The sequence below is a fragment of the Streptomyces sp. CA-294286 genome (assembly GCF_050947155.1).
Lineage (GTDB): Bacteria > Actinomycetota > Actinomycetes > Streptomycetales > Streptomycetaceae > Streptomyces.
In genome coordinates, this window is record NZ_CP192005.1 from 1,028,042 (window position 1) to 1,085,000 (window position 56,959).

A 56,959-nucleotide genomic window follows, 5' to 3' on the forward strand; every position below is an offset into this window, starting at 1 on the left:
ACGGAGACGGTGACGTCCGCGCCGGCGAGGACCGCGCGCCCCATCGAGACGGTGACGTCGCCGTTCTTGTGGAGGTGGACGCGCTTGACGCCACCACGGGTGGCGATGTCGAGGTCGCCGGCGTCGGTCAGGCCCGCGTACTGGAGGTAGCGGGCGAAGACCCGTACGCCGTTGCCGCACATCTCGGCCACCGAGCCGTCCGCGTTGCGGTAGTCCATGAACCACTCGGCCCGGTCGGCCATCGCCCGCGCGTCGGGGTGCGCGCAGGACCGTACGACGTGCAGCAGGCCGTCGCCGCCGATGCCGGCCCGGCGGTCGCACAGCCGGGCGACGACGGCCGCGGGCAGGTCGAGGGCGTTGTCCGGGTCGGGAACGATCACGAAGTCGTTCTCGGTGCCGTGGCCCTTGAGGAAGGCGATCGGTGCGGGGGCGGCGGGTGCGGTGGTCACGGGATCCATCGTACGGGCCGGGTACGACAAACGATCTCCGGCCCGGTCGGCGGCTGGACCGTCCGCGGCAGCCGGAGCGGCCTGCTCAGCGGAGCCGGGCGACGCGCCAGACGGCCAGCGCGACGAGCATCACGCACACCACCGCGTAGAGCGCGGCCACCCGCCAGTCCGTGCGTGCGCCGGAGCCCCGGGCGGGCAGGCCGGGCCACGTGTAGCCGACGCGGCGTGCGGCGGTCATCCCCCAGCCCACCGCGCAGCCGCTGATCAACAGACCGAGCATGGCGACGACCGCACCGCCGTCGCCGATCTGGAACGCCAGCGGGAACGCGAACATCAGCGACCCGATGGCGGCGAGCGTCACGATGGGGGCGAGCTGCCAGATCCGCAGCCGGCGCTGCGGACGCAGTTCCACCTCGACCTCGGCCTCGGGTTCCGGCAGTCCGGGGACCTCGGGAACCTCCGGGGCGTCGGGCAGCTCTCCCGGTGTCAGGGACTGGTCTTCGGGCCCGTCAGGACTCAACCGCTCCGGTTCTTCCTGTGCTCTGTCGCGAGGGCCGGCCTCCATCGCCACGCGCCCTCCCACTCGGACTCCAACGGTCGATCGAAGCTCGATGATGGCACGCGCGCGGGCACCGGAATGACGGGCGGGGCGTCCCGATGCCATCACGTGATCAGGCTGTGACCGCTCGTTCGAGCAACGCCAGCGCGAGGTGCGGAAGTTCCGCACGGTGCTCGGCCGCGCCGCTCAGCCAGTGGACCCGGGGATCGCGGCGGAACCAGGAGTCCTGGCGGCGCGCGAACCGCTTCGTGGCGCGCACCGTCTCGGCCCGCGCCGCCTCCTCCGTGCAGTCGCCGGCGAGGGCGCTCAGCACCTGCTGGTACCCCAGCGCACGGGAGGCCGTGAGGCCCTCGCGCAGGCCCTGCGCCTCCAGGGCGCGCACCTCGTCCACCAGCCCCGCTTCCCACATGCGGTCCACCCGCGTGGTGATGCGTTCGTCGAGTTCGGGGCGGGCGACGTCGACGCCGATCTGCACGGTGTCGTAGACCGACCGGTGGGCGGGCAGGTGGGCGGTGAAGGGGCGGCCGGTGATCTCGATCACTTCGAGCGCCCGGACGATGCGGCGGCCGTTGCTGGGGAGGATCGCGCGGCCCGCTCCCGGGTCGGCCGCGGCGAGCCGCAGGTGGAGGGCTCCGGGGCCCTGCTCGGCGAGTTCCGCCTCCAGCCTGGCGCGGACCTCGGGGTCGGTGCCGGGGAACTCCATGACGTCGATGGCGCCCTTGACGTACAGCCCCGAGCCGCCGACGAGGACCGGGGTGCGTCCCGCGGCGAGCAGCCGGTCGATCTCCTTGCGGGCGAGCCGCTGGTACTCGGCGACGTTCGCGGTGACGGTGACGTCCCAGATGTCGAGGAGGTGGTGCGGGACCCCGCCGCGCTCCCTGGGCGTCAGCTTGGCGGTGCCGATGTCCATCCCCCGGTAGAGCTGCATGGAGTCGGCGTTGACGACCTCGCCGCCGAAATGCCGGGCGAGGGCGACGCCCAGATCGGACTTCCCGGCCGCGGTGGGACCGACGACGGCGATGACCCGCGGTGCGGGAGCTGCAGTTCTCACCGGCCAAGTCTCGCAAACCCACGGCGCTTCCCCGAACGAGCGACGTGACGAGGCGCGTGCGGGGTCGTTCCTGTTGCGAGGTTCCGCGCGCCGGTTCTCGGACCGGCGTCTCCGGGCGGCGCAATGGGACGCACCGGACGGCGCGGCATTTCGCCCACACGAGTACGGTATGGAGTGGTAATGGATATTTTTGCGATGTTTCGCCGCAAGCCGAAGGAATCCGCCGAGGCGCCGACCGGCGAGGAGCAGACCCCCGCTCCGGACGCCGACGCCACCGCGGAACCCGTGACCGCCGAGCCGAAGACCGCCGAAGCCGACGACGAGGCCGACGCGAAGGCCGCCACGGAGACGGCCGCGTCCTCCGAGCCCGCCGCCACGGAGGACGCGGAGATCCCCGGGCAGCCGTCCGCGGCGAAGGCAGCGGACAATGAGGTGGGCGAAACCGCCCGCACCTAGGTTGCGGTCCCGTGGGACCGGAACCCAGGAGTCCCCCGAGGGAAGGTGCCCCATGGGCTTTCTGGACAATGTGAAGGCCAAGCTGGCCCCGGCGAAGGAAAAGGCCGCGGACCTCGCGCAACAGCACGGGGGCAAGATCGAGCAGGGCCTCGACAAGGCCGCTCGGGCCGTCGATTCCAAGACCAAGGGCAAGTACAGCAACCAGATCCAGACGGGAACGGGCAAGGCCAAGGACGCCTTGGACCGCCTCTCCACGAAGGACGACGGCGGCACTCCGCCGCCGCCGCCGAAGTCCTCCTGACGGGCTGACAGGCGGGTACGGGAACGGCCGCGGAACCTCTTCGGTTCCGCGGCCGTTCCCGTACCCGGGGGCCGCCTGCGCCCCGAGGTTTCCGCGAGGCAGCCGTGGGCCGCCTCCGGCGAGTCACCGGCCCCGTCCTCACGTCCAGGCGGCGACGAAGTACCCCACTCCGTACGGAGCGCCCTCGTACAGCAGCTGCCCGGCCATGCCCGCCCCGTCCGCGGCGCCCGCGAGCACCTGCCAGGGGGCGCGGCCCGCGGCCTTGAGGCCGTACGCGAGTTCCTCGTCCAGCGCGAGCAGGGCGGCGGTGTCGGCGGCGCCCAGCGCGCGGGCCGCTTCGGCGTCGAAGCCCGCGGCGCGTTCGTCGAGGTAGCCGGGCGCCTTCAGGGTGCGGCAGGCGCTGCCGTCGCCCATCACCAGGAGGGCCACCCGGTCCGCCCGTCCGGCCAGCTCCCGGCCGGTTTCGGCACAGCGGGCGGCCGGCAGGTCCTCGCCCACGCCGAGCCCCTCCAGGGGCCCGGACCAGCCCGTACGGCCGAGGAGCCAGGCAGCCAGCGACAAGGACGGCGGAAGGGCGCCTTCCGAGGCCGCTTCGCCGTTGCCGAGCCGCACCTGGAGGTCCACGCCGAATCCGCGGAAGTCCCCCCGCGAACCCTGCGGGTGCGGCCCTCGGCCCTCGGGCCCGGCCGGTCCGACCACCACGAGCAGGTCGGGCCGGGCCGCGGCGAGCACTCCCAGCGCGTCCGCGCAGGCGCGGCGCGCGACGTCGAGCTCCGGCGCGGCGCCGGCGGCGACCTCGGGTACGAGCAGCGGCGGGCAGGGGCATACGGCGGCGGCTACGAGCATGTCCGGCAGCCTAACGCGGTGGGCGGGCGCCCCCGCCGGGCCGTCGGCCGCATACCGGCGGGGAGGCCGTGGCGACACGAGCGGCCCCGGCGACTTCCCCCACCCGTACGGTCAGTTGACGGCGCAGCCGCCCGTGGCGGCGGGCAGCGGCTCCGGCACGCCGATCTTCGGCAGGCCCAGCAGGACGCCGGGACCCTGCTGCGGCTGGGCGTTGCGCTTCTCCCAGGCGTCGCCGGCCCGGGTGCGGCGCACCGCCGTGGTCTCGCCCTCGGCGAGCAGGTGGTGCGGGGCGGCGTAGGTGATCCCGACGGTCACCACGTCACCGGGACGCACCTCCTGCGAGGGCTTCGTGAAGTGGACGAGCCGGTTGTCGGGGGCGCGGCCGGAGAGCCTCAGGGTCGCTCCGTCCTTGCGGCCCTCGCCCTCGGCGACCATGACCTCCAGGGTGCGCCCGACCTGCTTCTTGTTCTCCTCCCAGGAGATCTCCTCCTGGAGGGCGACCAGGCGCATGTAGCGCTCCTGGACGACCTCCTTGGGGATCTGGTTGTCCATGGTGGCCGCGGGCGTGCCGGGGCGGATGGAGTACTGGAAGGTGAAGGCGTTGGCGAAGCGGGCCTCGCGGACCGTGTGCATCGTCTGCTCGAAGTCCTCCTCGGTCTCGCCGGGGAAGCCCACGATGATGTCGGTGGAGATGGCGGCGTCGGGCATCGCGGCGCGCACCTTGTCCAGGATGCCGAGGAAGCGCTCCTGCCGGTAGGAGCGGCGCATCGACTTCAGGATCGCGTCGGAGCCGGACTGGAGCGGCATGTGCAGCTGCGGCATCACGTTCGGCGTCTCGGCCATCGCGGCGATCACGTCGTCGGTGAAGTCGCGCGGGTGCGGCGAGGTGAAGCGGACCCGCTCCAGTCCCTCGATCGTCCCGCAGGCGCGCAGCAGCTTGCTGAACGCCTCGCGGTCGCCGATGTCGGAGCCGTACGCGTTGACGTTCTGGCCGAGCAGGGTGATCTCGGAGACGCCCTCGGCGACCAGGGCCTCGATCTCGGCGAGGATGTCGCCGGTCCTGCGGTCCTTCTCCTTGCCGCGCAGCGCGGGCACGATGCAGAAGGTGCAGGTGTTGTTGCAGCCGACGGAGATGGAGACCCACGCGGCGTAGGCGCTCTCGCGGCGCGTGGGCAGCGTCGAGGGGAACGCCTCCAGCGACTCGGCGATCTCGACCTGTGCCTCTTCCTGGATGCGGGCGCGCTCCAGCAGCACGGGCAGCTTGCCGATGTTGTGCGTGCCGAAGACGACGTCGACCCAGGGGGCCCGCTTGGTGATGGTGTCGCGGTCCTTCTGTGCCAGACAGCCGCCCACGGCGATCTGCATGCCGGGCCGCTTCGTCTTCATCGGCGCGAGCCGTCCGAGGTTGCCGTACAGCTTGTTGTCGGCGTTCTCCCGGACCGCGCAGGTGTTGAAGACGACGACGTCGGCGTCACCGTCGGCCCCTTCGGGTGCGCGGACGTATCCCGCGCCCTCCAGGAGGCCCGACAGGCGCTCGGAGTCGTGGACGTTCATCTGGCACCCGTAGGTGCGCACCTCGTATGTCTTCTCGCTCATCTCGCCCACCAGGGTACGGGGCGGCCGGCCGCCGGGGCGTCGCGCGGTCCTCCGCTCTGGTCGGCGGGGGCGGTGAGCTGGCAGGATCACCGTCATGCCTGCCCTCCTGCGCCGCATCGGACGCCGTCGTGCCCTCCAGGGGGCAGTGGCCCTGCTGGCGGTGGGCGGACTGCTGCTGTGGTGGCTGCTGCCGTCGGGGCCGCCGACGCCCAAGGGGGCGATCACCTTCAGCACGGGGGTGCCGACCGGGGTGTACCAGCGCTACGGCGCCCTGCTCGAAGAGGCGCTGCGGCAGGACATGCCCGAACTGGGGGTGACGCTGCGCACCAGCGAGGGTTCGCAGGAGAACCTGGCCCGGGTCGTGTCCGGGGAGGCCGACTTCACGGTGGCCACCGCCGACGCCGTCGCGACGTACCAACGGCACGGGCGGCCGGGTGCGGAGCGGCTGCGCGGATGCGCCCGGTTGTACGACGACTACGTGCAGCTGGTGGTGCCCGAGGGCTCGAAGGTACGCTCCGTGGCCGACCTGCGGGGCCGCAAGGTCGCCGTGGGGCAGGCAGGCTCCGGGGTGCGCTTGGTGTCGAACCGGCTGCTGGAGGCCGCCGGGCTCGACCCCGAGCGGGACGTGGAGCCGGTGTCGATCGGGATCGACACGATGCCGGGGCGGCTGGAGTCGGGCGCCATCGACGCCTTCTTCTGGTCGGGCGGACTGCCGACCAGCGCAGTGCGGGATCTGTCGGAGCGCATGCCGGTACGGCTGGTTCCGCTCGGCCCGGAGCTGGTGGAGGCCTTGCAGAGTCCGGACGACACGGCGCGCTACTACCGGTCGGCGGTGATGCCGCCCGACGCCTACGCCAAGGTGCGCAACCAGGAGGCCGTGCCGACGATCGCGGTGGCGAACCTGCTGGTGACCCGGGACAGCACCGACTCTGAGCTGACGAAGCGCTTCACCGGGACGGTGATCGGGAGCCGGGACCGGATCGGCCGGCAGGTGCACGCGGCGCAGCTGGTCGATCTGCGGACGGCGATCTACACCGACCCGCTGCCGCTGCACGAGGGCGCGGCGCGCTACTACCGGTCGGCCAAGCCCTAGTAGTCGGCACCGGCCGCCCCGGGCCCCCGGGCCGTCCGGGCCGTCCGGGCCGTCCGGGCCGTCCGGGCCGTCCGGTCGTCCCTGTCCTCGTCCTCAGGGTGCCGTTCGCGGGACGGAGACCGTCACGCGCAGTCCGTGGGGTTCGTTCGCCTCGTACCGGATCGTGCCCCGGCCCGCGAGGAGCAGGGCGCGGGAGATGGACAGGCCGAGACCGGAGCCCTTGATGTTCTGGTGGCGGCTGCTGCGCCAGAACCGGTCCCCGACCCGGGTGAGTTCGTCCTCGGTGAGGCCGGGGCCGCCGTCGGCGACCACGACGGTGCAGGTGTCGCCGTCGGTGGCGACCTCGACGGTGACCCGTTCCCCGGCGGGCGTGAACTTGACCGCGTTGTCGATCACCGCGTCCAGGACACTGGAGAGCGCCACCGGGTCCGCCCAGGCGGTGACCGCTTCGGGCCCGCTGCGCCGCAGGCGTACGCCCTTGTCGTCGGCGAGCGGGGACCAGGCCGCGACCCGTTCGGTGGCCAGTTCACCGAGGTCGGTCAACTGGAGGTCGGCGGGCGCGTGTTCGGCCTGCGCCAGGTCCAGGAGGTCGTCGAGGACGCGGGCGAGGCGCTTGCCCTCGGTCCGTACGGAGGCGATCTCCTCGTTGCCCTCGGGGAGTTCGAGGGCCAGGAGCTCGATGCGCAGGAGGAGCGCGGAGAGCGGATTGCGCAGCTGGTGTGAGGCGTCGGCGACGAAGGCGCGCTGCTGCTCCAGGACGTCCTCGACGTTGTCGGCCATCTCGTTGAACGAGCGCGCCAGGCGCCGCAGTTCGGGAGGGCCGCCGGAGGGCGCGACCCGGGAGTTCATCCGGCCGGTCGCGATGCCGTGGGTGGCCGCGTCCAGCACGCGCACGGGGCGCAGCACCCAACCGGTCAGCCGGTACGCGGCGCCGATCGCCACGAAGAGCGCGGCGAACTCGCCGGCCGCGATGAGCAGCCAGTCGTGCAGGATGCGCGTACGCAGTTGTCCGGTGGGCGAGTCGGTGACCACCACGGCGATCACGTCGCCGTCCCGTACGACCGGCGAGGCCACCACGAGGGTGTGTTTCTGCCAGGGCCAGACCTGCGGCGGGTCGTGGCTGCGGCGCCCGGCGAGGGCCTCCTGGAACGCATCCTTGCCGGGTTCGCCCGCCTCCTCGACGGTCCAGTGGCCCGGGGCGGCGGCCATCGCTCCGCCGTCGCGGTAGAAGACGCCGACCTGGATCCCGTAGACCTCGTGGTAGCGGGTGAGTTCGGCCATCAGGGTGTCACGGCGCTCGTTCCTGGCGGCGGTGCGCTCGGTGACGAACTGGGCGAGGGCGGCGAAGCGCGCGGTGTCGTCGATCCGGTCGACGACCACGTGCTGCTGCTGCCCGGCGGCTTCCCGTACGGCGAGCGGGAAGCCGAAGGCGATCAGCATGCCCGAGAGCAGGATGAGGAGGAGCGGAAGGAGGCGGGTGCGCACGGAGAGTCGTTACGGGGCCTGGGCGGCACCGGGGGCGCCCGGCGGGTGCACCGCGTCGGGGGCGCCCGGCGGGGGGCTCACCGCGTCGGGGACGGCCGGTGCGGCCGGGCTCCGCGTGGCGTGCGGGGCGCCGGCGTTCGGGGAGACCAGCCGGTAGCCGACGCCACGCACCGTTTCGATCAGTGCGGGCATGCGCAGCTTGGAACGCAGCGACGCCACATGGACCTCCAGGGTGCGCCCCGTCCCCTCCCAGCTCGTGCGCCACACCTCGCTGATGATCTGCTCCCGCCGGAAGACGACTCCCGGTCGCTGCGCGAGCAGGGCGAGCAGGTCGAACTCCTTGCGGGTGAGCGGAACGGCCGTACCGTCGACGCTGACACGGCGGGTGGACAGCTCGATGCACACCGGACCGAGCCGTACACCGGCGTCCCCCGGAGCGGACGGCGTCTCGCCGGTCACCGTGCGCCTGCTCACCGCGTGGATCCGGGCGAGCAGCTCGCCCGTGTCGTACGGCTTGGTGACGTAGTCGTCGGCGCCGAGGTTCAGGCCGTGGATGCGGGAGCGGACGTCGGCGCGGGCGGTCACCATGATCACCGGGGTGCTGGTGCGCTTGCGGATCTTGCCGCAGACCTCGTACCCGTCCTGGTCGGGGAGGCCGAGATCGAGCAGGACCACCCCGAAGGGCTCCTGGCCGAGGGGCGCCCGGTCGTCGGGGAGGAACGCCTGGAGGGCCTCCTCGCCGTTGCGTGCGTGGACCACCTGGAAGCCGTGCCGGGCGAGGACGGCGGACAGGGCGGCGGCGACGTGGTTGTCGTCCTCGACGAGCAGCAGTCTCATCACCCCTCCCTTCCGCGTCGCTGATGTCGCTGTGTCGCTGGTGTCGAGTCTCCGGCCTTTGTGGCCCCAGGGCATCCACGCCGATCCGGACACTCTCCGTCAAGACCCTTCTCATCACGGCCTTGTTCCGTTATGGAGCCGGTATCCCCGCCGGGTGCCCCGTTCACGCAGAGTGTCCGGTTGAGGCCGGATCGTTATGCTCAATTTCCCCTCAGATGTACTGACGCTGGTAGCGCTGGGTGACTAAGGTCCTCCCAACCGAGGAGGACGGAGCAAAAGCCGATGAGCGGAGTTTCAGTGACCAAGGGCGCCGAGGACGCGGTACCCGCGTCGACGGACCTGGTGGTCCTGAGCAACGTCAACAAGCACTTCGGCGCGCTGCATGTGCTCCAGGACATCGACCTGACCATCGCCCGTGGCGAGGTCGTCGTCGTCATCGGACCCTCCGGGTCCGGGAAGTCCACGCTGTGCCGCACGATCAACCGCCTGGAGACGATCGACTCCGGGGACATTCGCATCGACGGGAAGCCGCTGCCTCAGGAGGGCAAGGAGTTGGCGCGGTTGCGCGCCGACGTCGGCATGGTCTTCCAGTCGTTCAACCTCTTCGCCCACAAGACGATCCTGGAGAACGTCACGCTGGGCCAGGTCAAGGTCCGCAAGATGGACAAGAAGACCGCGGAGGAGAAGGCGCGCGCCCTGCTGGACCGGGTGGGCGTCGGCGCGCAGGCGGACAAGTACCCGGCACAGCTCTCCGGCGGTCAGCAGCAACGTGTGGCCATCGCACGGGCACTGGCCATGGAACCGAAGGTCATGCTCTTCGACGAGCCCACGTCGGCGCTCGACCCGGAGATGATCAACGAGGTTCTGGAGGTCATGCAGCAGCTGGCCCGCGACGGAATGACCATGGTGGTCGTCACCCACGAGATGGGCTTCGCGCGTTCGGCGGCGAACCGGGTCGTCTTCATGGCGGACGGCAAGATCGTCGAAGAGGCCACGCCGGATCAGTTCTTCAGCAACCCTCGTAGCGATCGGGCCAAGGACTTCCTTTCGAAGATCCTTCACCACTGACGAATGCCGTTCGCACGACGACGGTTGTCGGGCAGGATCCGGCCCTGGGGCCACGAAGGCCCCGACGACCGAAGCACCACCTACGCGCTCTCATCGACGTAAGGGATGTTCACCATGAAGCTCCGCAGGATCAGCACCGCCGTCGCCGCAGCCGCGACCCTCGCTCTCGTCGCCACGGGCTGTGGCGGGGGTGGCGACAAGGGCAAGGACGGCGACAAGATCGTCATCGGGATCAAGTTCGACCAGCCGGGCGTGGGCCTGAAGACGCAGGACGGCAAGTACACCGGCTTCGACGTCGACGTGGCCACGTACGTCGCCAAGGAGCTGGGCTATTCCGCCGACAAGATCGAGTGGAAGCAGACCCCCAGCGCCGAGCGCGAGAACATGATCAGCAATGGTGACGTGAAGTTCATCGTCGCCAGCTACTCGATCAACGACAAGCGCAAGGCGAAGGTCGACTTCGCGGGGCCGTACTTCGTGGCGCACCAGGACCTGCTGGTCCGTGCCAACGACTCGTCCATCACCAAGGCCGAGGACCTCAACGCCAAGAAGCTCTGCTCGGTCACCGGTTCCACGTCTGCGCAGAACGTCAAGGAGAAGCTCGCCCCCAAGGCGAACCTCCAGACGCTCGGCGGCTACTCGGAGTGCCTCAACGGCTTGGAGAACAAGGCCGTTGACGCACTGACCACCGACGACTCCATCCTGGCCGGCTTCGCCGCGCAGAAGGAGCACCAGGGCAAGTTCAAGCTGGTCGGCCTCAAGCTCAGCGACGAGAACTACGGCATCGGGCTCAAGAAGGGCGACAAGGACCTTCAGGGCAAGATCAACAAGGCGCTCGAAAAGATGAAGTCCGACGGTTCCTGGGAGAAGGCCGTGAAGGCCAACTTCGGCCCCGCCAACTACAAGTACGACCCGGCGCCGGCCATCACCGAAAAGGGCTGAGCCAGCAGTGACTGACGCGCCGCCGGCCCCGGTCGGCGGCGCGCACCACGATCCAACAAGGAGAGATCGCGGGGCATCGTGTTCGACTTTCTTACTTCCGGGCGGTACGACCTGCTCGGTGCCTTCTGGGTGACCGTTCAGCTCACCCTCTACTCGGCAGTCGGCTCCCTGATCTGGGGAACCGTGCTGGCCGGGATGCGGGTCAGTCCCGTGCCGCTCCTGCGGGCCTTCGGCACCGGCTACGTGAACGTGGTCCGTAACACGCCATTGACGATCATCATCGTCGGCGCCCTTCTCGGCCTCAGTCAGACGCTCCAAATCAATCTCGGCGCGAGCAGCTTCGACGACATCGGTTTCCGCCTGGCCGTGCTCGGCATGGTCGTGTACACCGGGACGTTCGTCTGCGAGGCCCTGCGCTCCGGCATCAACACTGTTCCGGTCGGCCAGGCCGAGGCGGCTCGCGCACTGGGGCTCAATTTCTCCCAGGTGCTGACCCTGATCGTCCTCCCTCAGGCGTTCCGTTCGGTCGTCGCCCCACTGGCGAACGTGCTGATCGCACTGACGAAGAACACCACGGTGGCAGCGGCGATCGGAGTCGCCGAAGCCTCGTGGCTGATGAAGAACATGATCGAGAACGAAGCCGACGCGCTCTTCGCCGTCTTCGGTGTCGTCGCCCTGGGATTCATCGTTCTCACCCTGCCCACCGGACTGTTGCTCGGCTGGGTGTCCAAGCGAGTGGCGGTCAAGCGATGACTTCAGTCCTTTATGACGCACCCGGGCCCGGTGCCAAACGGCGCAACGTCATCTACACGGTCGTCTTCCTCGCGGTCTTCGCACTGGCCGCGTGGTGGGTGCTGGGCATCATGGCGGAAAAGAAGCAGCTGGACGCGGAGAAGTGGAGTCCATTCGTCACGGACTCCCGGGTATGGACCACGTTCCTGCTGCCGGGTCTCGCGGAAACGCTGAAGGCCGCTGCGCTCTCCCTGGTGATCGCGCTGCCGCTGGGTGCGATCCTCGGCATCGGCCGACTCTCCGACCACGCCTGGGTCCGCGTTCCGGTCGGTGTGGTGGTCGAGTTCTTCCGGTCGATCCCCGTGCTGATCATGATGGTGTTCGCCAGTGCGCTGTTCGTCCAGTTCACCACCGTCGACTCCGAGCTCCGTCCTCTGTACTCGGTAGTGACGGGCCTGGTTCTCTACAACGCTTCGGTCATCGCCGAAATCGTTCGGTCGGGCATCGAGTCCCTGCCCACCGGTCAGACGGACGCGGCGAAGGCCATCGGCATGCGCAAGGGCCAGATGATGCTCTTCGTACTGCTGCCGCAGGCCGTCACCGCCATGTTGCCCGCCCTGGTCAGCCAGCTGGTCGTCATCGTCAAGGACACCGCGCTGGGCGGTGCCCTCCTCGGATTCGGCGAACTGTTGTTCCAGGTGCGGCCGATCACGGCGAACTACGGTGCCAATACCATCGCCACCCTCACGGTGGTCGCCCTGATCTTCATCCTCATCAACTTCGCCCTGACCAGCTTCGCTGGCTGGCTCGAAGGGCGACTGCGCAAGGGGAAGAAGAGCACCGGTGCCATGGTCGACAGGTCGACGATGGACGCCGGCGTCCTCTGACTCCCCGGCACGCCGACTCGCCCGGAAACTCCGGTGGTTCACGCGACGTACGATGTCGCGTGAACCACCGGAGTTTCGCGTTCCCCCTCCGGCACGGCCCCCTTCCCGGACCGCCCCGGCGTACCCGTACGACCCCCGGCGCGCAATCTGCCGCAGGTAGGCCCACGACCCCTGCCTCCGTCACTTGACGCAAGCACCCGCAGTGGGTTGCATACGTTCTGTGATCGAGCACCGTGTTTCCACTACCGCTTGTGCGGTTTGTCGTGCAGCTTTCCGCTTGTTCGTACGGGGCGGAGGGGCCGCGTCGTGGACCCGGTGATCGTCGTCGGCGCCGGGCCGGTCGGGCTCGCGCTCGCCCTGTCCCTCGCCGCACAGCATGTGCCTTCTGTCGTCCTCGACGAGGGCGACGGCACGGTGGAACCGCGCACCGCCAGGACCGTCGTGCTGCGGCCGGACACCGCAGCGCTGGTCGAGCGGCTCGGTTGCGTCGATGCCCGGGACGAGGGGGCGCATTGGTCCGGATGGCGGTCGATGCGACGCAAGCAGATCGTCACCGAACTCACGCTCGGTGACGACGTGGAGTTCCCCGGCGACGGATTCCCGGACAGCGGGTACCTGTCTCCCCTGCACGTCCCGCAGCACACGCTCACCCGGGGCCTGTACGACGCCGCCACCGCCCACCCCCTCGTCGAACTCGTCACCAAGGCCCGCGTCGACACGATCGAGCAGGACGGCAAGGGCGTCACCGTCCACACCCGGGGCCCCGGCTACCTGTACTGGCGCGGCAGTTACCTGGTCGGCTGCGACGGCGCCCGCTCCACCATCCGCAAGCTCTGCGGCATCCGCTTCGCCGGCCGCACGGCGGTCGAACGGCACGCCGTCGCCGCGCTGCGCACCGAACTCCCGTGGCCCGAGACTGCCGTGATGCACCGTCAGCTCCCGTGGCGCGGCGGCGGGCCCGAGGTCACGGCCCGCCCCCTCCCCGGCGGCGTGTGGCGGCTGGACTGGCTGCTGCCGCCGCGCGGCGACCTGGTGACCCCCGATGCCCTCATCACGCGCATCCGCGACACCCTCGCCGGGTGGTGCGGCGAGACACCTCCGTACGAGCTCATCGACACCGGCGTGTACACGCTGCATCACCGTCTCGCCCAGCGGTGGCGCGAAGGACGTTCGTTCCTCGCCGGTGACGCCGCCCACCTGTTGGGCGCGCTCGGCACCCAGGGCGTCGACGAGGGCCTGCGAGACGTCGAGAACCTCGCGTGGAAGCTCGCGCACGCCCTGCACCACGACGCCTCCGACATCCTGCTCGACAGCTACGAGCAGGAGCGGCGCACCGCCGTCGCCGCCCGGCTGCGCGCCGCCGACCAGGCACTTCCGATACTGCGCGGCGGCGGCGGGCTGCGCGCGGTGCTGCCGGGAGCGGCCAGGAGCCACGACGGAATGCTGGCGGACGGGCACCTGGGCGGCGGCGCGCTGGGCGCTCTGCCCGTGTACCGGCACTCCCCGTTGGCCGCCCCGCCGCGCGGGGATGCGGACGCGTCCGTCGCCACCGAGCCCGGCGCACCCGTGGAGGACGTGCGCGTCACCGCGCCCGACGGCACCGCCGTGCAGCTCCGGGACCGGCTGGGGCAGGCCCACTTGCTGGTGGTGCTGGTCGCGCCGGGCACCGGGGTGTGGGACCGGCGGCACTGGATGACGGCGGGGGTGATGCCGCGGCTGGCGACGGCGGTCACCGCCCTGCCCGTACCGGCGGAGCTGCTCGTCGCGGAGGGCTATCCCGGGGCCACGGCGCACACCGTGCTGCTCGTACGCCCGGACGGGCACCTCGTCGCGGCCTTCGACGGGGTGCGTCCGGCGGAGCTGTACGCGGCGGCGGACGCGGCGCGCGGCGGCGCACCCGAAGATCCGGAGGCGCCGGAGGCGCAGGAGGCGCAGGCGTCGCAGGAGGACGTCTCCGTGGTCACCGTGCCCACCGATCGGACCGCGGACATCAATTGACCGGCCCAGGCGCACGTGGTGTACTCCGGAGCATGAGCGACACCGATGTGTGCCTGTGGCGGAGGGTCCATATGGACCTGGTCCGCTACGCGGGCTGCGTCTGTCGCCCGTTCTGCTGAATTCGCCCCTTCCTCCGCGTGCGGTGTCCCGCCCTCCGCCTCTTCGGGCTCTGCTTTTCCAGTGAGCTCAGCTTCGAGGCCGCGGCACGCGTGCGCGTTCGCGAACCTCTCAGGACGGTCTTTCCCGTGACGCTCCCGGTACCCGTGTCCCTTGCCGAACCCGTGCACCCCCCTGCGCGCGCCCTGACGGCCGCGCCGACCCCGGCCCACCTCCTCGCCTTCGTACGGCGGATCGCCGCCGACACCGTGCTCGTCGGCTCCCTCCCACTCGATCCGCAGGGGCGCACCTGGGTGCGTCTCGACGGGCCGGCCGGCAGCGAGGCCTGGCTCATCGGCTGGCCACCCGGGGCGGGTACGGGGTGGCACGACCACGGCGGTTCGCACGGCGCGTTCGCCACGGCGGCAGGTGCGCTGACCGAACAGTCGCTCGCCGCCCGGCTTCCCACCGAGGGGTGGGAGACATGGGAACTGGCCCAAGGGGTGGACAGGGAGAGGGAGCTGACGGCCGGTCGCGGACGGTCCTTCGGCGAGCACCACGTGCACCAGGTACTCAACGAGTCCCAGAGCACACACGCGATCTCGGTGCACGCCTACCATCCGCCGCTGCCGCTGATGCGGCGGTACAGCCGTACGGGCGGAGTACTGCGGCTGGAGCAGGTCGAGCACCCGGAGGAGTGGCAGTGAGCAGTGGGGAAGAACATCATATTCCGGTAGGAATCGATGAGTTGTTGGAGCGGGTACGCGCCGGTCTGGTGCGGGTGGGGCCGCAGGAGGCGTACGAGGCGGCTGCCTCGGGCGCTCTGCTGGTGGACATCCGGTACGCGGCGCTGCGCGAGCGGGACGGGGTGATCCCGGGCGCCCTGGTCGTCGAGCGCAACGAACTGGAGTGGCGACTCGACCCGCAGGGCACCCATCGGGTGGCCGAAGCGACGGGACACGACGTACGGATCGTGGTGCTCTGCAACGAGGGGTACGCGTCGAGCCTCGCGGCAGCCTCCCTGCACCGACTCGGTCTGCACCGGGCCACAGACCTGACCGGCGGCTTCCAGGCGTGGCGGGCTGCGGGGCTACCGGTCACAGAGGCACGGGGCGGGGCCTAGACATCTGCGGGACATGCACCGCCGGGGGGCCGCGAGACGGACGCCGGGGCCTGGGAGCCAGGTCCGGCGTCGAAGGCACGCCCGAAGCGGGGCGGGGGCCCAGCGGGCGGAGGGCCGAGCGGGGCGGGGGGCCCGATCCGAGGGGCCGGACGGGGAGGCCGGGCGGGGGCCCAGCGGGCGGAGGGCCGAGCGGGGCGGGGGGCCCGATCCGAGGGGCCGGACGGGGAGGCCGGGCGGGGGCCCAGCGGGCGGAGGGCCGAGCGGGGCGGGGGCCCAGCGGGCGGAGGGCCGAGCGGGGCGGGGGCCCAGCGGGCGGGGGGCCGAGCGGGGCGAGGGGCCCGATCCGGGGGCCGGGCGGGGAGGCCGAGCGGAAGGCGAGCCGGGGGACGAGCGGGGTGAGGCGTCCGAAGCGGGGAAGGGCGTGCGAGCGGGGCGAGGCGTGCGGAGCAGAGCGGAGCGCCCGAGCAGGGCAGGGCGCCCGAAGCAGGGAAGGCGCCTGGACCTGGGACGGACGCCCGGACGTGAACGGCGTTCTCCGGGCGCGTCCGCACGTCGGCCCCCGCACGCTCTCCGTCCGCGCGGCCTGTGCCCGTGGGCGCCGGACGCCCTGCGAGAGCCTCCTGTGGGCGCACCCCACGGAGGCGTCCTGCGAAGGCGTCCCACCGAAGGTGTCCTCCCGAGGCGCGTCCCACCGGAAGCGTCCTCCCAAGGGCCTGTCCCGCCCCGCGGGCGTGGCAGCCGTCCCTCCGCCGGGCGTCGCGCTGCGGGCCCGCTGAGCGCGGTGGGCCCTGCGGCAGGACGTCAGAACAGTTCGGGGTCCAGGCCCTCCGTGTCCTCTCCCTCTTCCTCCAGGGCACGGCGGACCACCCGTAGGGCGAGCCCCTCCGGATAGCCCTTGCGGGCGAGCATTCCCGCGAGGCGGCGCAGCCGCTTGTCCCGGTCGAGCCCCCGGGTGGAGCGGAGCTTGCGCGCGACGAGTTCGCGGGCGGTCTCCTCCTCCTGGTCGGAGTCGAGCTGTCCGACCGCCTCGTCGATCAGGCTCGGCTCCACGCCCTTCGTCCGCAGCTCGCGGGCGAGCGCACGGCGGGCCAGCCCCTTGCTGTGGTGGCGGGACTCGACCCAGGCGTCCGCGAACGCCGCGTCGTTGATGAGTCCCACCTCTTCGAAGCGGGACAGCACCTCGTCCGAGACGTCCTCGGGGATGTCCCGCTTGTGCAGGGCGTCCGCGAGCTGCTTGCGGGTGCGCGGGGTGCCGGTGAGCAGGCGCAGGCAGATCGCGCGGGCCTGCTCGGCCGGGTCCTGTGGTTCCTGGGACCGGCCCCGGGGAGCCGGCTTGTCCATGTCCCTTCCCCCGTCGCGGCCGGAGTCCCGGGAGGAGCCGGAGCCCCGGGACGCCCAGGACGACCGGGACCCCCGGGAGCCGCTGCGGCTCCTGCCGGGCGTCCCGAACCCCTCGGGCGCGCCGGATGCCCGGTCCTCCCCGGAAGTTCCGCGGGCCCCGGAACCCCGGAAGGCTGCCGAGGGTCCGTGGTCCGCTGGTTCCCGAGTGCTCCAGGGGAGCCGGGGCGGCCCGTCGGGCTCCCCGGTCTCCCCCGCGCCGCCGTGTGCGCCACGTCCGCCGTACCCGGCGTCACCGCCGGGTACGGCATGGCCGCCGCGCCCTTCGTGCGCGTCGTCCGTGCTGCCCGGCCAGTCCGTCCTCCGGGTCATGGACTAGCCCTTGGCTGCGGTGGCCTTGGCCGACTTCGCCTTGGCCGCCGCCGGAGCCGGTACCGACTTCGCGTCGGTGGCCGCAGCGACACCTGCCACGGCCGCGTCGGGCTCCGCCTCGGCGGCTTCCGGCTTGGGCTTGATGCCGACGCCCAGCTTCTCCTTGATCTTCCGCTCGATCTCGTCGGCGAGGTCGGGGTTGTCCTTCAGGAAGTTGCGGGCGTTCTCCTTGCCCTGGCCGAGCTGGTCGCCCTCGTACGTGTACCAGGCGCCCGCCTTGCGGACGAAGCCGTGCTCGACGCCCATGTCGATCAGGCCGCCCTCGCGGCTGATGCCCTGGCCGTACAGGATGTCGAACTCGGCCTGCTTGAAGGGCGGCGCGACCTTGTTCTTGACGACCTTGACGCGGGTGCGGTTGCCGACCGCGTCCGTGCCGTCCTTAAGGGTCTCGATGCGGCGGATGTCGAGCCGAACCGAGGCGTAGAACTTCAGCGCGCGGCCACCGGTCGTGGTCTCCGGCGAGCCGAACATCACACCGATCTTCTCGCGGAGCTGGTTGATGAAGATCGCGGTGGTCTTGGACTGGTTCAGCGCACTGGTGATCTTGCGGAGCGCCTGGCTCATCAGCCGGGCCTGGAGACCGACGTGCGAGTCGCCCATCTCGCCCTCGATCTCCGCGCGCGGCACGAGCGCCGCCACGGAGTCGATGACGATGAGGTCGATGGCGCCGGAGCGGACCAGCATGTCCACGATCTCCAGGGCCTGCTCGCCGGTGTCCGGCTGGGAGAGGATCAGGTTCTCCGTGTCGACGCCGAGGGCCTTGGCGTACTCGGGGTCGAGCGCGTGCTCGGCGTCCACGAAGGCGACGGTGCCGCCGGCCTTCTGCGCGTTGGCCACGGCGTGCAGCGTCAGGGTCGTCTTGCCGGAGGACTCCGGCCCGTACACCTCCACCACACGGCCGCGCGGCAGTCCGCCGACGCCGAGCGCGATGTCCAGCGCGGTCGATCCGGTGGGGATGACCTCGATGGGGTCGTTGGGGCGGTCGCCCAGGCGCATGACCGCGCCCTTGCCGAATTGCCGTTCAATCTGTGCGAGCGCGGCGTCCAGCGCCTTCTCGCGGTCGGTGCCTGCTGCCATGGCTTCCACCCGGTTTGCTTGATTCGATCGCTTCACGTCAATGACGCTAACGCCTGCCACTGACAATCGGCCTCGGCGTGCTCCTGACCTGTGGATAACCCCGGACAACCCCGTGGGAACCGTTGGGCTCACCAGCAGGCCGCACTCCCAATATGAATGGATGTTCGATTTTACTGTCAAGCGCGCCACGCCCGGCCTCCGGGACCGGGTCCCCGCCTATCCTTCGAGCATGGCCCTCCCCTCCCGCGTCCGCGGGCTCCGCGCGTTCGCACGGCCCGCCGGGCGCGCGGCGGACGCCGCGGTGACACTCGCCGCCGTCCTGCTCGTGACCGTCTGGACCCTGGTCGCGATGCGGTACGAGACGGAGACCACGGGGCGCGCCCTGATCGGCTGGGCGCTGACCGCGGTGGGCTGCGGCGCGCTCTACTTCCGCCGCAGGTGGCCCGTCGCGGTGGCGGTCGTCACCCTGCTCGCCTGCGCCGCGTACTACCCGCTGAACGTCTACGACGGCCCGCTGATGGTCACCTTCGCGCTGGCCCTCTACACGACGTCCGCCGAAGGCAGGCTCGTCGCCGCCGTCGCCCTCGCCGCCGTGACGCTGCTCGCCGTGGGATTCGGCGAGGCGGGCCGGAGCGAGGGCCACCGCCAGATCGACAACGTCTCCCTCGCCATGCTGGCCGGCTGGCTGATCAGCCTCGTCGCTCTCGGCCGCGTGCAGCACACCCGTGCCGCCTACCTGCGCGAGGTGGAGCAGCGGGCGCTGGCCGCCGAGCGCGAGCAGGAGGCCAGGGCGCGGCAGAGCGCCACCGAGGAGCGGCTGCGGATCGCCCGTGAGCTGCACGACGTGCTCGGGCACAGCATCTCGCTGATCAACGTCCAGTCGAGCGCCGCGCTGCACAAGCTCGGCAAGGGGCCCGGCCCCGCCGTCGCGCTGGCCGCCGCCGAGGAGGCGCTGACCGCGGTGAAGGCCACCAGCAAGGACGCTCTGCGCGAGCTGCGGTCCACCCTGGGCGTGCTGCGCCAGGCGGACGAGGCCGCACCGACCGCCCCCGTGCCGGGGCTCGACCGGCTCGACGCGCTGGTCGCCGGCGCCAGGACCGCGGGCCTGGACGTCCGGACGCACGTCGAGGGCACCCCGCGTCCCCTCCCCCCGCCGCTCGACCTGGCCGCGTACCGCATCCTGCAGGAGTCCCTCACCAACGTCACCCGCCACGCGCGCGCGTGCCGCGTCTCGATCACCCTGGGGTACGCCGACGACGCCGTACGCCTGACGATCGAGGACGACGGGGACGGCGCGCCCGACGCGCGGTCCACGGGCAGCGGCATCCTCGGCATGACGGAACGGGCCAGGGCGTTCGGCGGCGAGCTGACCGCACACGACACGGCAGAGGGTTTCCGGGTCGAGGCCCGGCTGCCCCTTGAGGAGCACGCATGACGGGCCGTACGGCGTACCCGGGGGCGGTGGGCAGGGACCGGGCGGTCCGGGTGCTGCTCGCGGACGACCAGACCCTCGTACGGGCGGGGTTCCGCTCGATCCTCTCCGACGAGGACGACATCGAGGTGGTGGGCGAGGCGTCCGACGGCGAGCAGGCCGTGGCCCTGGCCCGCGAACTGCGCCCGGACGTGGTGCTGATGGACATCCGGATGCCCGGCACGGACGGTCTGGAGGCCACCCGCCGCATTTTTGCCGACCCGCGCCTGACCGACGTGCGGGTGGTCATCCTGACCACCTTCGACGTCGACGACTACGTGTACGGGGCGCTGCGCGCGGGGGCTTCCGGGTTCCTGCTCAAGGACACCGAGCCGATGGAACTGCTGCACGGCATCCGGGTGGTGGCACGCGGCGACGCGCTGCTCGCACCCGCGGTCACACGCCGGCTGATCGCGGAGTTCGCCGGCCGGGTCGTGCGGCCGGATCCGAGCCCCCGCCTGAACGCGCTGACCGAACGGGAGCGCGAGGTCATGGGCCTCGTCGGGGCCGGACTGTCCAACGACGAGATCGCCCGGCGGCTGGTCCTCTCCCCCGCGACCGCGAAGACGCACGTCAGCCGCATCATGACCAAGCTGGACGTGCGGGACAGGGCGCAACTGGTGATCCTCGCCTACGAGTCGGGGATGATCGTGCCGGGCTGGCTGGGGTAGCGCCCGGGGGACGACCCCGAGACGTTCCCGGGGTCCTCCCGCCCCCGGGGACAACTCACGGAGTACGTGCGGCGCCCCGGACGCAACCAGCGGGGTACCGCAGGTGTCGCCGAGCGGCCGACGCCCCACCCCCCGCCGTGCGCCGACGCTGTGGGCGTGGCAGTACACATGCACGACCTCGTCGCACGGCACCTCCTCGCGCAGGCCCCTCCCGTACCGGATCCGGAGACGGTGGACCTCGCGCGGCTCCAGTTCGCCCTCACGGCGGGCGGGCACTTCCTGTTCGTCGCCCTCACCCTGGGACTGGCGGTCGTCGTGGCGTGCCTCCAGACCCGGGCGACGTTCAGCCGCAGCGCGCTGCACGCACGGATGGTGCGCTTCTGGGGGCAGTTGTACGTCATCAACTACGCGGTGGGAATCGTCACCGGCATCGTGATGGAGTTCCAGTTCGGCATGAGCTGGAACGGGCTCACCCACTACGCGGGCAACGTCTTCGGGGCGCCCCTGGCGGTGGAGACGGTCGCCGCGTTCTTCGTGGAGTCGACGTTCCTGGGGCTGTGGATCTTCGGATGGCACCGCTTCGGCCGGTGGGTGCACCTGGCGATGATCTGGGTCGTCACGCTGACCGCCCTGCTGTCGGCCTACTGGATCCTCGTCGCCAACGGATTCCTCAACCATCCCGTGGGCCACGCCGTGCAGGGCGGTCGGCTCGTGCTGGCGGACGCCGGGGCGCTGCTGACCAATCCCAGCACCCTGCTGGCCTTCGGGCACATCCTGGGCGGGGCGCTGCTGACGGCCGGGTTCTTCGTCGCGGGGGTGAGCGCGTACCACCTGTTCCGGCGCTCGTCGGAGTGGGAGTTCTTCGGGAAGAGCCTGCGCGTCGGGGTGTTCCTGGCGCTGCCCGCGCTGTTGGTGACGGCGGCCTTCGGTGGCGTGCAGTTCGCTGAGCTGGCGTCGCTGCAACCCATGAAATCGGCCGTGTTCAGCCAGCAGGCGGCCGAAATGGCGCGACTCCAAGCGGAACTGACCGCCCGTTACGGTCCCGGCGACTACGTGCCCTCCGAGGCGTGGACCAGGGGCGGCGGGCTGACGATGCTGATCTCCTTCGCCCTGATGCTGTACCTCGGCATCGGCAACGTCGTTCTCGCGTCCCTCAGGGCGACGCTGTACCGCTTCCGCTTCTGGCACCTGCTCCTGATGGCGGCCGTGCCGCTGCCCTACCTCGCCATGATCAGCGGCTGGATCTTCCGGGAGGCAGGCCGGCAGCCCTGGGTGGTCTACGGACTGCTGAAGACCGAGGACGCGGTCTCGGGGCTCTCCCCGGGCACGATGCGGGCCTCCCTGATCACCTTCACCGTGCTGTTCGCGCTGCTGATCGCCGTGAACGGGTGGCTGCTGCTGCGCTGCGCGCGCCGGGGCCCCGTCGACGCCGGACTCGGCCACGACGACCGCGAGGACACCGAGGAGCACGCACACGCCTGCGCCGTACCGCTGCCGCTCGCACGTTACTGAGCATCCTCCGCCCCTCCCCCCTCTCTGAGGAGACCCGTCGTGGAAACCCTCGCCCTCGCTCTGCTCGGCTTCTTCGCCGTCGGCTACTTCGTCCTCGGCGGAGCCGACATCGGCACCGGCATGCTCCTGCCCCGGTTGGGGCGGGGCGACGCCGAACGGCGTCTCGTACTGGCCTCGTTCGCACCGTTCTTCCTCGGCAACGAGGTGTGGCTGATCGCGACGGCCGGGCTGCTCATCGGGGCCTTCCTCACGCTCGAAGGGGAGTTGCTGAGCGGGCAGTTCCTGGTCGTCCTGCCGCTGCTGACGGGCTGGGTGGTGCGTGACGCGGGGCTGTGGCTGCGCGGGCGCACCGGCGGGCGGCGGTGGCGGGCGGTCTGCGACGCGGCGGTGGCGGGCGGGAGCTGGGCCGTCGCGCTGTCCTGGGGGTGGCTGCTGTGCGCACTGTTCACGCAGACGCCGGGCAGAGTCGCGACGGGGCCGGCCGCCGTCCTGTGCGCCCTGGCGGTGGCCGCGCTGTTCGCGGTGCACGGGCTGGGGTTCGCGGCGCTGCGCCTGACGGGCGCGCCGTACGAGCGGGCCCGGCGGCTCGTCGGGCGCGGCGGTCCGTGGCAGTCCTTCGCCCTGACCTCCGTCCTGATGGCCGCGGTCGTCCTGTCCGCCGGTGCGGGGCTGCCGTGGGCCGCCTCCGCGGCGGACGGCGCGACGCTCGCGCTGCTCGTGCCCTCGCTGTTGGTGATCACCGCGCTGATGGTCGTCGTCCAGACGTGGATGTGGCACGCCTTCCGGAAGCGGGTGACCCGGCCCTCCTACCTCTGAACCGACGGGCCCGAACGCCGCGGGCCTTGCTGCCGCACCCCTTTTCCTTCCCGTTCTCTTGAGGAGTTCGCATGACCATTCTGGGCAAACAACCGCCACCGACCCGCCGCGACAGTGTCTTCGAGCGTCTCGCCGCCTTCTCGCACACGCACCGCTGGCGCGCGCTCGTCCTGTGGGTGGTGCTGGTCGCCGCGCTCACCGGTGCTTCCGTGATGGTCGGCAGCGCCTACCACAACGACTTCTCACTGCCCGGCACCGACTCCCACCGGGCACAGTCAGTACTGGAGGAACACGGCTCGGCGCAGGCGGACGCCACCGTGCAGGTCGTCGTCGAGGCGCGGCGGGGAATCGCCGACCCCGCGGTGCGCGGCAAGGTCGAGGGGATGCTCCGCGAGGTCTCCGGGCTGCCCCGGGTCGCCGACGTGCGCAGCCCGTACGAGGACCCGGCGGCCGTGTCCCGGAGCGGGACCGTCGCGTACGCCACGGTGACCCTGGACGGAAGGGAGCAGGACGTTCCCGCCGAGGACGTACGCCGAGTCGTCGCGGCGGTCGACGCCGCCGACGGCGACGGGGTCACGGCGGCCGTCGGAGGCGGCGCGGCCCGTCACGCGGAGGAGGGCGGCGGCGGGGCGGCGGAGGGTGCGGGCATCCTGGGCGCGCTCGTGATCCTGGTGTTCCTCTTCGGTTCGCTGATCGCCGCGAGCCTGCCGGTGCTCACCGCCCTGTTCGCGGTGGGCAGTTCGGTCGCCCTGATCGCGCTCGCCTCGCACCTGGCGAACGTCGCCGACTTCACGCCGCCGATCATGATGCTGGTGGGGCTCGGCGTCGGCATCGACTACGCGCTGCTGATCTTCTCCCGCTACCGGAGCGAACTGCTCAAGGGCGCCGTGCCCGAGCAGGCCACCAGGACGGCCCTGGACGCGGCCGGCCGCACGGTCTTCTTCGCGGGCTGCACCGTGATCATCGCCCTGATGGGCCTGGTCGTGCTGGGGCTCGGCTCGCTCCAGGGCGTGGCCCTCGCCGTCGCCCTGACGGTGCTGGTGACCATGGCCGCGTCGCTGACGTTGCTGCCCGCCCTGCTGGGCCTCTTCGGCGGGCGAGTGCGACGTCAGGTCACTCGGCGCGCGGCGAGGTCGAAGCGCGTCGAGGGGGCCGGCTGGCGGCGGTGGGCGACCGGCGTCCAGCGCAGGCCGGTGGCCGCCCTCCTGGTGGCCGTGGTGGCGCTCGGCGCGCTCGCGGTTCCGGCGCTGGACATGCGGCTGGGGTTCGCGGACGCCGGCAACGACCCCAGGACCTCGTCCAGCAGGCAGGCGTACGACCTCCTGACCGAGGGCTTCGGGCCCGGATTCAGCGGTCCGCTGATCGTGGTGGCCGACGGCGGCGGCCAGGAGGCGGGCGCGCGGCTGCGCGAGACGCTCGACGGCACCCCCGGCATCGCGGCGGCCGCCGGGCCGGTCCCCACGAAGGACGGCGAGGTCTTCACCGTCATCGCCTTCCCCGACACCGCGCCGCAGGACGAGGCGACCTCCGAGCTGGTGGAGCGGCTGCGCGCGGAGGTGCTGCCACCCCTTGAGGAAGCGAGTGGAGCGGTGCTGCTGGTCGGCGGGGCGACGGCCGCGACCGAGGACTTCGCGGCGACCGTGTCCGACCGGATGCCGCTCTTCGTGGTGATCGTCGTCGGCCTGTCCGCACTGCTGTTGCTCGTCGTTTTCCGATCGGTACTCATCCCTGTCAAGGCGGCGCTGCTCAACCTGGTGTCGATCGGCGCGGCCCTCGGGGTGGTCACTCTGGTCTTCCAGCGGGGCTGGTTCGGGGTACAGGCGGGGCCCGTCGAGGCGTTCATCCCGGTGATGATCTTCGCGATCGTCTTCGGGCTCTCGATGGACTACGAGGTGTTCCTGCTCTCCCGCATCCACGAGGAGTGGCAGCGCACGCAGGACCCGCAGGGTGCGGTGCGCGAGGGGCTCGCGGCGACCGGGAAGGTGATCACGGCGGCCGCGGCCATCATGATCGTGGTGTTCGCGGCGTTCGTCCTCAGTCCGGACCGGATGCTCCAGCAGTTCGGTCTGGGTTTGGCGGTGGCCATCCTGTTGGACGCCGTGGTCATCCGCTGCCTGATCGTGCCCGCGGTGATGCAGCTGCTGGGCCGGCGTGCGTGGTGGCTGCCCGGACCGCTGCGACGGCTGCTCCCGAAGGTGGAGCTCGAACGCCATCCGTAGGACGGGCGCCACCCCCGTCGTTCAGTCGCCGTCCTCCCGAGCGGGGGGCGGCGGCTGGGCGTCGCGGCCGCGGTTCAGGGCGGTGCGCATCCGTGCCAGGGCCGAGGCGCGCCTGCTGCGGTGGTGGCCCTGCACCCGCGGGTCGTCGGTCACGTCGTAGCGCTTCACGTAGGCCCCCAGGAATGCCTGGAGGGTGGCGACGGCGGGGATCGCGATGAGCGCGCCGACCGCGCCCATCAACGCCGTACCGGCGACGACCGAGCCGAAGGCGACGGCCGGGTGGATATCGACGGTCTTCGCGGTCAGTTTGGGCTGGAGGAGGTAGTTCTCGAACTGCTGGTAGACGACCACGAAGCAGAGCACCCACAGCGCGTACCAGGGGTTCTCCTTGAAGGCGATCAGCATCGGCAGGGCGCCCGCCAGGTAGGTGCCGATGGTCGGGATGAACTGCGAGATGAGCCCCACCCACACGGCGAGCGCCGGGGCGTACGGCACTCCGAGGGCCACCAGCAGGATGTAGTGCGCGATCCCCGAGATCAACGCCATCAGTCCGCGCGAGTACAGGTAGCCGCCGGTCTTGTCGACGGCGATCTCCCAGGCCCGCAGCACCTCCGTCTGGCGGGCGGGCGGCAGTACGGAGCACAGCGCGCGGCGCAGCCGGGGGCCGTCGGCGGCGAAGTAGAACGAGAACAGGAAGATCGTCAGCAGTTTGAACAGGCCGCCCAGCACGGTCGTCGAGACGTCGAGGACACCGCTCGCGCTGTTCTGCACGTACTTCTGGAGCCAGTCGGAGCGCAGCAGGCTGTCCTGCACCTCGACCCTGGACAGGCTGGTGTGGAAGATCTGGTTGACCCAGCTGATCACCGAGTCGAGGTACTTGGGGAACTCCCCGACCATCTCCACGATCTGTCCGGCCAGCATCGAGCCGAGCATCACGACGAAGCCGACGCCCACGATCATGACGCCGAAGAACACCAGGAAGGTGGCGAGTCCCCGGCGCATGCCGCGGGCCGCCATCCGGCCGACCGCGGGCTCCACCGCCAGGGCGAGGAAGAAGGCGATCACGATGTTGAGCAGGAGGCCGATGAGCTGGTGGAAGGCCCAGTCGCCGAGCTGGTAGCAGGCGTAGAGGGCCAGGCCGAGCACCATGGCGCGGGGCAGCCACCGGGGCATCCGGGCCGAGCCGGCGGGCGCCGTCGCGGCGGACGCGGTGCTCGGACGGTCGGGTTCCGGTGCTTTCGCCCGGTCCTGGGCGGTCTCATCTGTGGGGGCCACGGGGCCAAGTGTCACTCATGAGTGCGACGGGGGCGTACCCGTATCGCCAGGTGGGGGCGGCCGGGCGCTCACCTCACGGCGTCCGCCGCGCAGTTCAGCGCATGCTCTGCGGGACGTCCATGGCGGTGCACACGGCGTGCCACACGGTCTTGGCGTCCCAGCCGGCGTCGAGCGCCTCGTGCACCGTACGGCCGCCGAGTGCGGACATCACGTGGTCGCGGGCGAAGGAATCGGCGTAGCTCTCGCCGAAGTGCGCCGCCATCCGCTCCCAGAAAATCGTCAACCGCATGACACCAGTATCGCGCCCCTGGGAGTGCACGGCGGTCCGCCCCCCTTGTCTCAAGCGCTTTCCGCCCTACCGTCGGCTCATGGCTGGAAATGGAGAGTCCTCCCTCGCCCGTGCCGGACAGTTCGTGTGGTTGACCGCACGGGCACTGGAGCAGCGGCGCTTCGCGTACCACTTCCTGGACGGGGGCGCGGATCCGGTCGAGACCGCGCTCGCCGCGTACGCGGGTGCCGACGGGGGTTTCGGCCACGCCCTGGAGCCCGACCTGCGGGGTCCGGTGAGCCAGCCGCTGCACACGGCGCACGCGCTGCGGGTGCTGGAGACGATCGGCCGGTGCCGCGGCCCGCGCGTGGAGCGTGTGTGCCGCTACCTGACGGAGGTGTCGGCGAAGGACGGTGCGCTGCCCGCGGTGCACCCCTCGCAGCGCGGCTATCCGGCCGCGCCGTTCGTGCCCGTGGTCGACGACCCGCCGAGCGAACTACTGGCAACGGGGCCGGTGGTGGGCGTGCTGCACCGCAACGAGGTGTGGCACGCCTGGCTGTTCCGGGCCACCGACTTCTGCTGGGCGGCCGTCGAGTCGCTGGAGACCTCCCACCCGTACGAGGTGCAGGCCGCGGTCGCCTTCCTGGACGGCGTCCCGGACCGTGCGCGGGCCCGCGCGGCGGCGGACCGGCTCGGACGGCTGGTGCGCTCCCAGAAGCTCGTGGTGCTCGACCCGTCGCGGCGCGAGGAGGTTCCGGTGGCTCCGGGGTACGCCCCGGGCGAGCACCACTTCGCGTACGACTACGCGCGCGACCCGCAGTCGCTGGCGCGCGGCTGGTTCACCGACGAGGAGATGGCGCGCTCGCTGGACTTCCTGGCGGCCGAGCAGCGGGAGGACGGCGGCTGGCCGGTCCGATGGCGGGTGTGGGCGCCGGGGACCGGCCTGGAGGCGCGCCCGATCGTCACGATCGAGGCGCTGCTGACGCTGCGCGCGTACGGCAGGGAGATCGGCTGAGGGGCGCCTCGCCGCGGGGCGGCGTTCAGCCGCCGAGGACACGCACCCCCGCGGTCACGGCGACCGACGCCCCGACCACGACCAGGAACGGCGCCCGCAGCACCAGCGCGACGGCGGCCGCCGCCAGCCCCGCGGCCCGCGCGTCCAGTACCAGCTGCTGTCCCGTGGCGAAGGTCTGCTGCGCGGTGAGCGCGGCCAGCAGGGCGACCGGCAGGAGCGCGGCGAGCTTTCGGACGAGCGGCCTCTCCAGTGCGGTCGCGGGCACGAGCAGGCCGAGCAGCTTGACGAGGTAGCAGCCGGCGGCGGTGGCCAGGATGGCGATCCAGACGCTCAACGGACGTCCTTCCCCGGGGTGTGCGGACGACGCTCATCGCGCCCCTTGCAGAAGAGCACCAGCGGCGCGGCCAGCGCGGCGACCAGCACGGGCAGGCCGCCGGGCAGCACGGGCAGCAGTCCGAGCCCCAGCAGCACGGCGAGGCCCGCGACCAGGCGTTCCGTCGCCGTGCGCAGCATCGGGCCGAGCAGCGCGAGGAAGACGGCCGGTCCGGCGGCGTCCAGCCCCCAGGCGTTCGTGTCCCCGATGGCTTCCGCACCCAGCGCCCCGAGCAGCGTGGTGAGGTTCCACAGCACGTAGAGGGTGAGCCCGGTGACGGTGAAGCCGATGCGGGCACTGCGCCGGGTCGGCTGGGCGAGCGCGACGGCCGCCGTCTCGTCGATGACCGCCTGCGCCGCGAGGGGGCGCACGAGGCGCGGCAGCGCGAGCACTTGCGAGAGCCGCAGCCCGTAGAAGGTGTTGCGGACGCCGAGGAAGAACGCGCCGGCCGCCGCGGTGAGCGGGTTGCCGCCGGCCGCGAGCGCTCCCACGAGCGCGAACTGGGAGGCGCCGGTGAACACCAGCAGGCTGAGCGCGCAGGTCTGCGCGAGGGTGAGTCCGGCGCCCGCCGACGTCACTCCGAAGGCGAAACCGGAGAGCCCCACGGCGAAACCGACGCCGAGCGCGTCCCGGACGACGGCGGAGTCCGTCCTGGCCTCGGCTCCGACCTGCACAGGTCCTGTTGTCCGTATGTCCTGACATTTCTGCGGTGCTGTCTGATCTGCCACGCCGGGGACGCTACGAGGGCGGGGTGCCGCCGGTCTTGTACGTTCTTGCACGCTCGCGGCGGTAGGCGCCCGGCGGCACCCCGACGATCCTGGTGAAGTGCCGGTTGAGGTGCGGCTGGTCGGTGAAGCCGACCGCCACGGCGGCGTCCGCGGGCGTCGCGCCGGCGTCCAGGAGCAGCCGCGCTCGCTGTACGCGCGCGTTGGTGAGCCAGGTGTGCGGAGGCAGCCCGTACGCGGTCTTGTAGGCACGCAGCAGCGCGAAGGGGCCGGCCCCCAGTTCGCAGGCCAGGTGCTCCAGCGACGGCGGCCGGGCCATCCGTTCCAGCAGGATCACCCGGGCCGCCGCGGCGGTACGGGCAGCCGCGGCGGCGGACCTGCGGACCGGCAGGGAGCAGCCGTGCATGCGCAGCATGCGGGCGAGGGCGATCCGGACCAGGCTGTCGGCGGCGAGCGCGTTGCCCTCCTCGGCCGCCCGGTGCACCTCGTGGATGAGCCGGGAGGTCTCGTGGTCCTCGACGAGGGTCTCGGCGAACCCCGGAGTGCCGCGCAGCGTCGTGATCTCGGCGGCCACGTCCGCGACCAGGTCCCGCGACGGGTAGAGCGTGGCGTACGACCAGCCCTCGGGAACGCCGGCGCGGGCCGAATGCGGCACCTCCGGGTTGATCATGACGACGCTGCCGGGCACGGCGCTGATCGTGCCGTCCGGCATGCGGACGTCCTCGACGCCCCGGCGGACCGCGCCGAGCACGTACCCCTCGTGGCTGTGCCGTACGAACGAGTGGCGGACGTAGCGGGCCCGCAGCAGGTCCAGGCCGGGGACGCCGGGGCAGTGCCAGTGGCGCGCCCACTCGCCGTCGCGCCCGGTGGCCGTCGCTGCCCTCTCCATTCGTCCATTCTGCGCTTCCCGTCACGCCTCTGACCTGCCTGTCCATGCTGTGGACGGGGTTTGGGCGGCCGATTGTCAGTGGTGGGGTGCACGATGGGGACCATGGTGAGGACAGCGCTCGACTCGTTCTCCCCCGCGACCAGGGGCTGGTTCACGGGGGCCTTCCGCACGCCCACGGCGGCCCAGGAGGGTGCCTGGAACGCCATCGCCGAGGGCTCGGACGTGCTGGTGGTGGCTCCGACCGGCTCCGGCAAGACCCTGGCCGCGTTCCTCGCCTCGCTCGACTCCCTCGCGTCCGACCCGCCGCCCGCGGACGCGAAGAAGCGCTGCCGGGTGCTCTACATCTCGCCGCTGAAGGCCCTCGCGGTGGACGTCGAGCGCAATCTGCGCAGCCCGCTCACCGGCATCCGCCAGGAATCCGTCCGGCTCGGGCTGCCCGAGCCGGACATCAGGGTCGGCATCCGCTCGGGCGACACCCCGCCCGCCGAACGCCGGTCGATCGCGACGAAGCCGCCGGACATCCTCATCACGACCCCCGAGTCGCTGTTCCTGATGCTCACCTCCTCGGCCCGCACCGCCCTGGAGGGCGTCGAGACGGTGATCCTGGACGAGGTGCACGCGGTCGCCGGCACCAAACGCGGCGCCCACCTCGCCGTGTCGCTGGAGCGGCTGGACGAGCTGCTGCCACGCCCCGCCCGCCGCATCGGCCTGTCCGCCACGGTCCGCCCGGTGGACGAGGTGGCCCGTTTCCTGTCCCCGCAGCGCAAGGTCGAGATCGTCCAGCCGCCGTCCACGAAGGTCTTCGACCTGTCCGTGGTCGTGCCCGTCGAGGACATGGGCGAGCTGGGCGGCTCGCCCTCCAAGGAGGACGACCAGGGCGACAAACCCTCCATCTGGCCGCAGGTGGAGGAGCGCATCGCCGACCTCGTCCAGGCACACCGCTCGACGATCGTCTTCGTCAACTCCCGCCGCCTCGCCGAACGCCTGTGCAACCGCCTCAACGAGATCGCGTACGAGAGGGCCACCGGCGAGGCCCTGCCCGAGGGCAGCTCCCCGGCCGAGCTCATGGGCCAGTCGGGTGCGGCACAGGGAGCTCCGCCGCTGCTGGCCCGCGCGCACCACGGCTCCGTGTCCAAGGAGCAGCGCTCCCTCGTCGAGGAGGACCTGAAAGCGGGGCGGCTGCCCGCCGTCGTGGCCACCTCCAGTCTCGAACTGGGCATCGACATGGGCGCGGTGGACCTGGTGGTCCAGGTCGAGTCGCCGCCGTCCGTCGCCTCCGGTCTCCAGCGGGTGGGCCGCGCGGGGCACCAGGTCGGGGCGGTCTCCACGGGCGTCGTCTTCCCCAAGTACCGGGGCGATCTGGTGCAGGCCGCCGTGGTCACCGAGCGGATGCGCAGCGGCGACATCGAGTCCCTGCGCATCCCCGCCAATCCCCTCGACGTCCTGGCGCAGCAGCTCGTCGCCATGGTCGCCATGGACACCTGGCAGGCCGACGACCTCCTCGCGCTGGCCCGCCGCGCGGCGCCCTTCGCGTCGCTGCCCGAGTCCGCGTTCACCGCAGTCCTGGACATGCTCGCCGGGCGCTATCCGTCCGACGCCTTCGCGGAGCTGCGCCCGCGCGTCGTCTGGGACCGCATCGCCGGTACGGTCACGGGCCGGCCGGGGGCGCAGAGGCTCGCCGTCACCTCCGGCGGCACCATCCCCGACCGGGGCCTGTTCGGCGTCTTCCTGGCCGGATCCGACCCGAAGAAGGGCGGCGGCCGGGTCGGCGAACTCGACGAGGAGATGGTCTACGAGTCGCGCGCGGGCGACGTGTTCACGCTGGGCACGACGTCCTGGCGGATCGAGGACATCACCCGCGACCGGGTGCTGGTCTCCCCCGCTCTCGGCGTGCCGGGCCGGCTCCCCTTCTGGAAGGGCGACCAGCTCGGCCGCCCCCTCGAACTGGGCCGGGCGCTGGGCGCCTTCCTCCGGGAGATCGGCAACCTGGCTCCCGACGCGGCCCGCAGCCGGCTCCGGGCCGCCGGCCTGGACGACTGGGCCGCCGACAACGTCCTGTCGTACCTCGACGAACAGCGCCGCGCCGCCGGCCACGTCCCGGACGACCGCACGATCGTCGTCGAGCGCTTCCGCGACGAGCTGGGCGACTGGCGGGTCGTCGTCCACTCCCCGTTCGGCGCCCAGGTGCACGCCCCGTGGGCGCTCGCCCTCGGGGCCCGGCTCTCCGAGAAGTACGGCATGGACGCCCAGGTCATGCACGCGGACGACGGCATCGTGCTGCGCCTGCCGGACGCGGACCTGATGGGGCTCGATCTCATGGGGCTGGACCCGCTCGACGACGCGGCCCCGGCGGCGCCGCTCGGCCCGCTCGGCACGGAATACGACAACGACCAGGCCCCGATCGGCGCTTCCGACACCCTGTTCGACAAGGGCGAGGTCGCCCAGATCGTCACGGACCAGGTCGGCGGATCCGCCCTGTTCGCCGCCCGCTTCCGCGAATGCGCGGCCCGTGCGCTGCTCCTGCCCCGCCGCACCCCCGGCAAGCGCACCCCGCTGTGGCAGCAGCGCCAGCGCGCCTCCCAGCTCCTCCAGGTGGCGAGCGAGTTCGGTTCCTTCCCGATCGTCCTCGAAGCCGTCCGGGAGTGCCTGCAGGACGTCTTCGACGTACCGGGCCTGACCGAGCTGATGGGCGACATCGAGGCCCGCCGGGTCCGCCTCGTCGAGGTCACCACACCCGAACCGTCCCCGTTCGCCCGCTCCCTCCTCTTCGGCTACGTGGCGCAGTTCCTGTACGAGGGCGACTCCCCCCTCGCGGAACGACGCGCGGCGGCCCTCTCCCTCGACTCCCGGCTCCTCGCCGAGCTGCTCGGCCAGGCGGAGCTGCGCGAACTGCTCGACGCCGAGGTGCTCACGCAGCTGGAGCAGGAACTGCAATGGCTCACCGAGGACCGCCGTATCAAGGACGCCGAGGGCGTCGCCGACCTGCTGCGCATCCTCGGACCCCTCACCACCGCCGAGCTGACCGCCCGCGGCGCGGACCCGCGGTGGCCCGCCGACCTCTCCGACGCACGACGTGCGATCCGGGTCCGTATCGCCGGTGAGGACCACTGGGCGGCCGTCGAGGACGCGGGCCGCCTGCGCGACGCCCTCGGCACGGCGCTCCCGGTGGGCGTCCCGGAGGCGTTCACCGAGCCGGTCAAGGACCCGCTCGGCGACCTCCTGGCCCGGTACGCCCGTACCCACGGCCCCTTCACGTCCACCACCGCCGCCTCCCGCTTCGGCCTCGGTACCGCGGTCACCGACGGCGCCCTGCACCGCCTCGCCGCGAACGGCCGGGTTGTCCAGGGCGAGTTCCACCCCGCGGGCATCGGCCAGGAGTGGTGCGACGCGACGGTCCTGCGACGCCTGCGCCGACGCTCCCTGGCCGCTCTGCGCCAGGAGCTGGAGCCGGTCGCCCCCGCCGCCCTCGCCACCTTCCTCCCCCAGTGGCAGCACTACGGGAGCACGGGCGCGGGTGGTCTGCGCGGCATCGACGGGGTGGTCCGGTGCGTGGAGCAGTTGCAGGGTGCACCCGTCCCGGCCTCCGCCCTGGAAAAACTCGTCCTCCCCTCCCGCGTCACCGGCTACACCCCCGCCCTCCTCGACGAACTCACCACCACCGGCGAAGTGGTCTGGGCCGGGGCGGGCGCACTGCCGGGCAAGGACGGCTGGGTCTCGCTCTACCTCGCCGACACCGCCCCCCTCCTCCTCCCGCCGCCCCACCCGCTCGAACTCTCCGCACTGCACGAGTCCGTCCTCACCACGCTCTCCGGCGGGTACGGACTGTTCTTCCGCCAGATCGCCGACCAGGTCCGCGCCACCACCCACCCCGCGGCCACCGACCCCCACCTGGCCGACGCCCTCTGGGACCTGGCCTGGTCCGGCCGTCTCACCAACGACACCCTCGCTCCGCTGCGCGCCCTCCTCGGCTCGGGGCGCACGGCGGGCGCCACCGCGCACCGCGCCAAACGCAGCATCCCGCGCGGCCGTTACGGTTCCCTCTCCGCGTCCGCCCGCCCGGTCTCCCGCACCGGCCCGCCCACGGTCGCGGGCCGCTGGTCGCTGCTCCCCTCCCAGGAGCCGGACGCCACCCACCGCGCGCACGCCCTCGCCCGTACGCTCCTCGACCGGCACGGCGTCGTGACCAGGGGCGCGGTTGCCGCCGAGGGCGTGGAGGGCGGCTTCTCGGCCGTCTACCGCATCCTCGCCGCGTTCGAGGACAGCGGGCAGGCGAGGCGCGGTTACGTCGTCGAGGGCCTCGGCGCGGCCCAGTTCGCCATGGACGGCGCGGTCGACCGCCTGCGCGCGGCCGCGACCGCCCGCGAACGCACCGAGGGGGACGCCCCGCACCGGGCCGTCGTCCTGGCCGCCGCCGACCCCGCCAACGCGTACGGCGCGGCCCTGCCCTGGCCGGAGCCCCCCGCGGGCGTCACCCACAAACCGGGCCGCAAAGCGGGCTCCCTCGTCGTGCTGGTCGACGGCGAACTGACCCTGTACATGGAACGCGGCGGCAAGACCCTCCTCGCGTGGGCCGAGCACGAGCCGGCGGTCTCCGCTCCGGACATCGCGCTCGACCCCGTTCCGGGCGCACCGCACGCCCCCGACCGCGCCGGGGCGCCCGACGCGCGCCTGCGCGCCGCCGCCGAGGCGCTCACCGCCTCGGCCCGCGCCGGAGCACTGGGCACCGTCACCGTCGAGCGCATCAACAACACCTCCGCCCTGACCTCCCCCCTGGGCAGCGGCCTGGAGACAGCAGGCTTCCACGCCACCCCCAAGGGCCTCCGCATCCGCCCCTGACCTTCGCCCGCCCGCCCGCACAAGGCCCGGGAGCCCACACCCCCTCCCCGCGCACGCGCCCCACCGCGCCCGTGGTCCGCCCGCGCCCCGGGGCCTCCACACGTCGGCATGGTGTCCCTCTCACCGCGGCCCTCACGTCTGCCCCGGCGCCACCGCACCCCGCCCGCCTCACCACCCAGCGCCCCGCGCCCCTCCGCTACCGGGCCCGCCCCGGAACGCCGGCAAGGCTGCTTCGGACCGCCCCGCCCCGCATCATGGAGTCATGCCCGAAGGAGACACCGTCTGGCTCGCCGCCCACCGCCTGCACGCCGCCCTGGCCGGTCGCCCGCTCACCCACTGCGACCTACGCGTCCCCCGCTTCGCCACCTCCGACCTGACGGGCCGCGAGGTCCTCGACGTCACCCCGTACGGCAAGCACCTCCTCGCGCGCATCGAGGGGGGCCTCACCCTCCACTCGCACCTGCGCATGGACGGCTCCTGGCGCATCTTCGCCCCGCATGAGCCCTGGCGCGGCGGCCCCTCCCACCAGATCCGCGCCGTCCTCCAGAACGCGGACGCCACCGCCGTCGGCTACCGTCTCCCGGTCCTCGAACTCCTGCACACCGCCGACGAGCCCAAGGCCGTCGGCCACCTCGGACCGGATCTCCTGTCCCCTTCCTGGGGCGAGCCGCTCCAGGACGAGGCCGTCCGTAATCTCCTGGCCGTTCCCGACCGCGCCGTGGGCGAAGCCCTCCTCGACCAGCGCAATGTCGCGGGCATCGGCAATGTCTACAAGTCCGAGCTCTGCTTCCTCGCGCGCGTCACCCCGTGGCTCCCGGTCGGCGAACTCGCTCCCGACGTCCCGGTCCGGCTCGTCGCCACCGCCCACCGCCTCCTGGATGTCAACAAGGACCGCACGGACCGCACCACGACCGTTCCGCGTACCGCCCCTCTCCCCCGCCGTATGTCCACCGACCGCCTTTATGTCTACGGCCGGGAGTCCCGTCCCTGCCTCCGTTGCGCCACCCCGATCCGCAAGGCCGACCAGGGCGACGGATCCCGCGAGCGCCCGACCTACTGGTGCCCGAACTGCCAAGCGGGCCCCATTAGTTGACGGCCCATCAGGTACAATCGCACGGTCGCCTCATGCCCCGCTGCGAACGAGGCGTGCCGCCCGTGCGGTGTTCGGCGTACGACTTCGGCGACCGCACCGCGTTCGTCACCGGCGCCGCCGGCGGCCGCGCGACCGCCGTCCTCCTCGCCGAGGCGGGCGCCACCGTGCACTGCGCCGACCGCGACGCGGCCGGGCTCGCCGAAACCGCCCGTCTGACGGCCGAAACGGGCGGGCCGACAGCCCGCACGCACACGCTCGACGTGACGTCCCGCCCCCGGCTCAAGGCCGCGATGGAGTCGGCCGGCGCACTGGACATCCTGGTGGCCGCCACCGGAATCATGCACGTCAGCAGCGTCCTGGGAATGAGCGACGAGGACCTCGACCGTGTGCTGGCGGTCAACTTCGAAGGAGTCCTGTACACCTGCCAGGAAGCCGCCCGCCGGATGCTCTCCCTCCGCGCCGACAGCCCGGAACCCGCCGAGCACGCAGCTGCCGTCCGCCCCGCCGACGGGAGTCGGCCGCGCGGCAGCATGTCACCGTCGCCTCCGGAGCCGTCGACACGGCCCGAGCGAACCTGTTCGCCTACAGCGCCGCCAAAGCGACCGTCATCCAGCTCACCAAGACGCTCGCCACCGAACTCGGCCCGCACAGCATCCGGGTGAACGCGGTGGCGCCCGGCTGGATCCGCACGCCCATGACCGCCCGGCACGACGCCACGCTCCAGCAGCGCGCCGAGGCTTCCATGACCCGCATCACCCCGCTCGGCCGCGTCGGTGAACCCGAGGACGTCGCCCACGCGATCCTGTATCCCGCCTCGGATGCCGCCGCGTTCACGACCGGCCAGATCCTCCGCCCCCACGGCGGCGTCGCGACGCCCTGGTGAACCTCCCCGGGCCCGCCCCCGCACCCTTCGCCGGCCGACGCGCGCCCTCCCCCTTCGTACAGACACCCACCCCGCCACCCCTCGCCCCCCGAGCAGCCGCCGCACGCCCCACCGGCACCCGAGCCGCCACATGCACCGGCAGCAGGCTCAGCCCCCACCCCCCGGCCGCCACCGCTCCCTCCACCACACCCGCTTTCCCGGGTATCAGCACCAGTCGCAGCACTGCCCACCACCACACCGCGCCGAGCACCAGCCCCAGGGCTCCCAGCGCCGCTCCGCGCACGCCCCGCACACCTTTGTCGCCCAAGAAGTCGCGCCACACCATGGCTGCCTCCTCCGACCGACGTTAGACGCGGGCTTCCTCGTACGGGAGGGCGCACCGGAAGCACCGGGAGCCACTCGGTGCCCCCCTGCGCCATCGGCGCGCCCCACATCCCCTACGCCGCGCTCCGGGCCCCCGGACGGCTCGGGCTTGCGTCACGCACTCTCGGCCTGGAACATCCAGGCGTGCTTCTCCAGGTCCGCGGTGAGGCCGATGATCAGGTCCTGGGTGACGGCGTCCGGTCCCTCGGTCGCCTCGATCCGCTCGCGCATCCGCAGGATCACGGCGCCGAGCGCGTCCACCAGGGTCCGCACCGCGTCGGTGTCCTTGATCCAGCCCGTCGGCGTCTCCTGGATCGCGCTGGACGAGGAGACGGTGGCGGCCCGGCCGTCGGGGTTGATTCCCAGCGCGGAGGCCCGCTCGGCGACCGAGTCGGAGTGCAGCCGCGCCGAGGCGACCACGTCGTCGAGCTGGAGGTGAACGGAGCGGAACCGCGGTCCCACCACGTTCCAGTGCACCTGCTTGGCGACCAGCGACAGATCGACCAGGTCCACCAGGGCGCCCTGCAGCGCCACACCGACCGTCTTGAGGTCGGCCTCGGGCAGGGTGCTCTTCACGACAGACATGGAGTGTCCTCCTCAGACATCGAAGAAACCTGACTCAGCCCTACCAACCCTGCCACAAACGATCCAATTCGGTCATTCGGGGTCGGGTCGCAGCGAACCGTGCAGATTCCGCAGAGCCCGCGACGCGCCGAGCAGCACGGAGAGCGGGGCAGCACGAAGACCGGGGCCCTGACCCACCTCCCGGTTCGGGAGGTGGGTCAGGGCCCCGGCCCACGCTGTGCTCCAGTGGCGGCCCGTGCGGCATGCACCGCACGTTCCGCACCTTCGGCCCGCTAAGCAGCGACGACGTCCACCGCTTCCGCAGGCGCCTTGATCGTCACTCGCTCGGTCTGCACCCCGGGCATACCGGAAACACCGGTCACCCCGGGAACGGACGTCACGGAGACGGAATTGAGCATCGGTCGTACCGGCGCACGAACCGGCGTCTCGCCGGCCGCAGCCGACGCCGCCAGTTCGGCCAGGGAGAGTTCGTCGCTCACTTCCCGCATGAGCTCGGACATCCGTACATCAAGCGCGTCGCAGATCGCGGAAAGCAGCTCGGAGGATGCCTCCTTCTGCCCCCGCTCCACCTCGGAGAGATAGCCGAGCGAAACCCGGGCGGACGAGGAGACTTCGCGCAGAGTACGGCCCTGGCGCTGGCGCTGCCGACGCAGCACGTCACCCAACAGGCGACGGAGCAGAATCATCGGTGGCTCCCTCCTCGGACCGCGTAGCCGCATCCTTCACGCCCCACCGTACCGCCTCGCGCCGCGGCCGTGCGGGGAGTGGTGTCGTGTTCACTCAGGGCTGCAAACATCAGGTTCCCCCGTTGTGTTCCGTATCCTGTGCCCGCGCGTTCCCGGCAGGTTCACCCACGGGCCTCTCAGGTGATCCTTCGGCCAGCGCGCCGGCACACAGTTCGAGAACGCCCCGCACGCTCTCCCTACGGATGTCCGAACGGCTGCCGTTCAACCGCAACTCCGTCACTTTCCGCACTCCGGCGGGTCCGGCGAGGGCCACGAAGACCGTGCCGACGGGTTTTCCGTCCTGCGGCTCGGGGCCGGCGACACCGGTCGTCGAGATCCCCCAGTCGGCGCCGAGCACCCGGCGCGCGCCGTCCGCCATCTGCTGTGCGACCTCGGCGTCCACCGCGCCGCGCTCCCGCAGCAGACCGGGCGCGACGCCGAGGAGGTCCCGCTTCAGCTCCGTCGCGTACGCCGTCACGGATCCCCGGAAGACCGCCGAGGCCCCGGGCACAGCCGTCAGCTCGCCGGCCACCAGCCCGCCGGTCAGGGACTCGGCGACGGCGAGGGTCTCGCCACGCATCCGCAGCGCTGCCAGGACCGCAGAGGCGGGGCAGGAGGCCGCCGCCCCGGCACCAGAACCGGAAGAACCCGAGCTCACCCGGCGTCCCGCTCCGCCGCCAGGCCCGCCCGGCGCAGCACGATCGCCTGCCGCACGTAGTCGAGACCGGTCACCACCGTGAGCACGACGGCCACCGCCATCACCCACCAGCGGAACGTCGCCAGCGGCCCGGTCAGCGCCAGCACGTACATGCCGACGGCCGTGCCCTGCGCCAGCGTCTTCATCTTCCCGCCGCGGCTGGCCGGAATGACACCGTGCCGGATCACCCAGAAGCGCATCAGCGTGATTCCCAGCTCCCGGAAGAGAATCACCCCGGTCACCCACCACGACAGGTCGCCGAGTCCCGAGAGACAGATGAGTCCGGCGGCCATGATCGCCTTGTCCGCGATCGGATCGGCGATCTTACCGAAGTCGGTCACGAGGTCGTACGTGCGCGCCAGATGCCCGTCGAAGATGTCCGTGATCATCGCGACGGCGAACGCCGCCCATGCCCACGCGCGCCATATGGGGTCGTACCCGCCGTCCGCGAGGAGCAGCAGGACGAAGGCCGGCACCAGCACGAGCCGCACCATCGTCAGAATGTTGGCGATGTTCCAGAGACTTGCCTGCCTCACCACCACAGCACCCACCGCACTCCCGGCGCTCGCAGCACCACCGCTGCCCGCAGCACCCGCAGCACTCGGCTTCGCGCCGGTCACCGGCGCTCTGCCGGTACCGCCCGTTGCCGACGCCGGGATTCCGCTCATCTGGCCGCCTCCTCAGGAACCTCGTCGGCCCCACCGATCCCACCGGGCAGCGGCTCGGCCACGAGGTCCACGCCCTCGGTGCCGACCACCTTTGCCACGACCATACGACCGGGCGTCAACCCGTGGCCGGTGGTGAAGACCACCTGGCCGTCCGTCTCGGGAGCCTGGTGCGCGGCGCGGCCCACCGCGGGTTCGTCCTCGTCCTCGGGGTCGACGGACTCCACGAGCACCTCCAGCGTCTCACCGATCCGCTCCTCCGCCCGCTGGGCGGTGAGTTCCTCGGCGAGCCGGGAGAGGTGCGCGAGGCGCTCGGCGATCACGTCCTCGTCCAGCTTCTTGTCGTACGTGACGGCCTCGGTGCCCTCTTCGTCCGAGTAGCCGAACACGCCGATGGCGTCCAGGCGGGCACCGGTGAGGAAGCGTTCCAGCTCCGCGAAGTCCTCCTCGGTCTCGCCGGGGAAGCCCACGATGAAGTTGGACCGGACGCCGGCCTGCGGGGCCTTGTTCCGGATCGTCTCCAGCAGCCCCCAGAACTGTTCGGTGGACCCGAAGCGGCGCATCGCGCGCAGCACGCCCGGTGCCGAGTGCTGGAAGGACAGGTCGAAGTACGGGGCGACCTTCGGGGTCGAGGTGAGGACGTCGATCAGGCCGGGCCGCATCTCGGCGGGCTGGAGGTAGCTGACGCGCACCCGCTCGATGCCGTCGACGTCGGCCAGCTCGGGCAGCAGGGTCTCCAGAAGGCGGATGTCGCCCAGGTCCTTGCCGTACGAGGTGTTGTTCTCGGAGACCAGCATGACCTCCTTGACGCCGTGCTCGGCCAGCCAGCGCGTCTCGCCGAGCACGTCGCTGGGCCGGCGCGAGATGAACGAGCCGCGGAAGGACGGGATGGCGCAGAACGAGCAGCGCCGGTCGCAGCCGGACGCCAGTTTCACCGAGGCGACCGGGCTGGTCCCCAGGCGGCGGCGCAGCGGCGCGCGCGGTCCGGAGACCGGGGCGACGCCCTCCGGCAGGTCCTCGGGGGCCGGTGCGGCCTCCTGCGCGTGTCCCGGCAGCGAGACCTCGGCGCTCTGCCGTTCCGCGGGGCTGATCGGCAGCAGCTTGCGCCGGTCGCGCGGCGTGTGCGCCTCGACGCTGCCGCCCGCCAGGATGGTCTGGAGGCGGTTGGAGATGTCGGAGTAGTCGTCGAAGCCGAGCACGCCGTCCGCCTCCGGCAGGGCCTCGGCGAGATCCTTGCCGTACCGCTCGGCCATGCAGCCCACGGCGACGACGGCCTGGGTGCGGCCGTGGTCCTTCAGGTCATTGGCTTCGAGCAGGGCGTCGACGGAGTCCTTCTTGGCGGCTTCGACGAATCCGCAGGTGTTGACGACGGCGACGTCCGCGTCCGCGGCGTCCTCGACGAGGTCCCAGCCGTCCGCTGCCAAGCGGCCTGCAAGCTCCTCCGAGTCCACCTCGTTACGGGCGCAGCCAAGAGTGACAAGGGCGACGGTGCGGCGTTCGGGCATGGACTCAAGACTACTTTGTCCCCACGCGCACCCGTCCCACGAGGGGCCGTCCCGGTCGCCTGCGCACTACTGCCCCCGCTGACCTGCGAAGACGCCCCCGCCGCCGGAGAGGACAGGCAGCGGGGGCGGCGTCCGGATCGGCTCGGCCGACGGGCGCGATCAGCCGGCCTGCGGGTCTCCCTTGGTGTAGGTGAGGCGCTCGACCTGGCCGGGACTGAAGTCGTCCTGGACCTCCTTGCCGTTCACGAACAGCTGGATCGCCCCGGAGTCGCCGAGCACCAGGTCCAGCTTCTGCGGGTCGGTGAAGGTCTTCGACTCGCCCTGCAGGAGGGTGCCGTCGAAGAGCAGCCGCCCGTTGTAGGCGCGTGCGGAGACCCAGCTCTTGGTGCCGGTGACCACCATCTTGACCGTCACCCGGTCCGTCGGCACGGCCGCGATGGCGCTGTCCGAGCGGTCCGGCTTGGGCGGCGCCGGCTTGACGGGAACCGCGGTGGGCTTCTTCGAAGCGGGTGCGGTGGCGGTCGCGCCCTCCGCGACGCTCCTGGAGCTCGTCTCCTTGTCGTTGCCGCTGAACATCGTGAAGCCGACGTAACCGACCACGGCGACGATGGCCGCGACCATGGCCGCCGTCCAGTTGGGTCGGCGCCGTTCGGGCCTGATCCGTTCCGCCTCGAACAGGGGCGCGGCGGGCGTCGGCGCGGGCCGCCCGCCGTGCGCGCCGTCGTACTGGGCGACGAGCGCGGCCGGGTCCAGGCCGACGGCGTCGGCGAGCATCCGGATGTGGCCGCGGGCGTACACGTCGCCGCCGCACCGGGAGAAGTCGTCCGCTTCGATGGCGTGGACGATCGGAGAGCGCACCCGGGTCGACGTGCTGACCTCATCGACCGTCAGACCTGCGGCGATCCGGGCCTGCTGGAGAGCACGACCGATCGAGGGCCGGTCGTCCTCGGGGGCGTTGCCGGAAGGGGTGCCTGGAGAGTCTGGAGAGTTGCCGATGGACACGGGGGCGCCTTTCGAGCGTGAGCCACCTGCTGGAGGTTCAGTCTAGGGGGGTGACGAAAGGGTGGGGCAACCGGGAGGCCGGTCTTTGTACGCCATCGGGACGGTCCGAAGGCCCAAAAGCACCACGGCGACGTCGACGGATCCACCGCTGACGGACCATGACACCTCCCTTCCCTCAACTGGACGTGACCGCAAGGGAAACGGTTGCCTCTGTTCTCGTACGAGTGACTCCCACGGAGTCGTACGGCCCGTCGGGCCCTACGAGGGAGACTCTCCCCTGATCACGTCGAGTACGCCATCCAATTCGTCGGGCTTCACGAGAACGTCGCGTGCCTTCGACCCCTCGCTCGGCCCCACGATGCTCCGCGACTCCATCAGGTCCATGAGCCTGCCCGCTTTCGCGAAGCCCACGCGCAGCTTGCGCTGGAGCATCGACGTCGATCCGAACTGGGTGGAGACCACCAGCTCCGCCGCCTGACACAGCAGGTCCAGGTCGTCGCCGATGTCCTCGTCGATCTCCTTCTTCTGTTTGGTGCCGACGACCACGTCGTCGCGGAAGACCGGCGCCATCTGGTCCTTGCAGTGCTGGACGACGGCCGCGACCTCGTCCTCGGTGACGAAGGCGCCCTGCATACGGGTCGGCTTGTTGGCCCCCATCGGCAGGAAGAGCCCGTCGCCCTTGCCGATCAGCTTCTCGGCGCCGGGCTGGTCGAGGATGACCCGGCTGTCCGCCAGCGAGGAGGTGGCGAAGGCGAGCCGGGAGGGCACGTTCGCCTTGATCAGGCCGGTGACGACGTCCACCGAGGGGCGCTGCGTGGCGAGCACCAGATGGATTCCGGCCGCTCGGGCCAACTGGGTGATCCGGACGATGGAGTCCTCCACGTCGCGCGGAGCGACCATCATCAGGTCCGCGAGCTCGTCGACGATCACCAGCAGGTACGGGTACGCCTGAAGCTCCCGTTCGCTGCCCTCCGGCGTCTTCAGCTTGCCGCTGCGCACGGCCGCGTTGAAGTCGTCGATGTGCCGGTAGCCGAACGCCGCCAGGTCGTCGTAGCGCAGGTCCATCTCCCGTACGACCCACTGCAGGGCCTCGGCGGCGCGCTTCGGGTTGGTGATGATCGGGGTGATCAGGTGCGGAATGCCCTCGTACGCGGTCAGCTCGACGCGCTTGGGGTCGACGAGGACCATCCGTACGTCCTCCGGGGTCGCCCGCACCATGATCGAGGTGATCAGACAGTTGATGCAGGAGGACTTTCCGGAACCGGTCGCACCGGCCACGAGCACGTGCGGCATCTTCGCCAGATTGGCCATCTCGTAGCCGCCCTCGACGTTCTTGCCGAGCGCCACCAGCATCGGGTGGTCGTCCTCGGCGGCGTCCGCGAGCCGGAGCACGTCCCCGAGGTTGACCATTTCGCGGTCGCTGTTGGGGATCTCGATGCCGACGGCGGACTTGCCGGGGATCGGCGAGATGATCCGTACGTCCGGGGACGCCACGGCGTACGCGATGTTCTTGGTCAGGGCGGTGATCTTCTCGACCTTGACCGCCGGGCCGAGCTCGACCTCGTACCGGGTGACGGTCGGGCCGCGGGTGAAGCCGGTGACGGCCGCGTCGACCTTGAACTCCATGAAGACGTTGGAGAGCGACTCCACGACCGCGTCGTTGGCGGCGGAGCGCGTCTTGCCGGGACCGCCGCGCTCCAGCAGGTCCAGCGAGGGCAGCGAGTACGTGATGTCCCCGGAGAGCTGGAGCTGCTCGGCCCGCGCCGGCAGCGCGTCGGGCACCTCCGGCGGCGCCTTGGTGAGGTCGGCGGCCTTGCGGGGCGTGCCCGCCAGATCCTTGCGCACGCCCGGACGCGGCCGTTCCGGGGCCGGCGCGGCCTCTGCGGATGTGGCGGTTTCGACGGGCTGTGCCTCCGCGGCCGGCCGCACGGCCTCCCGTGCCGAGGGCACGGAAGAGGTCCGCTCGGACTCCTGCGAGACACCCTGCGTCAGGTCGGCGACGACCGGCGAAGGCGGCAGTCCGTTCATCACGGCCCCGTCCAGTGCGGCGGCAGCGGCGGCCGCCACGTCCACCGCGTCCTGCGGACGGCCGTACGACGACGGCTGCACGCTGGACGTCCTGCGCGGCCTGCGGCGGCGTCCCAGCGCTTCTTCCTCCGCCAGGTCCGGGTCGTGCTCCGGAATCTCACTCCGGCGCGCGGAGGGACGCCGCGCGCCCCCTGGAAGCGCCTCGCGCCACTGCTCGTCGTACCGCTCGTCGTCCTCCCCCTCGAAGTCGGCGATGCCGCGCTCCCCGGGCCTCGGCTCGATGACGCCGAGTCGGATCCCGAGCGTCCGCAGTCGCCGCGGGATCGCGTTGACCGGCGTCGCCGTGACCACGAGCAGCCCGAAGACGGTGAGGAGCAGCAGCAGGGGTACGGCCAGGACCTCGCCCATCGCGAAGGTCAGCGGCTTCGACGCGGCCCAGCCGATCAGCCCGCCCGCGTCCTGCATCGCCTCGCCGCCGTCACCGCGCCCCGGCGAGCCGCACGCGATGTGCACCTGACCGAGCACCCCGACGACCAGCGCGGAGAGGCCGATGACGATCCGCCCGTTGGCCTCGGGCCGCTCCGGGTGCAGAATCAGCCGCACCCCGATGACGCCGAGCAGGATCGGCACCAGCAGGTCGAGCCGGCCGAACGCGCCGGTGATCAGCAGCTGCACCAGATCGCCGACCGGACCGCGCAACTGCGCCCAGGTACCGGCGGCGACGATCAGCGCGAGACCGAGCAGCAGCAGCGCGAGGCCGTCCTTGCGGTGCGCCGGGTCCAGTCCCTTCGCGCCACGCCCTATGCCGCGGAACATGGCTCCGACCGCGTGCGCGACACCGAGATACGCCCCGCGCACGAGCCGGTACACGCCCCCCGTGGGGGACGGCGCGGGCCGAGGCGCGGGCCTGGCCGCCTTCTTGGCGGGAGCCCTCTTCGCAGGCGGCTTTCTGGCGGCGGTCTTCTTCGCGGGAGCTTTCGAGGCGGGTTTCGCCCCGGACTTGGCGGGTGCCGCCTTCTGCGCAGCGCCCGGCGTACGGCCGGCGCGCGGCTTCGCGGTGCCCGTCGTGCCCTGAGAACCCTTGCCGGACGTACGTGAGGCCATGGGGCAAGAGGTTACCGGTGGAGTCGTCCCGGGACACGTGTGCCTCCTGCTTCACCCTTCCGTGTCGCCCTTTGTCCCGTGCGGAATTGACGCGGGGTCGGCGCCGGAGGGCAGCGGACACGTGCGACGGCCCCGCTCCTGACGTGTCGCCAGAAGGGGGCCGTGTGGTGTTCCGTGCCGTCAGTTCTGCGAGGGAAGCGTCCCCGTGCCACCGGTGCCGGGTTCGAGCGCGTCGAGCGCCCGGCGCAGCCCGGTGAGCTTGCGCTCCAGGTGAGCGGCGGTGGCGACGGCCGCGGCGTCCGCCGAGTCGTCGTCGAGCTGCTTGGAGAGCGCCTCCGCCTGCTCCTCGACCGCCGCGAGACGGGCCGACAGCTCGGCCAGGAGCCCGGCAGGCTCCTTGACCGCTGACGCGTCCGCCCGGTGGGTGCCCTCCAACTGGAGACGCAGCAGGGCCGCTTGCTCCCGCAGCTGACAGTTCTTCATGTACAGCTCGACGAACACCGAGACCTTGGCGCGCAGCACCCAGGGGTCGAACGGCTTCGAGATGTAGTCCACCGCGCCCGCCGCATAGCCCCGGAAGGTGTGATGCGGACCATGGTTGATCGCGGTGAGAAAGATGATCGGGATGTCCCGCGTCCGCTCCCGCCGCTTGATGTGCGCGGCGGTCTCGAAGCCGTCCATGCCCGGCATCTGAACGTCCAGCAGAATGACCGCGAAGTCATCAGTAAGCAGTGCTTTGAGCGCTTCCTCCCCTGACGATGCCCTCACCAGTGTCTGATCGAGCGCAGAGAGAATGGCCTCCAGCGCCAGCAGATTCTCCGGCCGGTCATCGACCAGGAGGATCTTGGCCTTCTGCACCATGGCCCGTCCTCCTCGCCCCGGCAGTGCACCGGGCGCCGCCCCGGAGGACGACTCCCTTGCGTCGCCCGTCCTTGTGCCGGTCATGGTAGCTGTACCCCGCCGGTCGCCACACCCTGTCACCGCGATGTCACTGTGCACGTAGCTCAAACGCATCGGGAAACCAGAAGGTTCCCCGACTACCGCGCTCTCACACGCCGCCGGCCACACTCCGTCAGCACGACGGCCCCCGACCTTCCGTCGCGCACGACGGCCGGAGCGCGCGGAGCCCGGTCCGACGTCCGCACCGACCACCGTACGGTCACCGCGGCGACCGCACGGCGGCAGGGGTCACTCCTCCCCACGCATCCACCGCTCCATCACACCGAGGAGGTGATCGGGGTCCACCGGCTTCGTCACGTAGTCGGAGGCGCCCGACTCGATGGCCTTCTCCCGGTCGCCCTTCATCGCCTTGGCGGTCAGCGCGATGATCGGCAGCCCGGCGAACTGCGGCATCCTGCGGATCGCCGTCGTGGTCGCGTACCCGTCCATCTCCGGCATCATGATGTCCATCAGCACCAGCGTCACGTCGTCGTGCTGCTCCAGGACCTCGATGCCCTCGCGGCCGTTCTCCGCGTACAGCACCGAGAGCCCGTGCTGTTCCAGGACGCTGGTCAGGGCGAAGACGTTGCGGATGTCGTCGTCGACGATCAGCACCTTCTCGCCGGAGAAGCCGTAGGAGCGCCGTTCCTCCGGAGCCGTCTCCTGCTCCCCGGTTCCCTGCCCCGCCCACGGCTCCTGCGGCGTCGCCCCGCTGGGGGCCGCCGCGGGCTGACCGGGGAGCGCCGGGCGCTGTTCGGCCGCGCCGATGGCCTTGCGCCGGCGCCGGAACAGCCCGGCCGGCCCCGTCTGCGGTTCGTCCCTCATGGCTCCGAGGTCGTACGCGGCGCAGGGGGCCTCCGCGGCTCCACGCTCCTCCGCCGGCGCCCGGCGCGGGAGTTCGAGCCCGCCCGGGGAGAGCTGCGGGTAACCCTGGGGAGGCAGCTCACTGGGGTGCAGCGGCAGGTACAGCGTGAACGTCGACCCCCGGCCCGGCTCGCTCGCCGCGTGGATCTCGCCGCCGAGCAGCCGGGCGATCTCCCGGCTGATGGACAGGCCCAGGCCCGTACCGCCGTACTTCCTGCTGGTCGTGCCGTCGGCCTGCTTGAACGCCTCGAAGATCACCCGCATCTTGCTGGCCGCGATGCCGATGCCGGTGTCGGTCACCGAGAAGGCGATCAGGTCGCCATCCGGGTCCCTCAGCGACCCGGCTTCGAGCAGCTGCTCGCGGATCTCGTGCGGTACGTCGGTGCCGGCGGGCCGGATGACCAGCTCCACGGCTCCCGTGTCGGTGAACTTCACCGCGTTGGACAGCAGGTTGCGCAGCACCTGGAGGAGGCGCTGCTCGTCGGTGTGCAGGGTCGCGGGCAGCTCGGGGGAGACCCGTACGGAGAAGTCGAGCCCCTTCTCCGCGGTGAGCGGCCGGAAGGTGGCCTCCACGTAGTCGACGAGCTGGACGAGCGCGATCCGGGTCGGCGAGACGTCCATCTTGCCCGCCTCGACCTTGGACAGGTCGAGGATGTCGTTGATCAGCTGGAGCAGGTCGGAACCGGCTCCGTGGATCGTCTCGGCGAACTCGATCTGCTTCGGGGAGAGGTTCCCGTCGGCGTTGTCGGCGAGCAACTTGGCGAGGATCAGCAGCGAGTTGAGCGGGGTGCGCAACTCGTGCGACATGTTCGCCAGGAACTCGGACTTGTAGCGCATGGAGACCGCGAGCTGCTCGGCCCGCTCCTCCAGCACCTGCCGGGCCTCCTCGATCTCGGTGTTCTTCACCTCGATGTCGCGGTTCTGCCGCGCCAACAGCTCCGCCTTCTCCTCCAGTTCCGCGTTGGACTCCTGTAGCGCCTTCTGCCGGTTCTCCAACTCCTCGCTGCGCTCCCGCAGTTGCTCGGTCAGCTCCTGCGACTGCTCCAGCAGCACTTCCGTCTTCGTATTGACACTGATCGTGTTGACGCTGGTCGCGATCATTTCAGCGATCTGGTTCAGGAAGTCCCGCTGGATGTGCGTGAACGGCTGGAACGACGCGAGCTCGATGACGCCCAGCACCTGCCCCTCGAAGAGCACCGGCAGCACGATCACGTGCGCCGGCGGTGCCTCGCCGAGACCGGAGGCGATCCGCAGGTACCCCTGCGGCACCTTCATCTGGATGGTCCGCTTCTCCTCCGCGGCCGTTCCGATCAGGGTCTCCCCCGGCCGGAAGACGGTCGGCATCGCACCGGCGGTGTACCCGTAGCTCCCGCGCATCCGCAGCTGGTACGGGCTGTCCGCCTCCGCCCCGACCTCGGCGCCCTTGACCGCGGCGGTGCCCGTGGGCATCGCCAGGAAGAACGCGCCCTGCTGCGCGGAGACGACCGGCGTCAGCTCGCTCATGATCAGCGAGGCCACGTCGTCGAGGTCGCGACGGCCCTGCATCAGCCCGGAGATGCGCGCCAGGTTGCCCTTGAGCCAGTCCTGCTCCTCGTTGGCGAGGGTGGTGTCGCGCAGGTTGGCGATCATCGTGTTGATGTTGTCCTGGAGCTCCTGGATCTCGCCGGCCGCGTCCACGTCGACCTTCAGGCTCAGGTCCCCGCGGGTCACCGCGGTGGCGACCTTCGCGATGGCGCGCACCTGACGGGTCAGGTTCCCGGCCATCTCGTTCACGGACTCCGTCAGGTCCCGCCAGGTGCCGTCGACGTCCCGCACCCTCGCCTGGCCGCCCAACTGCCCGTCGGTGCCCACCTCGCGGGCCACCCGGGTCACCTGGTCGGCGAACGAGGACAGCTGGTCGACCATCGTGTTGATGGTGTCCTTGAGGTCCTGGATCTCGCCGCGCGCGTCGATGTCGATCTTCTTCGTGAGGTCGCCGCGCGCGATGGCGGTGGTGACGGTGGCGATCTGCCTCACCTGACCGGTCAGGTTGGACGCCATCGAGTTCACGGACTCGGTGAGGTCCTTCCACGTACCGGCCACTCCCGGTACGCGCGCCTGGCCGCCCAGCTCGCCCTGCGTGCCCACCTCGCGGGCCACCCGCGTGACCTCGTCGGCGAACGACGACAGGGTCGTGACCATGGTGTTCACGGTGTCGGCCAGCTCGGCGACCTCGCCGCGCGCCTCCACGGTGACCTTCTTCGTCAGATCGCCGTTGGCGACCGCGGAGGACACCCGAGAGATGTTCCGCACCTGCGACGTCAGGTTGTTCGCCATGGTGTTGACGTTGTCGCTGAGGTCCTTCCAGATGCCGGTGACCCCGCGCACCCGGGCCTGGCCGCCGAGGATTCCCTCGGTGCCCACCTCGCGGGCCACCCTCGTCACCTCGTCGGCGAAGTTCGAGAGCTGGTCGACCATCGTGTTCACGGTCGTGACGAGGTCCAGGATCTCGCCCTTCGCGTCCACCGTGATCTTCTTCGACAGGTCGCCCTTGGCGACGGCCGTGGTGACCTCGGCGATGTTCCGCACCTGCGAGGTGAGGTTGTTCGCCATGAAGTTCACGGACTGGGTGAGGTCCTTCCACGTACCGCTCACACCCTGTACCTCGGCCTGCCCGCCGAGCATCCCCTCGGTGCCCACCTCGCGGGCCACCCTGGTGACCTGCTCCGCGAAGTTGGAGAGCTGGTCGACCATCGTGTTGAGGGTGTTCTTCAGCTCCAGGATCTCGCCGCGCGCGTCCACGTCGATCTTCTGCGACAGGTCACCGCGCGCCACCGCGGTGGCGACCTGCGCGATGTTGCGCACCTGGTCGGTGAGGTTCCCGGCCATGCCGTTCACCGAGTCCGTCAGGTCGCGCCACACACCGGCGACGCCGGGCACCTGGGCCTGACCGCCCAGCCGCCCCTCGGTGCCCACCTCACGGGCGACCCTGGTCACCTGGTCGGCGAACGCGGACAGCTGGTCGACCATCGTGTTGATGGTGTTCTTCAGCTCCAGGATCTCGCCGCGCGCGTCCACGTCGATCTTCTGCGACAGGTCACCGCGCGCCACCGCGGTCGTGACCTGGGCGATCTGCCGCACCTGTGACGTCAGGTTGCCTGCCATGAAGTTGACCGAGTCGGTGAGCTCCTTCCAGGTGCCGCTGACGCCGTCGACCCGCGCCTGGCCGCCGAGCCGTCCCTCGGTGCCCACGTCCCGCGCCATACGCGTCACCTGGTCCGCGAACGCGGACAACTGGTCGACCATCGTGTTGACGGTGTTCTTCAGCTCCAGCATCTCGCCGGAGACGTCGACGGTGACCTTCTGCGACAGATCGCCGTTGGCGACCGCCGTCGTCACCTGCGCGATGTTCCGCACCTGCCCGGTGAGGTTGCGGAAGGCCGTGTTGACGGAGTCCGTCAGGTCCTTCCACGTACCCGCCGCACCCGGCACCTGCGCCTGACCGCCCAACTGCCCCTCGACGCCGACCTCACGGGCCACCCGCGTCACTTCGGAACCGAAGGACTGCAACTGCTCCACCATCGTGTTGACGGTGTTCTTCAGCTCCAGCATCTCGCCGGCCACGTCGACGGTGACCTTCTGCGACAGATCACCGTTGGCGACCGCCGTCGTCACCTGCGCGATGTTCCGCACCTGGTCCGTGAGGTTGCGGAACGCGGTGTTGACCGAGTCCGTCAGGTCCTTCCACGTACCCGCCGCACCCGGCACCTGCGCCTGACCGCCCAGCAGCCCCTCGCCACCGACCTCGCTGGCGACCCTGGTCACCTCGTCCGCGAAAGTGCGCAGCGTCTCGGTCATCTGATTGATGGTTTCTGCGAGCTGGGCGACCTCGCCGCGCGCGTGCACCCGGACCTTCCGCGACAGGTCACCGTTGGCGACCGCCGTCGTCACCTCGGCGATCCCCCGCACCTGCGAGGTCAGATTCCCCGCCATGAGGTTCACCGAATCGGTGAGGTCCTTCCACACCCCGGCCACACCCGGGACCTGCGCCTGCCCGCCGAGCGCGCCCTCGGTCCCCACCTCGCGTGCCACTCGCGTCACTTCGGAGGAGAACGACGACAGCTGGTCCACCATCGTGTTCACGGTGTTCTTCAGCTGGAGCATCTCGCCGGACACGTGCACCGTGACCTTGCGCGACAGATCGCCCTTGGCGACCGCCGTCGTCACGAGCGCGATGTCCCGCACCTGGGCGGTCAGCCGGTACGCCATGGTGTTGACGGAGTCCGTGAGGTCCTTCCACGAACCGGACATCCCGCGCACCTGTGCCTGTCCGCCGAGCTTGCCCTCGGTACCGACCTCCAGGGCGACCCGCGTCACCTCGTCGGTGAACGCGGACAGCTGGTCGACCAGGTTGTTGACCGTACGGCCGACCTTCAAAAACTCGCCGCGCAGCGGGTGCCCGGTGCCTTCACCGCCCTGCGAGCGCAGCTCCATCCGCTGCTCCAGGTCGCCCTCCGCCACCGCGGACAGCACCCTGCCGACTTCGGAGACGGGCCGTACGAGATCCTCGACCAGGGCGTTCGACGCGTCGATCGCGGTGGCCCAGGACCCTTCGCAGGCCCCGGTCTCCAGCCGCTCCGCCAGCTTCCCCTCCCGGCCGACCATGCGCCGTACCCGCGCGAGCTCGCCCGTCAGATGCAGGTTCCGGTCCGCCACCTCGTTGAAGACGGCGGCGATCTCCGACATCACCCCGTCGCCGGAGACCGTCAGCCGACGCCTGAAGTTCCCGTCCCGCATCGACACCAAGGCGGCCAGCAGACGGTTCAGCGCCGCCGTGTCCACCTCGGTCGTCCCATTGCCGCGGGACCGTCCGCCTTTTGCGCGCGAATTCTTGCCCCGCGCCGCCACGCCAGACTCCACCGTGTCCCTCCCGCAGGGATCGACCGTATTTCCCAGGTCTTGTTAAAGCGTTCCCAGTCTTCCACCTTGGCGCACCGCCGTGTCCGACAGTCAAGGCGTGACGCCCCCTGCGTCAAATCGTTGAAGCCTACAGCGACGGAGCCACTCCCCTCCCCGGGCGCCGCTTCTCGTATCCAGTCCGGACGCGGTGCCACGCCGCCCCTGCCGACGGTCTAGCCTGGGCAGGGCGTATCGAAGCCGCGAGAAACGGGCACAGGACTCGGGGAAGCGACGAACACCACATGGGGAGTGCTGTGATCACGGCGCGGGCGGCTGCCACTTTCGAGCCTGTCGGACGGTCGGTGGCGACGGCCCGTGCGTTCGTACGGGACACCCTCCAGGGCTGGGGGCACTCGGAGCTGGTCGACGACGCGGTGGTCCTCACCAGCGAACTCGTCACCAACGCCGTCGTCCACGCGGGCACCCAGGCCGACGTCCTGTGCCTGCTCACCGAGGACGGGATCCGCGTCGAGGTGGGCGACCGGTATCCGGAGCGCGAGGTCCCGCTCCAGGGCACCGGCATGTCCCTCGGCGGCCCGGACCGCGAAGGCGGCCGCGGCCTCCTTCTGTGCGCCGCCCTCGCCTCCAAGTGGGGCGTCGAGTACAGCCCCACCCAGAAACACGTCTGGTTCCAACTCGACCTGCCGCAGCGCCCGGTGGGCACCCGCGTAGCCGGCCCCGTCCTCCCGGACGCCCTCCTCCCGGTCGCCGACGGCCGCATCCGCGTCGCAGTCGTCCAGATAGACCGCACCGGTGCCATCGCCTCCTGGAGCGAGGACGCCCAGGACCTCTTCGGGTACGCCGCCGAACAGGTCACCGGCAAACCCCTCACCGACCTCACCGCCTGGCCGCAGACCCCCGGCATCGGCACCGGCATCGCCGAAGCCCTCCAGATGTCCCGCTGGGAGGGCAGTTACGGCATCCGCGGCGAGGACGGCCGCGTCATTCCCGTCTACGCCTCCCATCTGCGCGTACGGGACAGCGAGGGCGAGCCCTCCACGGTCTGCCTCCTGGTGCGGGAATTCGAGCGCGCCGTACTCCAGACACCGCAGCGGCAGCCGTCCCCGGACACCGTCGGCGGCGGCGAAGGCCGGACCACGGACCCCTTCGAGGTCTTCATCGGCTCCCCCGCCCCCGAAGACCTCGACGGTCTCCTCCAGCGCACCGTGGAACGCGCCCGCGACATGCTCGACGCCGACTCCGCGTTCCTCCTGCTCGCCACCGACGACGAGACGGAACTTGAGGTACGGGCGACCACCGGCCTCCCGTCCGCCCGCCAGCGCTTCGCCCGCGTACCCGTCGAAGCCGGCACCGGAAGGTACGGCTCCGCCCGGATGCCCGCCGTGCACGAGGACCTGACGGCCGTCCCCGGCGCCGTCCCGCTCCTCGACGGCACGGGCATGCGGTCCGTCGTCACCGTCCCCCTCAAGGTCGAGGGCCGCCTCACCGGCTCCCTCGGCGTCGCCGCCGAAGCCGCGGGCCGGTACACCAACGAGGAGGCCCTGCGCCTCCAGTTCGCGGCCGACCGCATCGCACTCGCCGTCGAGTCCGCCCGCCTCGGCGAACTCGAACGTCTCCGCCGCGGCTCCCTGTCCTTCCTCGTCGAGGCCTCCGACCTGCTCGCCGGCACCCTGGACCGCGACCAGACCCTCGCCCTCATGGCGCAGATGACGGTCCCCACCCTGGCCGCCTGGTGCGCCGTCTACACGATCGCCGACCCCACCTCGGACCCGTACCTCTCGTACGTCCTGCACGAGGACGAGGAACGCATCGACGGCCTCAAGGCCCTCCTCTCCAGGATCAGCCCGCCCGATCCTGTCCCCACTCCCGGGGCCCGCATCTGGAACGCACCCAGCGAGGCGGCCCACCAGGCCGCGCTGCGCACCTCCATGCGCAGTCTCGGTCTCGCCTCATCCCCGCACATCGGCTCCGGGATCGGCACCACGCTGGCCACCGCCGCCGCGGTCGGCGGCGAGACGGTGGTCCTTCCTCTGGTGGCCCGCAACCGGGTCATCGGCATGCTGACCCTCGGCAAGCCCACCGACGACCACTTCCGCCAGGAGATCCTCGAACTCGCCGAGGACCTCTCCCGCCGGGCCGCCCTCGCCCTCGACAACGCCCGTCTGTACTCGGAGCGCATGGCCATCAGCCAGTCCCTCCAGCGCAGCCTGCTGCCCCCGGAGCTGCCGGTCGTCCCGAACGTCGAGGTGGAGGTCATCTACCGGGCGGCCGGCGAGGGCAATGAGGTCGGCGGCGACTTCTACGACCTCTTCCCGATCCGCGACGGCGCCTACGGCTTCGCCATCGGTGACGTCTGCGGTACGGGCCCGCAGGCCGCCGCCGTCACCGGCCTTGCCCGTCACGCCCTGCGCCTGCTCGCCCGCGAGGGCTTCAGCGGCCCCGCCGTCCTCGAACGCCTCAACGCCGCCATCCTGGACGAGGGCGAGCGCAGCCGCTTCCTGACCCTCCTCTACGGCGAGCTGTGGCCGCAGGAGGACGGCAGCTCGATCCTCAAGATCGTCTGCGCCGGGCATCCGCTCCCACTCCGCCTCCGCCAGGACGGCACCGTCACCCCCGCCGCCGAACCCCAGCCCCTCCTCGGCGTCATGGAGGACCTGGAGCTGTACGAGGAGACCATCACCCTGGATCCGGGCGACGTGCTCCTGTGCGTGACGGACGGCATCACGGAACGCCGCGAAGGCGCACGCATGCTCGGCGACGACGGTCTCGCCGACGTACTCGCCGGTTGTACGGGCCTGACTGCCGGCGCTGTCGCCGCGCGCGTCCTGCGCGCCGTGGAACGCTTCGCGGCCGAACCCGCCTCCGACGACATGGCCATCCTCGCCATGCGCGTCCCGGAGCCCTTGAAGCAGTAGTGGGCATGGGCGGGTTGCTCTCCGCCTCATACGGCTCCGGACACGCAGGAAGGGCCCCCGCCAACGGCGGGGGCCCTTCCTTCTCGCTGAGCCCCAATGCGGAATCGAACCGCAGACCTTCTCCTTACCATGGAGACGCTCTACCGACTGAGCTATTGGGGCCTCGTTGCGCTGCGGCAACGAGATAGATCATACCCATAAAATCGCCGGAGTTCGAACCACTGTCTCCTGCGCCCCGCCCACGCCACCCCGACCAGCCCGCGCGCACGCCGACAAGCCCGCACGCAGCCGGGCCTTGCTGGCACGACTCTGTACGTGACGTAGCCCTGTGCAGGGCCCTGTACGTGCTTGTGCGCGCCCCGGGCGGACCTCTCGCCTTGCGCGCGGGCCTCTTTGAGCCCCGCCTCTCCGTCCCGTTGCGATCGGTCCCGTTGGCGACAGCAACGGGAGGACGCGACGCCGCTCCGGCAACGACCATCCAGCAAACAGATCAAGCAGAATGCAGATCGGGCAGAACGCAGAAGAGCCCCGTACCGGTATCCCCGGCACGGGGCTCTTCGCAATGATTGTTCGGCGGCGTCCTACTCTCCCACAGGGTCCCCCCTGCAGTACCATCGGCGCGGAAAGGCTTAGCTTCCGGGTTCGGAATGTAACCGGGCGTTTCCCTAACGCTATGACCACCGAAACACTATGAAACACTGAACACCTGGCTGTCAACACAGGACTGTTCGTTATTTCAGAACTAACACAGTGGACGCGAGCAACTGAGGACAAGCCCTCGGCCTATTAGTACCAGTCAGCTCCACCCGTTACCGGGCTTCCACATCTGGCCTATCAACCCAGTCGTCTACTGGGAGCCTTAACCCCTCAAAGGGGGTGGGAATACTCATCTCGAAGCAGGCTTCCCGCTTAGATGCTTTCAGCGGTTATCCTTTCCGAACGTAGCCAACCAGCCATGCCCTTGGCAGGACAACTGGCACACCAGAGGTTCGTCCGTCCCGGTCCTCTCGTACTAGGGACAGCCCTTCTCAATATTCCTACGCGCACAGAGGATAGGGACCGAACTGTCTCACGACGTTCTAAACCCAGCTCGCGTACCGCTTTAATGGGCGAACAGCCCAACCCTTGGGACCGACTCCAGCCCCAGGATGCGACGAGCCGACATCGAGGTGCCAAACCATCCCGTCGATATGGACTCTTGGGGAAGATCAGCCTGTTATCCCCGGGGTACCTTTTATCCGTTGAGCGACAGCGCTTCCACAAGCCACTGCCGGATCACTAGTCCCGACTTTCGTCCCTGCTCGACCCGTCGGTCTCACAGTCAAGCTCCCTTGTGCACTTACACTCAACACCTGATTGCCAACCAGGCTGAGGGAACCTTTGGGCGCCTCCGTTACTCTTTAGGAGGCAACCGCCCCAGTTAAACTACCCATCAGACACTGTCCCTGATCCGGATCACGGACCGAGGTTAGACATCCAGCACGACCAGAGTGGTATTTCAACGGCGACTCCACCATGACTGGCGTCACAGCTTCACAGTCTCCCACCTATCCTACACAAGCCGAACCGAACACCAATATCAAACTGTAGTAAAGGTCCCGGGGTCTTTCCGTCCTTCTGCGCGAAACGAGCATCTTTACTCGTAGTGCAATTTCACCGGGCCTATGGTTGAGACAGTCGAGAAGTCGTTACGCCATTCGTGCAGGTCGGAACTTACCCGACAAGGAATTTCGCTACCTTAGGATGGTTATAGTTACCACCGCCGTTTACTGGCGCTTAAGTTCTCAGCTTCGCACACCCGAAAGTGCACTAACCGGTCCCCTTAACGTTCCAGCACCGGGCAGGCGTCAGTCCGTATACATCGCCTTACGGCTTCGCACGGACCTGTGTTTTTAGTAAACAGTCGCTTCTCGCTGGTCTCTGCGGCCACCCCCAGCTCACCGTGTAAAACGGATCACCAGTGATGGCCCCCCTTCTCCCGAAGTTACGGGGGCATTTTGCCGAGTTCCTTAACCATAGTTCACCCGAACGCCTCGGTATTCTCTACCTGACCACCTGAGTCGGTTTAGGGTACGGGCCGCCATGAAACTCGCTAGAGGCTTTTCTCGACAGCATAGGATCATCCACTTCACCACAATCGGCTCGGCATCAGGTCTCAGCCTCAATGTGTGACGGATTTGCCTATCACACGGCCTACACCCTTACCCCGGGACTACCACCGCCCGGGCTGGACTACCTTCCTGCGTCACCCCATCG

The 56,959-nt window shown here is 71.0% G+C and carries 42 protein-coding genes, 1 tRNA gene, 2 rRNA genes and 2 pseudogenes (2 of these 47 cut by a window edge); 21 read left to right on the forward strand and 26 right to left on the reverse strand.

The genetic code is table 11. From position 1 onward, the window contains the following. The 3 genes from dapF to miaA form a co-directional block, all read right to left on the reverse strand. On the reverse strand, positions 1 to 449 hold the 5' portion of the coding sequence (gene dapF, locus ACQPZG_RS09220; RefSeq protein WP_433545345.1) for a diaminopimelate epimerase. Its footprint begins 448 nt before the window's first position; 449 of the gene's 897 nt are visible here — the first part of the coding sequence; its start codon is at positions 447 to 449; the stop codon falls past the left edge of the window. An 85-nt stretch (positions 450 to 534) separates the two neighbouring features. Next, complete coding sequence (locus ACQPZG_RS09225; RefSeq protein WP_433549328.1) at positions 535 to 1,014, reverse strand: hypothetical protein; 480 nt, start codon at positions 1,012 to 1,014, stop codon at positions 535 to 537. A 106-nt stretch (positions 1,015 to 1,120) separates the two neighbouring features. Then, the gene (miaA, locus tag ACQPZG_RS09230) at positions 1,121 to 2,059 is read right to left on the reverse strand and encodes a tRNA (adenosine(37)-N6)-dimethylallyltransferase MiaA (RefSeq protein WP_433545346.1); all 939 of its coding nucleotides are present in this window, start codon (positions 2,057 to 2,059) and stop codon (positions 1,121 to 1,123) included. Between the two features lie 180 nt (positions 2,060 to 2,239). Here miaA and ACQPZG_RS09235 point away from each other — a divergent pair, with 180 nt between their 5' ends. Both ACQPZG_RS09235 and ACQPZG_RS09240 read left to right on the forward strand, forming a co-directional pair. Then, entirely contained in the window at positions 2,240 to 2,515 is a 276-nt protein-coding gene (locus ACQPZG_RS09235; RefSeq protein WP_433545347.1) for a hypothetical protein, read from the forward strand. Positions 2,516 to 2,567: 52 nt separating this feature from the next. Further along, a complete protein-coding gene (locus tag ACQPZG_RS09240; protein WP_433545348.1) occupies positions 2,568 to 2,816 on the forward strand; it encodes an antitoxin in 249 nt (82 codons plus the stop codon). A gap of 138 nt (positions 2,817 to 2,954) precedes the next feature. Here ACQPZG_RS09240 and ACQPZG_RS09245 read toward each other — a convergent pair whose 3' ends face one another. Further along, a complete protein-coding gene (locus ACQPZG_RS09245; protein WP_433545349.1) occupies positions 2,955 to 3,662 on the reverse strand; it encodes a class III extradiol dioxygenase subunit B-like domain-containing protein in 708 nt (235 codons plus the stop codon). Between the two features lie 111 nt (positions 3,663 to 3,773). After that, the gene (miaB, locus tag ACQPZG_RS09250) at positions 3,774 to 5,258 is read right to left on the reverse strand and encodes a tRNA (N6-isopentenyl adenosine(37)-C2)-methylthiotransferase MiaB (protein WP_433545350.1); all 1,485 of its coding nucleotides are present in this window, start codon (positions 5,256 to 5,258) and stop codon (positions 3,774 to 3,776) included. A gap of 94 nt (positions 5,259 to 5,352) precedes the next feature. Between miaB and ACQPZG_RS09255 the strand changes: the two genes are divergently transcribed. Next, positions 5,353 to 6,351: a TAXI family TRAP transporter solute-binding subunit gene (locus ACQPZG_RS09255; protein ID WP_433545351.1), complete on the forward strand. Its 999-nt coding sequence runs from the start codon at positions 5,353 to 5,355 to the stop codon at positions 6,349 to 6,351. Between the two features lie 93 nt (positions 6,352 to 6,444). Here the strand turns inward: ACQPZG_RS09255 and ACQPZG_RS09260 are convergent, their stop codons facing one another. Both ACQPZG_RS09260 and ACQPZG_RS09265 read right to left on the reverse strand, forming a co-directional pair. After that, a complete protein-coding gene (locus ACQPZG_RS09260; RefSeq protein WP_433545352.1) occupies positions 6,445 to 7,836 on the reverse strand; it encodes a sensor histidine kinase in 1,392 nt (463 codons plus the stop codon). Between the two features lie 132 nt (positions 7,837 to 7,968). Then, positions 7,969 to 8,673 (reverse strand): annotated as a pseudogene (locus ACQPZG_RS09265) (response regulator transcription factor); the annotation flags it as partial. 282 nt (positions 8,674 to 8,955) lie between these two features. Here ACQPZG_RS09265 and ACQPZG_RS09270 point away from each other — a divergent pair. The 8 genes from ACQPZG_RS09270 to ACQPZG_RS09305 all read left to right on the forward strand — a co-directional run bounded on the left by ACQPZG_RS09270 (position 8,956) and on the right by ACQPZG_RS09305 (position 15,519). Then, a complete protein-coding gene (locus tag ACQPZG_RS09270) occupies positions 8,956 to 9,741 on the forward strand; it encodes an amino acid ABC transporter ATP-binding protein (RefSeq protein WP_185026682.1) in 786 nt (261 codons plus the stop codon). A 114-nt stretch (positions 9,742 to 9,855) separates the two neighbouring features. Next, positions 9,856 to 10,683 carry a glutamate ABC transporter substrate-binding protein gene (locus tag ACQPZG_RS09275; RefSeq protein ID WP_433545353.1) on the forward strand — a complete coding sequence of 276 codons (828 nt, stop codon included), beginning with the start codon at positions 9,856 to 9,858 and terminating at the stop codon, positions 10,681 to 10,683. A 78-nt stretch (positions 10,684 to 10,761) separates the two neighbouring features. Next, a complete protein-coding gene (locus tag ACQPZG_RS09280) occupies positions 10,762 to 11,436 on the forward strand; it encodes an amino acid ABC transporter permease (protein ID WP_433545354.1) in 675 nt (224 codons plus the stop codon). After that, entirely contained in the window at positions 11,433 to 12,302 is an 870-nt protein-coding gene (locus tag ACQPZG_RS09285) for an amino acid ABC transporter permease (protein WP_433545355.1), read from the forward strand. Before ACQPZG_RS09280 ends, ACQPZG_RS09285 begins: the two co-directional genes overlap by 4 nt. 306 nt (positions 12,303 to 12,608) lie before the next feature. After that, positions 12,609 to 14,300: an FAD-dependent monooxygenase gene (locus ACQPZG_RS09290; RefSeq protein ID WP_433545356.1), complete on the forward strand. Its 1,692-nt coding sequence runs from the start codon at positions 12,609 to 12,611 to the stop codon at positions 14,298 to 14,300. A gap of 32 nt (positions 14,301 to 14,332) precedes the next feature. Next, positions 14,333 to 14,419, forward strand: coding sequence for a putative leader peptide (locus tag ACQPZG_RS09295; protein ID WP_433549329.1), 87 nt, complete (start codon positions 14,333 to 14,335; stop codon positions 14,417 to 14,419). Between the two features lie 126 nt (positions 14,420 to 14,545). Then, positions 14,546 to 15,103 (forward strand): cysteine dioxygenase, encoded by a 558-nt coding sequence (locus tag ACQPZG_RS09300; RefSeq protein WP_433545357.1) that lies wholly within the window; start codon positions 14,546 to 14,548, stop codon positions 15,101 to 15,103. Continuing rightward, the gene (locus tag ACQPZG_RS09305; protein ID WP_433545358.1) at positions 15,100 to 15,519 is read left to right on the forward strand and encodes a rhodanese-like domain-containing protein; all 420 of its coding nucleotides are present in this window, start codon (positions 15,100 to 15,102) and stop codon (positions 15,517 to 15,519) included. The genes ACQPZG_RS09300 and ACQPZG_RS09305 overlap by 4 nt, the downstream gene beginning before the upstream one ends. A gap of 801 nt (positions 15,520 to 16,320) precedes the next feature. On the opposite strand, the gene recX is transcribed toward ACQPZG_RS09305, so the two are convergent. Then, positions 16,321 to 17,229 carry a recombination regulator RecX gene (recX, locus tag ACQPZG_RS09310; RefSeq protein WP_433545359.1) on the reverse strand — a complete coding sequence of 303 codons (909 nt, stop codon included), beginning with the start codon at positions 17,227 to 17,229 and terminating at the stop codon, positions 16,321 to 16,323. Positions 17,230 to 17,232: 3 nt separating this feature from the next. Next, complete coding sequence (gene recA / locus ACQPZG_RS09315) at positions 17,233 to 18,366, reverse strand: recombinase RecA (protein WP_433545360.1); 1,134 nt, start codon at positions 18,364 to 18,366, stop codon at positions 17,233 to 17,235. Positions 18,367 to 18,595: 229 nt separating this feature from the next. Between recA and ACQPZG_RS09320 the strand changes: the two genes are divergently transcribed. The 5 genes from ACQPZG_RS09320 (at position 18,596) to ACQPZG_RS09340 (ending at position 25,055) form a co-directional block, all read left to right on the forward strand. Next, positions 18,596 to 19,801, forward strand: coding sequence for a sensor histidine kinase (locus ACQPZG_RS09320; protein WP_433545361.1), 1,206 nt, complete (start codon positions 18,596 to 18,598; stop codon positions 19,799 to 19,801). Next, positions 19,798 to 20,508 (forward strand): response regulator, encoded by a 711-nt coding sequence (locus ACQPZG_RS09325; RefSeq protein WP_433545362.1) that lies wholly within the window; start codon positions 19,798 to 19,800, stop codon positions 20,506 to 20,508. Before ACQPZG_RS09320 ends, ACQPZG_RS09325 begins: the two co-directional genes overlap by 4 nt. A 156-nt stretch (positions 20,509 to 20,664) precedes the next feature. Then, positions 20,665 to 22,020, forward strand: a complete 1,356-nt coding sequence (locus ACQPZG_RS09330; RefSeq protein WP_433545363.1) for a cytochrome ubiquinol oxidase subunit I — start codon at positions 20,665 to 20,667, stop codon at positions 22,018 to 22,020. 39 nt (positions 22,021 to 22,059) lie between these two features. Continuing rightward, entirely contained in the window at positions 22,060 to 22,836 is a 777-nt protein-coding gene (locus ACQPZG_RS09335) for a cytochrome d ubiquinol oxidase subunit II (RefSeq protein WP_433545364.1), read from the forward strand. Positions 22,837 to 22,907: 71 nt separating this feature from the next. Beyond that, positions 22,908 to 25,055, forward strand: a complete 2,148-nt coding sequence (locus tag ACQPZG_RS09340; protein WP_433545365.1) for an MMPL family transporter — start codon at positions 22,908 to 22,910, stop codon at positions 25,053 to 25,055. A 21-nt stretch (positions 25,056 to 25,076) separates the two neighbouring features. Here the strand turns inward: ACQPZG_RS09340 and ACQPZG_RS09345 are convergent, their stop codons facing one another. Then, positions 25,077 to 26,228 (reverse strand): AI-2E family transporter, encoded by a 1,152-nt coding sequence (locus tag ACQPZG_RS09345; RefSeq protein ID WP_433549330.1) that lies wholly within the window; start codon positions 26,226 to 26,228, stop codon positions 25,077 to 25,079. Between the two features lie 196 nt (positions 26,229 to 26,424). After that, positions 26,425 to 26,619, reverse strand: a complete 195-nt coding sequence (locus tag ACQPZG_RS09350; RefSeq protein WP_185026661.1) for a DUF3046 domain-containing protein — start codon at positions 26,617 to 26,619, stop codon at positions 26,425 to 26,427. A 79-nt stretch (positions 26,620 to 26,698) separates the two neighbouring features. Here ACQPZG_RS09350 and ACQPZG_RS09355 point away from each other — a divergent pair, with 79 nt between their 5' ends. Further along, positions 26,699 to 27,613 carry a hypothetical protein gene (locus ACQPZG_RS09355; protein ID WP_433545366.1) on the forward strand — a complete coding sequence of 305 codons (915 nt, stop codon included), beginning with the start codon at positions 26,699 to 26,701 and terminating at the stop codon, positions 27,611 to 27,613. A gap of 25 nt (positions 27,614 to 27,638) precedes the next feature. On the opposite strand, the gene ACQPZG_RS09360 is transcribed toward ACQPZG_RS09355, so the two are convergent. Genes ACQPZG_RS09360 through ACQPZG_RS09370 form a run of 3 tightly spaced genes read right to left on the reverse strand, consistent with a single transcriptional unit; the run spans position 27,639 to position 29,600 of the window. Continuing rightward, positions 27,639 to 27,947 carry an AzlD domain-containing protein gene (locus ACQPZG_RS09360; protein ID WP_433545367.1) on the reverse strand — a complete coding sequence of 103 codons (309 nt, stop codon included), beginning with the start codon at positions 27,945 to 27,947 and terminating at the stop codon, positions 27,639 to 27,641. Continuing rightward, positions 27,944 to 28,714 carry an AzlC family ABC transporter permease gene (locus ACQPZG_RS09365; RefSeq protein ID WP_433545368.1) on the reverse strand — a complete coding sequence of 257 codons (771 nt, stop codon included), beginning with the start codon at positions 28,712 to 28,714 and terminating at the stop codon, positions 27,944 to 27,946. Before ACQPZG_RS09365 ends, ACQPZG_RS09360 begins: the two co-directional genes overlap by 4 nt. 10 nt (positions 28,715 to 28,724) lie before the next feature. After that, positions 28,725 to 29,600 (reverse strand): AraC family transcriptional regulator, encoded by an 876-nt coding sequence (locus ACQPZG_RS09370; RefSeq protein ID WP_433545369.1) that lies wholly within the window; start codon positions 29,598 to 29,600, stop codon positions 28,725 to 28,727. A gap of 102 nt (positions 29,601 to 29,702) precedes the next feature. Between ACQPZG_RS09370 and ACQPZG_RS09375 the strand changes: the two genes are divergently transcribed. The 3 genes and pseudogenes from ACQPZG_RS09375 to ACQPZG_RS09385 all read left to right on the forward strand — a co-directional run bounded on the left by ACQPZG_RS09375 (position 29,703) and on the right by ACQPZG_RS09385 (position 36,412). Continuing rightward, positions 29,703 to 34,436: an Lhr family ATP-dependent helicase gene (locus ACQPZG_RS09375; protein ID WP_433545370.1), complete on the forward strand. Its 4,734-nt coding sequence runs from the start codon at positions 29,703 to 29,705 to the stop codon at positions 34,434 to 34,436. 262 nt (positions 34,437 to 34,698) lie between these two features. Then, positions 34,699 to 35,529 carry an Fpg/Nei family DNA glycosylase gene (locus ACQPZG_RS09380; protein ID WP_433545371.1) on the forward strand — a complete coding sequence of 277 codons (831 nt, stop codon included), beginning with the start codon at positions 34,699 to 34,701 and terminating at the stop codon, positions 35,527 to 35,529. Positions 35,530 to 35,591: 62 nt separating this feature from the next. Then, positions 35,592 to 36,412: pseudogene (locus ACQPZG_RS09385) on the forward strand (SDR family NAD(P)-dependent oxidoreductase). 477 nt (positions 36,413 to 36,889) lie between these two features. On the opposite strand, the gene ACQPZG_RS09390 reads toward ACQPZG_RS09385, so the two are convergent. The 9 genes from ACQPZG_RS09390 to ACQPZG_RS09430 form a co-directional block, all read right to left on the reverse strand. Continuing rightward, the gene (locus ACQPZG_RS09390; RefSeq protein WP_433545372.1) at positions 36,890 to 37,360 is read right to left on the reverse strand and encodes a Dps family protein; all 471 of its coding nucleotides are present in this window, start codon (positions 37,358 to 37,360) and stop codon (positions 36,890 to 36,892) included. A 272-nt stretch (positions 37,361 to 37,632) separates the two neighbouring features. Then, positions 37,633 to 38,046, reverse strand: a complete 414-nt coding sequence (locus ACQPZG_RS09395) for a helix-turn-helix domain-containing protein (RefSeq protein ID WP_433545373.1) — start codon at positions 38,044 to 38,046, stop codon at positions 37,633 to 37,635. A gap of 109 nt (positions 38,047 to 38,155) precedes the next feature. Further along, a complete protein-coding gene (locus ACQPZG_RS09400) occupies positions 38,156 to 38,665 on the reverse strand; it encodes a CinA family protein (RefSeq protein WP_433549331.1) in 510 nt (169 codons plus the stop codon). Between the two features lie 74 nt (positions 38,666 to 38,739). Further along, complete coding sequence (gene pgsA, locus ACQPZG_RS09405) at positions 38,740 to 39,450, reverse strand: CDP-diacylglycerol--glycerol-3-phosphate 3-phosphatidyltransferase (protein WP_433545374.1); 711 nt, start codon at positions 39,448 to 39,450, stop codon at positions 38,740 to 38,742. After that, positions 39,447 to 40,952 carry a 30S ribosomal protein S12 methylthiotransferase RimO gene (gene rimO, locus ACQPZG_RS09410; RefSeq protein WP_433545375.1) on the reverse strand — a complete coding sequence of 502 codons (1,506 nt, stop codon included), beginning with the start codon at positions 40,950 to 40,952 and terminating at the stop codon, positions 39,447 to 39,449. Before rimO ends, pgsA begins: the two co-directional genes overlap by 4 nt. A gap of 159 nt (positions 40,953 to 41,111) precedes the next feature. Next, complete coding sequence (locus ACQPZG_RS09415) at positions 41,112 to 41,954, reverse strand: helix-turn-helix domain-containing protein (RefSeq protein WP_433545376.1); 843 nt, start codon at positions 41,952 to 41,954, stop codon at positions 41,112 to 41,114. A gap of 258 nt (positions 41,955 to 42,212) precedes the next feature. Next, positions 42,213 to 45,086 (reverse strand): DNA translocase FtsK, encoded by a 2,874-nt coding sequence (locus ACQPZG_RS09420; RefSeq protein WP_433545377.1) that lies wholly within the window; start codon positions 45,084 to 45,086, stop codon positions 42,213 to 42,215. A gap of 180 nt (positions 45,087 to 45,266) precedes the next feature. After that, on the reverse strand, positions 45,267 to 45,947 hold the full coding sequence (locus ACQPZG_RS09425; protein WP_433545378.1) for a response regulator: 681 nt from the start codon (positions 45,945 to 45,947) through the stop codon (positions 45,267 to 45,269). A gap of 327 nt (positions 45,948 to 46,274) precedes the next feature. Continuing rightward, the gene (locus ACQPZG_RS09430) at positions 46,275 to 51,788 is read right to left on the reverse strand and encodes a HAMP domain-containing protein (protein ID WP_433545379.1); all 5,514 of its coding nucleotides are present in this window, start codon (positions 51,786 to 51,788) and stop codon (positions 46,275 to 46,277) included. A 281-nt stretch (positions 51,789 to 52,069) separates the two neighbouring features. On the opposite strand from ACQPZG_RS09430, the gene ACQPZG_RS09435 reads away from it, so the two are divergent. Further along, positions 52,070 to 54,703, forward strand: a complete 2,634-nt coding sequence (locus ACQPZG_RS09435; RefSeq protein WP_433545380.1) for a SpoIIE family protein phosphatase — start codon at positions 52,070 to 52,072, stop codon at positions 54,701 to 54,703. Between the two features lie 89 nt (positions 54,704 to 54,792). Here the strand turns inward: ACQPZG_RS09435 and ACQPZG_RS09440 are convergent. The 3 genes from ACQPZG_RS09440 to ACQPZG_RS09450 all read right to left on the reverse strand — a co-directional run. Beyond that, positions 54,793 to 54,865 (reverse strand) — tRNA-Thr (locus ACQPZG_RS09440). A 406-nt stretch (positions 54,866 to 55,271) separates the two neighbouring features. Then, positions 55,272 to 55,388, reverse strand: a 5S ribosomal RNA gene (gene rrf / locus ACQPZG_RS09445). An 81-nt stretch (positions 55,389 to 55,469) separates the two neighbouring features. Then, positions 55,470 to 56,959: ribosomal RNA gene (locus ACQPZG_RS09450) — 23S ribosomal RNA — on the reverse strand (it continues 1,635 nt past the right edge of the window).

Coding starts and splice junctions, on each gene's coding strand:
- ACQPZG_RS09225 (WP_433549328.1), bottom strand. CDS start 1,014: ATGGAGGCCGGCCCTCGCGACAGAGCACAGGAAGAACCGGAGCGGTTG.
- ACQPZG_RS09235 (WP_433545347.1), top strand. CDS start 2,240: ATGGATATTTTTGCGATGTTTCGCCGCAAGCCGAAGGAATCCGCCGAG.
- ACQPZG_RS09240 (WP_433545348.1), top strand. CDS start 2,568: ATGGGCTTTCTGGACAATGTGAAGGCCAAGCTGGCCCCGGCGAAGGAA.
- ACQPZG_RS09245 (WP_433545349.1), bottom strand. CDS start 3,662: ATGCTCGTAGCCGCCGCCGTATGCCCCTGCCCGCCGCTGCTCGTACCC.
- miaB (WP_433545350.1), bottom strand. CDS start 5,258: ATGAGCGAGAAGACATACGAGGTGCGCACCTACGGGTGCCAGATGAAC.
- ACQPZG_RS09255 (WP_433545351.1), top strand. CDS start 5,353: ATGCCTGCCCTCCTGCGCCGCATCGGACGCCGTCGTGCCCTCCAGGGG.
- ACQPZG_RS09270 (WP_185026682.1), top strand. CDS start 8,956: ATGAGCGGAGTTTCAGTGACCAAGGGCGCCGAGGACGCGGTACCCGCG.
- ACQPZG_RS09275 (WP_433545353.1), top strand. CDS start 9,856: ATGAAGCTCCGCAGGATCAGCACCGCCGTCGCCGCAGCCGCGACCCTC.
- ACQPZG_RS09285 (WP_433545355.1), top strand. CDS start 11,433: ATGACTTCAGTCCTTTATGACGCACCCGGGCCCGGTGCCAAACGGCGC.
- ACQPZG_RS09295 (WP_433549329.1), top strand. CDS start 14,333: ATGAGCGACACCGATGTGTGCCTGTGGCGGAGGGTCCATATGGACCTG.
- recX (WP_433545359.1), bottom strand. CDS start 17,229: ATGACCCGGAGGACGGACTGGCCGGGCAGCACGGACGACGCGCACGAA.
- recA (WP_433545360.1), bottom strand. CDS start 18,366: ATGGCAGCAGGCACCGACCGCGAGAAGGCGCTGGACGCCGCGCTCGCA.
- ACQPZG_RS09320 (WP_433545361.1), top strand. CDS start 18,596: ATGGCCCTCCCCTCCCGCGTCCGCGGGCTCCGCGCGTTCGCACGGCCC.
- ACQPZG_RS09325 (WP_433545362.1), top strand. CDS start 19,798: ATGACGGGCCGTACGGCGTACCCGGGGGCGGTGGGCAGGGACCGGGCG.
- ACQPZG_RS09340 (WP_433545365.1), top strand. CDS start 22,908: ATGACCATTCTGGGCAAACAACCGCCACCGACCCGCCGCGACAGTGTC.
- ACQPZG_RS09345 (WP_433549330.1), bottom strand. CDS start 26,228: ATGCCCCGGTGGCTGCCCCGCGCCATGGTGCTCGGCCTGGCCCTCTAC.
- ACQPZG_RS09350 (WP_185026661.1), bottom strand. CDS start 26,619: ATGCGGTTGACGATTTTCTGGGAGCGGATGGCGGCGCACTTCGGCGAG.
- ACQPZG_RS09355 (WP_433545366.1), top strand. CDS start 26,699: ATGGCTGGAAATGGAGAGTCCTCCCTCGCCCGTGCCGGACAGTTCGTG.
- ACQPZG_RS09370 (WP_433545369.1), bottom strand. CDS start 29,600: ATGGAGAGGGCAGCGACGGCCACCGGGCGCGACGGCGAGTGGGCGCGC.
- ACQPZG_RS09375 (WP_433545370.1), top strand. CDS start 29,703: ATGGTGAGGACAGCGCTCGACTCGTTCTCCCCCGCGACCAGGGGCTGG.
- ACQPZG_RS09380 (WP_433545371.1), top strand. CDS start 34,699: ATGCCCGAAGGAGACACCGTCTGGCTCGCCGCCCACCGCCTGCACGCC.
- ACQPZG_RS09390 (WP_433545372.1), bottom strand. CDS start 37,360: ATGTCTGTCGTGAAGAGCACCCTGCCCGAGGCCGACCTCAAGACGGTC.
- ACQPZG_RS09395 (WP_433545373.1), bottom strand. CDS start 38,046: ATGATTCTGCTCCGTCGCCTGTTGGGTGACGTGCTGCGTCGGCAGCGC.
- ACQPZG_RS09400 (WP_433549331.1), bottom strand. CDS start 38,665: ATGCGTGGCGAGACCCTCGCCGTCGCCGAGTCCCTGACCGGCGGGCTG.
- pgsA (WP_433545374.1), bottom strand. CDS start 39,450: ATGAGCGGAATCCCGGCGTCGGCAACGGGCGGTACCGGCAGAGCGCCG.
- rimO (WP_433545375.1), bottom strand. CDS start 40,952: ATGCCCGAACGCCGCACCGTCGCCCTTGTCACTCTTGGCTGCGCCCGT.
- ACQPZG_RS09420 (WP_433545377.1), bottom strand. CDS start 45,086: ATGGCCTCACGTACGTCCGGCAAGGGTTCTCAGGGCACGACGGGCACC.
- ACQPZG_RS09425 (WP_433545378.1), bottom strand. CDS start 45,947: ATGGTGCAGAAGGCCAAGATCCTCCTGGTCGATGACCGGCCGGAGAAT.
- ACQPZG_RS09435 (WP_433545380.1), top strand. CDS start 52,070: ATGGGGAGTGCTGTGATCACGGCGCGGGCGGCTGCCACTTTCGAGCCT.